Consider the following 57,276-nt stretch of genomic DNA (forward strand, 5'->3'; position numbering starts at 1 on the left):
CGCGGTACGTACCGGATAGACAATATCTGGATTAAGCTTATCAATCTAGTCAGGGGAAGCACGACCGACTCAGAGGGCGCGTCGGAATATGCGGCCTTGCTGAATGGGGGCGCACACCCAGAATAAACGTCTACTCTAGACTATACCCACAGTCTCCCAGGTTCAAAAAACCATAACCATTGTTACCAAGGTACACGAAGCGCTAGTCATGCCAGAGAGAGACAGCAAACTCCCGACTAAGGCGCTGGAGGACATTGCGTATCTCTCCCGGTCCGCTAACCGAGTCGTGATACTTGAGGTCCTCATCGAGGGCCAGTACACTCGGGGAATGTTGGTGAATCAAACGGGTGTCTCGCGGGCGACGCTGGATCGGATCATCAACGAATTGGAAGAGCGAGGGTGGGCAAAGCGCACGACTGAGGGGAACTATACGGCCACAACCCATGGTCGCCATCTCATGCGACGGTTCAGGCCCTTCCTCGAATCGGTCGAGACACTCCACCGTCTCGACGACGCGCTTACGTGGCTCCCGATCGACCAACTCTCTATCGGTCTTGAGCACTTTAGCGATGCAGTCGTCCGGCGACCGGAATCCGAAGACCCCGTCGAGGCTATCGGGTTTATCAACGACCTCTTGGGGAACGCGTCCGAGTTCAGGGTCCTTGCCCATTTGGCACCGCCCGAACCGCTCGGGACGACGTTGCACGAGCGGGTCATCGCCGGACGGATGACCATGGACGGGATCATTACCGATGAACTCGTCGAGTTTCTCGGTTCTACTCCGAAGCGCGCCAAACGGTGGAGAGCGCTCGTTGAAGCCGGGAGCGAGCTCCGCCAACACGAGGGTCCCATCCCGTGCAACCTGTGGATCTTCGACGAGACGGTGCTGATTAAAAAAAGCGGTCCCGAACCGATCGACGAATCGTACGGCGTGCCGATCGTCAGCGAAAACGATACGGTTCGTTCTTGGGCCCACGATTTGATCGATGAGTGGATGGATGCCGCTTCCCCGATTGACGCCAGTGCGTTCGAAGCAGACCCGACAGCGCCAGGAGCCGATTCCAGCGGTGAGTGACTGCGGCTGTTCGATTGTGTCCTGATGGTCGTGTTCTTCCTCGGTCTACTCACACCGTGGGGATCTCCTTACCGAGTAATGGGATAGCACTCGCGCCACCATGAGTTAGTATGGAGTCGAAAAACGATTCGGTGATTCCTGGAGAGGTACTCCACTTGAACGCGAACAGGAACGACGTGGGACGAACCTCAGTCACGGCGTCTCGAATCACGAGGCTCCGAACCGGATTCGAGGGGACCAGTCCCCAATCCTTGGAGGGCAGCCAGCGATGACACTCTCGACGGTTCGACGCTACCAATCCGGCCGCGTCCAACAGGTGGGTGAACACGCTGCCGTTATCGGTGGGAGTCTCGCCGGGTTGTGCGCTGCCCGCGTGCTAGCTAATGGCTACGACACCGTCACGATCATCGAAAAGGATTCGCTCCCCGACGATTCGAGCTTCCGACGCGGCGTCCCTCAGGGGCCACAGGTCCATGCGCTTCAGGAAGCGGGTCGGGCTACGTTGGAAGACCTCTTTCCGGGGTTCGGAGAAGACATCATCTCCGCCGGAGGCCTGCTGATCGACGGTGCGAGTGACTTCAAGTTCTACGACGAAGGCGGGTTCCTCGCTGACGGGACGAAACGGTTTCCGATGTATTTCGCCACCCGGCCGCTATTCGAACACGTCATCAGACGCCGGGTAGCCAGCCTCAAAAACGTCGAGCTCAAACCGGGGTGCCAGTTCACGGATTACCTCTTCGATTCCGAGACGATGACGATCCAAGGTATTGCCGTCCGAGAGGGCTCCGATCGGAAGCGCATCGCTGCCGATCTCGTTGTGGACGCCACGGGTCGGACAAGTCGGACCCCTACGTGGCTGGATAACCACGGCTTCGATGCGCCCGACATCGACGAGGTTCAGATCAACCTCGGGTATTGCACCACGGCCATTCGTCGCCCCCCGGACGATCGACAAACGTTCTTCGCGGCGGCATCACCCCCGCGGACGCGGGGTGGTGCCGCGTTTCCCGTGGAGGATAACCGCTGGTTGGTAAATCTGCACGGGATGAACGGAGACCATCCCCCAACCGACCCGGAGGGGTTCGCCGACTTCGCCGCGAGCCTACCCATCCCGCAGATACATCGACTCATAGAAACCCACCCACAAGTCTGGCAGGACATCGAGTTCTATCCGTTTCCGTCAAACCGGCGGGTTCGCTACGAGAACCTCGATAGATTCCCGGACGGTCTCATCGTCCTCGGTGATGCCATCGCCAGCTTCAACCCGATTTACGGGCAGGGTATGTCTGTCGCGGTGTTGGAGGCGCTTGTGCTTCACCACGTACTCGCGTCCGTTCGCGGCCCGAACCTCGCTCTCGCATTCTTTGACCGCGTCCAGACAATTATCGACACTGCTTGGACGATGGCTATCGGAGCTGACGTCCAGTTCCCCGAAACCACGGGGCCGACGCCACCAGGAACCCGGATGTTCGCGTGGTACCTCTCTCGGCTCACCCGCAAAGCGCACTCCGATGCTGAACTGCGTGACGCTCTCGCCCACGTTGCCTCCATGGAACATCCCCCCACGAGACTGCTTCGTCCGGGCGTCGCGTGGCGGGTTCTCAAACCGGAGATTCTCCGAGGAGGGCACACGAGCCATGTTTCATCGAAAGCGGAACCCCGGAGAACGTCGTAGCAATGTTACCCGCAACTTCTGTATTCAGTAGTCCGTTTCGCTCAGAATTACGTACAATCACATTCACCACCTGAAATAGCGAGGTTTCGTTCCACGTTGTGAACGACACATTTGGTGACGAGTTCGCGGAACTGTTTCCACCACAGGCGTGACCGCACGAACGCACCAAACTTCTGTTTGATTGTTGCATTGACTGTCTCGTTTATATTCCGTCAATGGTAGAGGTCGCTGTCAAGCCGTGCATTCTACACCTTGTGGAGTGGGGTAAATACCCGATCTTGATGAGCGGGCGAATATCGCGGTCATGCGCGAATCGCCGGAGTTTCTGGTCGTCGTATCCGCGATGGGCACTGCGTTCCGTTTCACTACCTGTGGCGCGATCTGCGCGCCATGGACATAGAACTCGAATGCTGATCCCTCACAGGCGTTCCATGCAGAAATTTGGGATACCCTTTTATCACGTTATGTGGTAGCATAGAACATAGACCATGCCTTGCATTGACCCACCACCCAGGCCAGACCCTGACGACGACCTCTTCGAGATATGCCCCGTTGCGCGAGCGTTTGAGATAGTCGGTTCAAAATGGCGGCTTACCGTGCTTCGGAGCCTCCATCTCTACGGGGAACAGCGATTCAGTGACCTTCAGGAAACGACAACTGCCGATTCGGCCACCCTCTCCCGCGTACTCAGAGACTTAGAAGAACAGGACCTCATCAGCCGACGACTCGAGGACCGTCCCATCGCCACGTACTACGACCTGACAGAGCGAGGTGCATCTCTCACCGGCGTCTTCGAAGAATTCGAGGCGTGGGCGTTCGAGCACACGGCCGCGGAGATGCCGGACGTCGAGTTACCGGAGTAATCCACCCAGCGCTGACCGTTGTAGTTACAAAATGTTACTTGGTTGGGTGACCACCACAAACTTGCATAATCATCACAAAAATTATAACTCTCGTCGGGGCGAAATCCCCATCGTGGTCACACCGACCACGGAGGTTAACAGATATGACCGTAGACAGCCCAAACCCCGAACGGATTCTGGACATCGGTCAGGGGTTCTGGGCATCAAAGACGCTGATGAGTGCCACCAAACTCGGCGTCTTCACCGAACTCGACCGTAATGGGCCTCAGACCGTCGAGGAGTTGGAGGACGCGCTCGGTCTGCATCCGCGGGGTTCACGGGATTTCCTGGATGCGTTGGTCGCGCTCGATTTGCTCGACCGTGAGGACGGCCAGTATCGGAACACGCCTGAATCCGCTGCGTTCCTCGTGGAGGGTAAACCCACGTCGTTCGCCGGTTGGTTCGAAATGATCAACGACCGGCTGTATCCGTTCTGGAGCAACCTCGAAACGGCGCTCCGAACCGGCCGGACCCAGAATGAACTCGACGACGAGCAGACTCACCCGTTCGAGGGTGTCATCTACCAGGATGATGAGATTCTCGAACAGTTCGTCGGCGCGATGACCAGCCTCAGTATGGGTGCGGCAGAGGTCTTCGCGCACGAGTTCCCCTGGAAGGACCACGAGACAGTTGTCGATTTAGGCACCAGTGAAGGAATTGTTCCAAAGCGCATCGCAGAGGAGAACGACCACGTCCACGCCATCGGAGCTGATCTGCCCCGGATTGAACCGTACTTCCAAGACTTCGCCGGGAAGAGTCCGGCCGCCGACCGCATCGAATTCCAAGCCGCTGATTTCTTCGCTGACGAGCCACTGCCCGCAGCGGATGTCTACATTCTCGGCCACATCCTCCACGACTGGGGGCTCGACGACAAGCGAGCGATCCTCGCGAAGGTCGCCGAGGCAGTCAATCCGGGCGGGGCCATCATCGTCTACGGAACGATGATCGACGAGGAGCGCCGCGACGCCGAACTACCGTTGCTCATGAGCCTGAACATGCTGATCGAGACGCCTGACGGCTCCGATTATACGGCCGGCCAGTGTATCGAATGGGTCCACGAGGCGGGCTTCGAAGGTGGAGAGGCAAAACCGCTCCCGGGTCCGGATACGATGGTTGTGGCGAGGAAGTAACACATCCAAGAGAAACGAACTAATGACACCACCGAACGAGACAACCGACCAGACGAGCATCGAACAACTCGGATTCGGACGGCGTCCGCTGTTGAAAATACTCGGGATCAGCGCGACACTTTCACTCGGAAGTGGCGTAGCAGCCGCTCACGACGGCGATAGCGGTGACGACGGGACCGAGGGAGACGGTGGTGCGGAGATCGATCCACATTACGGCTTTTCCACGCCGAACGCCGACAATATTCCGGGGGGACTCGAACCGGATCACGATGTCGAACTCCACATCGCCGATCCTGTGCCTGAAAGCCACGGCCCCCTGTTCCACTTCGAACCGACTGGACTGGCAGTAGAGGAAGGTGACATCGTCCAGTTCACCTTCACGACTCCCGACCACACGATCACGGCCTACCATCCCGGCCACGGGTTCCAGCAGCGGGTTCCAGATGGTGTGCCGCCGTTCTCGTCGCCGGTCGTAAACGCTGGTGGAGGCTGGCTCTACCAGTTCGAAGAGGAGGGCCTGTACGATCTGTACTGTGCCCCGCATCACCCCCTCGGAATGACGATGCGAATCGTGTCGGAGAACTCGACGAGGGGGATGAACCGGAGTACGAGGACACGTTCGAGGGTACCGAGGATCCGCCACTCTTGCCTCCGTTTAGCAAAGAGATGCTCAAGGAGGAACTCGAAGTATTCAGTGAGCCTGGCAAAAACGTCCGTTCCGAGTGGGTGTGGCTCACGCCAGCGGAGGTTCTCGATACGGAGGTACTCGACCCCGGACAGATCCAAGCAGAGGGCTCAGTCCCGTTCAGTGATGTCCTAGACGAGATCAGCCGTATTGAGACGAGTCACGGCCACGAGTGAATGTGGCTCATCGTCGCGGACGACGAGCCGGGCCCGGATGGCGTGACATCCTGGTTTCTCAGCACAGACGTGTGAGCGATTCTTCCACACACTCATTCCGTTTTGAGTTGTGCTGAATGCGTGGCCTCGATTTTCTCGACACAGAGGTGCTCGATCCCGCAAATATCCAAGAAAATCACCGATCTCGCTCGACGAAACCAGCCTATCTGGTCAGATTAAGACTACGAATAGCGAACGTCTATCGCAGGAAGGGTGCCTCTCACCCTCCCATCTTCTGCCGGCTGTTACTACAGCTTAGAACCGCTGCCTAATCTGGGAGGTGGTATCCAAGCAAGCGGCCCAGACCAGATAGACCCTTAAAGGCCCAGTGTGGGGGACTCACTGCGTATATGTCCTCCTCGTGTTCCGTCGTCAGCATCGCTAACAGCACGACATCTTTGAAGCCCTCTGGAGGCAATGACACCCCCTGCTCCGTGACGAGCTGATGGAACCGTCGGAAGAACGCCTCATGCTGTAGGGCGGGCTCGTGGATGTTGATGATCTCGACGGGGGTCGCGTTCCTGAACGTATGGGCCGTACCTGGAGGGACGGTGTGTTCCTCACCGGCCGCTACCTCCATCCATTCCCCATCTACGTACACTTCTAACACACCTGAAACCACTTCGTAGCGCTCCTCAGCGTGCGGATGAGTGTGGACGAACGGACCGTCTTCGGGGACGTCTTCGATCTCAAATCGCATTTCCAGCAGTTCCCCGTCCGTGTCCGCTGTCGAACGCGTGATTTCCCAGCGGCCAGGGAAACCACCCCAATCGAGGACGCGATCCTGCTTGCCGCGATCTACTGCCGTCATGGTGTTCCCCCCGTGGTACACTCGCTGTTCGGCATCGATTTGCTTGTCATGGTCATTCGTCACCTCCTGTGCCGTCCGTTCCGCCGCTTGTGTCGCCTCGAGGCACCTCCGCGTAACGGACGCCACAGTGGGGATTGTGCTCTAATACGAGCAGCTAGTGTTAGCACTGAGATCGACTTATGTATTAGGAGAAGGACACTTCTCTAACCGAGCCAGACGTATCCAGATTACGAAACGACGGTGTCAGTCCGTGGCTCCCGATCGAACTCGACGATGTTCATCTCGTCGTCCAAGGTGAGAGTGAACACTGTCGTTTCGACCTCGATACAAAGCGATACGCGGAGAGGCTCCATCGAGACGTTGGTCTCGACGTTGTTCTGTAGCAGTTCGATGGCGTCGTTGACCGCCGGTGAGTCGATGTCCAACTCGGGATTGCCGGTCAGTTCAGTCGCCAATACGAGACCAGTCGCGAACATCTCGACCGGTAACCGTTTGGCGAATCCACAGGTGTTACATCTCATATCTGCCCAGACCGGAAACGGCGTTCCACAGGTGTCGCAGGCGTCCCTCCCATCATGTTCGTGCACGTCACAGACCGTCACCGACGACGAGATCGGCCCTGCACACTCCCGACAGACACCGTACATTAGATACGTTATGTCCAGAGCACACCGATAGAGTCCGGCTGCGAGCGCTTGCTCAGTGTTGCGGGTCGTCAGCCCTGCTACCGGATAGTTCGTGAGGAAGAGCGTTCCCGTCGGCGCTTGATCGCCGAACAACCCCTCACACTCGGTGCAGCCGACTCGCAGCCACTGATCCTCGTAGGTGGCCGCAACGGTTGCTCCGCACAACGGGCAATTCTCGTCGAGTTCCTGAGAGAAGTCGAGGCTCTCTGCTCCAGAAACGGCTATCACTGTTCTGGCGATCTGCTTTCCTGCACTGCTCAACCGGTATCCGTCGTCAGTTCGTCGGACGAAGTGAGGAGCGAGTTCCGAGAGGTGGTAGTTGAACTTCCCGTTATCATCAACGTCAACCTCGTTTTGCAACTCGGAATACGACACCATCTCGACAGCGTCAGAGCCGTCGTCGTACACGTGGGCGGCACCTGCCCGCCAGAGTACGCGGATGATCTCTAACCGGATTTCGTTCCCCAGAATAGCGAAGGCCTCGTCCGGGGAAAGCCCGTCCAGTTCGAGATTGGGAGTGAACCGTGTATGAGTCATGCTACCAATACACGCTACAGACTCATTAAACGTACCTCCAGACCCTCCGGGGGAGGCTGAGAAAAGTACAGGACACGCACACTGTACTCAGCACAGTCACTGAAATCCAGCACTACTCGAGGAGGTCGACAAGGCCGTCTAACCGGCTACTGCTAGCGGATCTTCGTTTCCGAGCATCGGCGTCGTCGTACGGAAGGAAGATCGGTCGGCGTCGCGTACGTACTTTTTCCTAGGAGATCTGGATTTGGGCACACCACCGGCCGAGTCGAAGAACAGCGGACACGATGGTGTCGGATCTGGGAGGGTCCCCGCGGCAAAGGACGGTTCGGGGGACAATCCGCTCGCTATCCGGGATGAAAGGGGACGTGAAAGAGGAGGGAAGGGACACAACGGAGAAGGGAGAAATCGAGAAGGGGAAGAAAGGAGGAAGGAGGCGGGAGGCGGAAAGGAGGAAGGAGGAAGGAGACGGGAGGTGGAAAGAGGAGAGGAGGACTTGGAGAGTAGTTCACCAGAGACGGTGGTCACTGGAACTCGGCCAATGACGTATTCTCATCCGTCGTGCGTTCGTCACCGATCAAATGGCCCTGAATGGATTCGTGGATACCGACATCGTCGAGAACCTCGTCGAGCGCCGAGAGGATGAGTTCGATGTCCATATCGAGCGTATACTCGCGGTACGTCCCACCCCGCCGGCCCTCGTTGCGTTCGGTGACCGAGACGAGCCCGAGCATGGCGAGTTCCGACAGATGATCGCGCATTCGGCGCGGGACCAGCGGATCACGACCGGCCCGCTGTGCAAAGTTCGTGTACCGCGGACGAACGTCTCGCGACCGAATGGGCGTTTCATTCTGGAGATGGAGTGTCAGCAAGGAGTACAACACCAGGTGTCCGTGTTGAGTGAGTCCGCTGATGCCCTCTTCGATCCGTCCGCGTTCCAAATCGTGCCGTCCCGCTTCGACGTGTCTCTCGGCGACGGCCGTCGTCTCCGCTTCCTCCCGAGCGAGATCGCCGGCTTTCATGAGCAGATCGATCGACTGTCGGGCGTCGCCGGCGTCTTTCGCGCCGTAGGCCGAACACAGCGGAATCACGGCGTCGTCGAGGACATCGTCGTGAAACGCGACATCGGCCCGTTGCTCGAGAATCTTCTGGAGATCACCCGCGTCGTATGCGGGGAAGTGAATCTCCTGCTCGCAGAGCGAACTCTTGACCTTCGGCGAGAGATCGTCACGGAACGAAAAGTCGTTCGAAATACCGATAATCCCGATTTTCGCCGCGGAGAGGTTGTTGTTCGCGCGGGCTCGCGGAAGCTGATACAGAATCGAATCGTCTTCGACGTGATCCACTTCGTCGAGGACGATCAGATTGGTCCCGCCGAGTTTCTCGAGTTCGTCCCACAACATTCCGTACACTGTCGCTCGCGGATAGCCCGTCGTACTGATCTGGTTCGTCTCGTCTCGGAGTTCGTTGACCAGACGCGTCGCGATTTGGTAGGAGGACGTGAGTCCATCGCAGTTGAGGAACGTCAGCTGGAGATCGATGTCGTCGTACTTCGCGGCGTCCTCCTCGAGGTGAGAGAGGAGATACCTGGTGGCAGCCGTCTTTCCGACGCCGGTTTTTCCGTAGAGGAAGACGTTATTCGGCTGTTCGCCGTTGATTACGGGCTGGAGCGCCGCCTGGTACATCTGGATTTCGTCGTCACGACCGACGAGTTGTTCCGGTTGATAATCCTCTCGCAACGCGTCGCGGTTCCTATAGATTTCAGTGTCGCGTTCGAACAAACTCATTCGAGCTACTCACCTCTCTTTCACCATAGTTTATAAAACCACACTGTCCGGAGTGTCCGCAGTTCTGCGCACTTATAAAGAATCACGGACCACACCCACCCCACCATGTCCGCAGTAATCTACACGAAACGGGAACGGTGTTAGAATGGGTTTCTAGATAGCGGAATATTTAATACGATGACGTGTGAGCTAGTCCGAATGACGGCATGAACCATATCTGCAATAAGGGGTATGTAAAATTAATAAGCTAGATGGAATTAATGCAACTCTGATCGGCACTCAGTAGACGACCCGGTTTCTGGCGGAGAACAGCGGACATGGTGGGGTGAGTGTGTCCCCGTCTACTCCACGAATTAATCCCAAAGACAAACTTTCGTTCCGTTCCTCTTTCCCTTCCCCACCACTTGGATAATCTGTACGATTTCCGGAGTAGACACCTCCTACACCGGCGCAGTGTGAAAGCCCACGCCTGAAGTCGTGGGAACAGTCCGTCCCGGAAAACGGTTCCTGGAAATAGTGCCACACCACGATGTCCGCTGTTCTCGACGCAACACTTCTCGAGTGTGAACGGCGGATGCACTTGTGAGAGAGACGGTGACTCGTGGTGAAAGAAACGGTGACTTATGGTGGAAGAGACGGTGGACACGTTCGCGGAACAACGGACGTACTGGTGTGTCGAATCGCGATCTCGTCCAATTCGAGCGCTGTGAACCGGACGCATTCAATGCTGCCGCACCTGTAACCGGCTGATTCTACGAACTGCCACACCACTATGTCCGCTGTTACTGCCAAATATATCAAAATAACAACGGACACGGTGGTGTGAATTTGGTGACGCTACCCGGTGATTCAGTGAAGCTGGCGTCATCGTCGAGTCGCTCTTGGACACGCTCCTCTATCGATGTCACACCCCTCTATCGATGTGTTCGTGCGGATTGATCACTTGCATTTCGAACGAAATCGCTCCGAGAGAAGCGTTTCGAGAGGTACGGAGCCTGCAGTGACGATCACTGCTCGAGCCCAGGGGAAGGAGACACCGCTATCGAAGTGTATCGCGAACACGTTCCGCCTCGACGACCGATATACTGATGGGTGAGACGGCTGATCTACCGACGGCTGATCTACTGACGACTGATCTGACGAGTGATATACTGACGAATTGTGACTTTCGAGACAGACACTGCTGGGAATCGTTGACCAGGATAGCGCCGATAATCGACGGTGCCGAGACGGAACGAGTACACACGAGAGAGACACCCCTCTATCGATGTGTTCGATCGCTCGAACGGGAGGGGGGTGCGCTCGCCGGGATCGAGCAGCGTGAGTCCCGAATCCGAAGGAATCGTTCCAGAGAGCCGATTAGACTGATAATCGTCGGGTTTCTCTTCCTTCTCTTCTTCTAGCTTTCTAGAACGAACACTCACACACCCCTCTATCGATGTGTTCGATGTGTTCCGAAACGCAACTCCAACGGCACGACTCTTCCTCGAGAACAGACCTTCTCAAACCGGACTTACCATGGGCTCTATCCGGGATATTCTCGAATAATTCGTTTCTACTCTCCTTCACCCACCTCCGTCTCTCTTCCCCTGGTCGAGTAGAACACATCGATAGAGGGGTGTCTGTCTCGACATCGCAACGATCTCTGTCTCGTAACTGCAGCGACTCTATAACACATCGTCATCCGTTCGTACCGTCTCAGTCGCTCTCCCCTTCGAAAGAGTGGAATTGTCGCGGATCGCCCGCTCAATCGAACAAACACACATCGATAGAGGTGGGCAACACTTTTGGTACCGCCCCGTATGGATCATCGTATGGATGACTTCGAGGATCCTCGAGATGGGGCGGGGACATCGAAGGACGAACCGACGGATCAGCCTGCTCCGTCGTCCGATTCTTCTGCGTCCGAGACGACTCCATCTTCGACTGCGCCGGCGTCGGACGGCGAATCGCAATCGATCGAGGATATGTTGCTGGAGTTCGACCAACAGGACGGACTCATTCGGGACCGGTCGCTTCTCGATCCGAATCACATCGTCGAGGAAGATCGCATCGTCGGTCGCGACGAGCAGCTTCAGGAGGTCACCAAGATGCTCCGCGTCGCTCTCGGCGACAACCGTCCCCCGAATCTCTTCCTCTACGGTCCGTCAGGAACCGGCAAATCCCTCATCACCAAGGCCGTCTGCAAGAACATCAGCAACATCTGTGAGACGCGCGATATCCAGTTCGGAACGATCGAGGTCAACTGCCAGGATCTCGATACCCTCGGCGTTGCAGTCTACGAACTGGCGAGCCGCGCTGCGGCGGAAGCGAACGTTGCGGTCGAGGTTCCGAAACACGGTGTCGCGACGAAGGAGAAGTGGGACGAGCTCTATCGAATCGTCAACGAAAACTTCGATTCGGCGGTGTTCGTTCTCGACGAACTCGACATGCTCGTCGGCCGCCGGGACAAACAGGAGCCGGCGTTCTCCCGACTGCTCTATCAGCTCTCCAGGGCCGGCGCGAACAACGACCTCGCTGCGCACGTCTCGGTCGTCGCGATCTCCAACGATACGAAAATGATGGAGTCCGTGGGAAGTCGAGCCCTGAGCTCGTTCACCCCAGAAGACGTCCACTTCGACGACTACGACGCGAACCAGCTCCAGTCGATTCTCCGTCGCCGCCAGGACGCGTTCTTCGAGAACGTTCTCGACGACGATGTCATCCCGTTGGCGGCGGCCTTTGCGGCACAGACTCACGGCGATGCTCGGAAAGCGATCGATCTCATGCGCGTCGCCGGCGAGCTCGCGGAACGCGAAGGCGACGAGTGCGTCCGTGAAGAACACGTTCGTGAGGCACAGGACAAAGTCGAGAAGAATCGGGTTCTCGAGGTCGTTCGCGGAATCAGTACACAGAAGAAACTCTGTCTGTACGCGACGGCGGCCGTCGCATCCGAGACGAACGACGAATCGGCCCGGAGTACGACCGGGTACCGCGTCTACCAGTTCCTCACGGACGCGATCGACGCCGAACAGTACCACCAGGAGACCTACGTCAACAAGATGAAAGAGATGACGACGTACTCGCTCGTCGACTTCGAGCGCCGGAGTCACGGGCCGAGTTCGGGAATGTTCCTCGAGTTCCAGTTCGGCGAGCGTCCCGAGACGATCCTCGAAACCCTTCGCGAAGATTCGCGAATCGACATGGTTTCCACGGACGAAGTGACCAGCGTCGTCAAAGCGCAGGTTCGAAACGAGACCTGACGACCCCCGCTCGTCGGATCGCTTCGGCCGTCAGCCCCCTCTATCGATGTGTTTCTCTCGCGCGTTATTCTGGCAAAGTGATCGCTTCACGTTCTCACTCCATCACACACCTCTATCGAAGTGTGATGCGGGCTTAAACCGACTATCACGTGGCAAACCGTGGACTTTCGATCGCGCGTGGCACAAAGAGCTGACCCCAATTTCTCCTCGAGAGGGAGGAATCGATCGTCTTTACTGTGTTTCTCAATTATTGAGGAAAGGAGACACCTCTATCGATGTGTTCGCGTGCTGCACTTACCCACCCTCTGAGATTGTCTATATAATTATCACTTCGATCCAATCGTGCTATAGTATTGCAATAATAAACAATACTGTGTTCGCTGATCGACTTTTCCACGAGATCCGACTGCCGTAGTCGAGCCGATACGCATTCCACTCGAGAGCGGGTGACAGACGCCGAGGACATCAACGAGGGGGTACAGACCGTTGAGTACCGAGGAGTACTGGCGATAGAGATCGATAGGGACTATGCGGGCGTCCGCGAGAACCGGTCCCCGTGAAATCGACTTCGCGGGCGAAGGATGTCGGAAGACGGCTTCTGGGTCGGCGTGTGTCGCCAAACGACGTTGGCGGCGAGAGTACGCTCTGTCCACAAAATTTCATGAAATGGACAATACTGTCGACCTCCTTATAATGACATAAATTGCACCTCTGCCGTCCCGAGAGTACACAGCTACCTCCATCCGGCGTACGGAATTCGTACCAGTGATCAGTTTAGCTCGTCCGCCGTTATCTCCATGTACCTGTCGGTGATTCCGGACGCGTCTTCGGGGAGCAAAGCGACGACCAGGTACGGCGCGTACTCCGAGAAATACTCGATGAGATCCGCGATACGCTCCGAATCGATCGCTTCCAACGAGTCGGCCAGCATAAAGGGTACTTCCTCGTACACGTCGTGGACGAGATAGCCAGCGAGCGCGACGATTAGACCGATAACTTCTCGCTCGCTTTCGCTCAGGTTCTCCACCGTATCCTCGTACACCGATCCCGATTCCGATTCTCGAATAATGTGCAGGTCGAACGTGGAATTCGATTTTTGGTCGTCCCGCCGGTCCTCTTTTCGCTCGATCCAGACGCGCGAGACATTCCGGTAATCGAGTATGTCCAGCACTTTCTCCATGTGCTCGTTGAACTGTGATACCGATCGCGATTCGAGTTCGTCTACTCGTTTCCGCTCCTGTCGGAGCTCCTGTCGGATCTCTTCGATCTGCTCCTTCAGACGCGATTTGTCCGGGAGCGCCTCGATTTCGTCGATTTCGTCCTGGACCGTCCCCAACTGCTCCCGTTTCTGGCCTCGTTCGTACTGCAGGTCGCTGATTCGTTCGTAGGTCTTCAGGAGATCGTTGTTGCGAAGGTCTTCGGTGACTGCGACCTCCGATTCGAGCTCACTGACCGTCTCACGCAACGCTGCGATCCGCTCTTCGATCGCTTCGCGTCGCTCTCTCTTCGACTCGAGTTTCGCTTCGACGTCCTCTATCTCCCGGTCGAGACGTTCTCGCGTTTCGATCGCCTCCCGAACTGACTCCTCTTCCGCGGCTAACGCTTCGATCCGGTCGGTCAGCTCCCCGAGTTCGGTTTGCTTTTCCGAAACGACGCGACGGAGGTTCTCCAACTGCTCTTCGATCGTACCGCGCTCGGCTTGATTCCCACAGGTCCAGCACGTTATCTCCTGGTCGTCTTTCGGGGCGAGTTCTGCCACCGGATCCGTCGTGTCGGCTTCCGAACTGGGAACGGTCGACACGCTGTCCGAGAGGACGTCTTCGTTGAACTCGACGATCGACGAGAGATCGGCGACCGTGTTTTCCACCGTCCGTTTCCGACCGCGGACCGTTCGTAACTCGTCTTGAACCCGTTCGAGGTCCGCTCTGGTGTGGGCTTCCAGTTCGTCTCGCTCGGCGCGGAGTTCTGCCGGTCGTTCGCGGAGGGCATCGAGTTCGGCTTCCACCAACTCGAGATCGGTTTCCGCTTCGCTCAGTTCCTGCCGACGGTCGTCGAGCCGATCGACTAGCTCTTCGGCTTCTTCGGCCATTTCGGCGTCGGCTTCGAACTCGGCCGCATCGGTTCGCAACGCGTCGATTTGCTCGTCGATCGATTCGAGTTCGCTTTCGAGGCTTTGTCGTCGTTCTTCGAGGGTCGGTAATCGTTTCGACTGCCGCTCGACGGACTCGAGCTCGGCGGAGAGTTCCTCCCGTTCGGTCTGCAGTGTCCGAATTCGCTGCTCGATGGCCTCCGTGTCCACCGGCCTCATGATGAGGTCGCGGAGCTCGTCTCCCCGTTCGACTGCTAATCGCGCGGGATTGTTTTCGAGCAGCGAGATGAAGAGATCGATGATCTCTTCGTTCGTCTCGTACGGATCGCCGCTCGAGTCGATTCCAGCGCCCGTTCGTTCGTACGTCCGAGTGTACGTCTCCTCGCCCAGCTCGAGGGTAATCTGGCCGCTGTCGGCATCGCTTTTCAGTGTCGCGGCAGTCCCACCGAGGACGCCAGTGATCGCCTGCAGCAGACTCGTGCGATTCGTCGCGTTGCGCCCTGTCAGAAGCGTCACGCCTTTCTTCAGCTCCACTGAACAGTCTTCGATACCACCGATATTCTCCACGTGGAGTCGAGCGACATCGGTGAACGTCGCCTCAGTTCGTTCCGTACCCGTCGTTGGCATTACCGTCCACAATGGCGAGGGGGCATTTAAATCCGGCGAGTTTAAATACAGCACACTTGACGTAAATAGAAGTAATCTATAGGCAATTCAAAATGTATAAAATATTTCAAACCTCTGATCATGAATGGACGGTTTACGAAAGTAGCTGTGGAATAGTGGCTTGAAATGTATGTCTCGTTCTGGCACTACCTGTACTATTTGTCTTACATATCTTTGGAATCACAAGAACACGATCGTTGCTCGAGTAATTCGGTCGGTCGGTGCGTGCGCCCACACTCGCCACACGTTATCTGAATCGTAATCGTTACGTCAAAGTCGGCTATCGCGAGATGACCGGAAGTGACGAGCCGTGATACGGTCTGCTCCACGATTCGGGCGCACCGCGTTCGTGCCCACTCGATCGTGTCTCTGGACTCGTCGGGCGTGATTCGAGCGGATCGGCTCGTATCGATTCCGAGACAGTCGTTGAGGTGCCCTCGAACGGTCGGGTGGGTGACCCAATCCGATTCGATCGCCGCGATGTCGACCCCCTGTTGCTCGAGGCGCGTTCGGACGCGCACTTCTCGATCAGCAGCAACCGAATCGCTCGTGAGCGTTTCGTACACGGCCGAGAGCGCGTCGTCGGGACTGACAGCGCCGTACGCGATATCCGTGAGATCGAGGGGCGTCGACTCGATCGCCGCCGCGAGGATTTGCCGATTGACGAAATCGGCGAGTTCCCGGAGACTCGCCTCCTCGTCGAACCGTTTGCGTCGCAGTTCGTCGTTCAATCCATCGAGCTCGTATCGTTCGACGCTTCGCCCTACTTTACACGAGCAGGGCTGATCCGTCGGTTCATCCATCGTGGAGACACCTCGATAGCGTTCGTTTCGGATCGACCGAGATTTGCTTCGGCATCACTACGTGAGTCATGACGGATCACGTTCAAATACCTTGCTTTCCACTGGTCCGCTTGGAAAGGGACTCGCGTCAGTGCGTTCCATGCAGTTCGATCGCTCGACCGCTCGTTGTGGGGACTCCTTACCAACAGCACTACTGGAAAGAAGGGCGAAAACGGAAGCGGACTCTCGCCGAAGCGGACTCTCGCCGAACCGGTGCCGTTCCCGCTCTGCAAACCGATGTATCGTCAGCAGGCAAAAATCCTGAACCACTCCGAGAGCGTTCGCTGACAGCGAACCACCGGTTCGGGTGGCTCTGCGGCTGCGTTGATCGAAGCCGGCAGAGCGGTTCGACGGTGCCAGCGCGGCTCGAGACCATCCGAGTGACCGAGCGTGGCGAACGGCTCGAGACCGTCCGAGTGTTTCGAGACAGCCCGAGACGAATTAATCGAGTGCGTACCGCATCCGGAGCTCGAGTTCGTTCGTCGCTTCCATTACCATTTCGGCGTACGTGGTGTGGACTCGGTCCTGCGTGAAGTGGTCGGCCGGGCCGGTGATACTGATGGCGCCGATCTGGTCCGTTTCCGGACTTTCGATGGCGGCGGCGACCGATTGAATGGCGTCGATCCGCTCCCCGACACTCGTCGCGTACCCCTGTTCGCGCACCGTTTCGATGTCCTCCCAGAGTTCGTCGGGCTCCGTGATCGTGTTGTTCGTTTCGCTCGGGAGTCCCGTTTCCGCGATGATCCCGTCGATCGTTTCGTCCGGGAGGGTCGCCAAGATGGCCTTTCCCGCCGCGTTCTGGTGGATCACGTATCGATTCCCGAGCGGCACCGGTTTCCGCAGTCCGTACCGGTCGTTTTCGATGAATACGAAGACGCCGTGGGTCCCGTCCCGAAGAATGAACGAGACCATCTGATCGCTCTCTTCGGCCAGTTCGTCGATCGCCGAGCGGACGGATCGACAGAACTTATCGCGGTCGCGGATGTGGCCCCCGAGGGTCAGTAGCTTGAGCCCGAGCCCGTACCGTCCGTCGTTGTTGACGACGTAGCCGTGTTTCTCGAGGGTTTTCAGGTGCTTGTGGATCGCGCTCTTGGACATGTCGAGCGTCGTCGCCAGTTCCGTGACGCCGACTTCCTCCGACCGGTGTATCTCTTCGATGATAGCGAACACCGTCTGGTCCGATTTCACATACCCCGTCGACTCGGATTCGGACTCCATACAACGTGGTAACGTCATCCCTGGTGATTAATCATTTGCACCGTTGAACGACGTTTTCGAGTGACAGCAGTTCCGTCGGTCGAATTCGAGTGCGTTCTCTCTGGGAGAACAGCCCCTCCAACGTTTCCCGAGAGAGAACGCCTGCTGAGGTGACGATGGTGGTTCGACGGCCTTCAGGGTGGCTCTTGCGTCGCCCTATCGATCAGCCGCTCGAGTACGGTTTCCGCGTGATCAGTCGCTCGAGTACGGTCTTCGAGCGCGGGTCGGAAATCGATGGCCCCCCGATGGACCCAGAACGATGGCCCCCGATGGACTCAGAAGGTCGAGAACTTGTCGCGTCGGTACAGATCCAGTTCGGAAACGACGTTCGGTGGCTCCTGTTGGGCGGCGAAAGCGACCGCGTCCGCGATCGCGTCCGGTTCGGTCACTTCGTTCGGCTCGTACCGCTCTTCGGAGATCCGGTCCCGGTATTCCTTCCCAAACTCCGTTCGAACTTCGGACGGGTTGATCACGGTCACCCCGATCTCGTCCGTCCCGAGCGAGCCGGCAAGGCTGTGCGCGAAGCCCCGCGTCCACCACTTCGTCGCCGCGTAGATCGGCGCTCCGGGTCGGGGATACTGGCCAGCGAAACTCGCGACGAAGACGGCGATGCCCGACGTTTCGCGGAGGTGGGGGATCGCCGCCTGCGTGACGAAGAACATCCCGTCTACGTTCGCCCCCATGACCGTCCGATACTGTTCGGCAGGCATCGTCTCGACGGTCGTGTCGCTCCCGGTTGCGATCCCGGCGTTGTTGACCAGCACGTCCAGTTGGCCGAACGCGTCGACGGTACGTTCGACAGCGTCTCGAACCGCGTCCCTGTCACTGACGTCCGCGGAGCGGACGAGCACGGTACTGTCCGTCTCCGCTTCGATCCGTTCCGCGACCGACTCGAGTTTCGACTCCCGCCGGGCGACGATCGCGACGTCTGCGCCCCGTGCTGCGAGGGCTTCGGCCGTCGCTTCTCCGATTCCAGCGCTCGCACCGGTGACGAACGCGGTTTTCTCCGCTAACGGTCGGTCTATGCTCATAGATACCACTGACCACGTGTCTTCATAAGTATTCCCCGATATCGGCGGGGTGTTCCGTACTATCCGTCCGATGCGGTCCGAATCGAGGGCTCCTGTCGTTCCGTACGAGTTCGTCCGGCGCAGTCGGTCAGAGATCTCGCTCCCGCTGGCTCAGTCTCCCGATTTCGTTCCCGCTGGCGTCGTTTGCCACCAGCCGGCCCGATCGAGGGTGACCAGCAGGCCCGCCGAGAGGGCCATTCCGGTCAGCGCGAACGTCGCGAGAACGGCGAAGAACACTGCCGTCGAGAATCCGTCGAGCACGAATCCGCCGATCGCGATGCTCGCTGCGCCGAGCCCGAATTCGCCGAGATAGGTGTAGCCGTAGGAGAGACCTCGCGTGTCGGCTGGCGTGTGGACCGCGACCGCCTCCTGATAGAACGGCTGGATCGCGAAGAGGAAGAATCCGAGGACGGCACAGAGACCGATGATCGGTAGCAGTCCCATCGACGTCACCGGAATGAACGCGATCGCGAGGACACAGAGCACGCCGAAGATCGCCGCCAGGCCTCGTTCGGCCGGCACGCGATCCGTGAGCTTTCCGCCGGCGTACTGGCCAGCCATTCCGACGACGAGGAGTCCGACGTAGATGTAATCGCCGGGTTCGATTCCCTCGAGTCCTGCCGAGAGTGTCACGTCGCCCATGGCGGGGAGCCCGTGGAGGATTTCCGGAAGGTAGGTGAGCATCCCGCGGTAGAAGAGACCCTCGAAGGTGACGATGACGAAGACGGCGGCGAACGCGCTCGCGAACAGCACCCGCGAGTTAGCGACGAACTCGGAGAGCGAGAGGGCGTCGTCCGAGGCCACCTCGGCGTCGTCCGAGGCCGCGGTCGGGTCGAAGTCGGCCTGGAGGCCGTAGAGTGCCGCGACGAGGCCAGGAATCGCGAGGAGCCCGGCCACGAGCTGCCACTGGTCGAGAACGAACAGGAGCGTCGCCGCGGCGAACGGGCCGAGGGCGATCCCGGCGTTGCCGGCGATGCCGTGCCAGGCGAAGACGGTGCCTCGCTCGTCGACGCCGGTGCTGATCAAGGCGAGTCCGGCGGGGTGGTAGACGCTCGCGGCGATTCCCCAGCAGATGAGTCCGGCCGCGATGGTGTAAATCGACGTCGCGAGCGCGAGCAGGAGGAACGCGCCGCTCATACCGGTGAGACAGAGCAAGATGAGTCGTTTCGGACCGAATCGGTCGGCGAGGATGCCGCCGGGGAGCGCGCCGAGCCCGAACGGGGCGTATCCCAGCGCGACGATGACCCCGACCAGTGCGACCGAGACGTCGAACTCCGCGAGCCAGACGACGAGGAATATCGGAATCGATGTTTCGAACCAGTGGACGAGCGAGTGGCCGGCCATCGTGAAACCGGCGATCGCCTGATCGTTTGTATCTAGTCCCATAGTGTTCAGATTGATTGCTCGTGGGATTGAACCACTCCGGGTCACTTATCAATTGTGAACTGCTCGGCAGGCGCTGGGAGAATACCAGTCACCGATACAACAGAAATCCCAATAGTTCGAACCATGTCCAACAAACTCGACTCAATTGGAACAGTATTCCACCAACTACCCGTCGCGGCACCTCCTGTAACGGAAACAGCCGTGCAGACTGTAAACGTTTATGGCCTGTTATCGCATGCCATGCTACATCATGGCTAAAGCCATCGCACCGACCGTCGCAGGTATCGGTACCGTTCCGAACGGGACGCACTCGGCACCGGAACGAGATCTCGCACTGACAGTCGTTCGAGACGCCCTCGCGGACGCGGCGTTCGAGCTGTCCGCCGTCGACGGGCTCTACATGCCCGCCCCCCGCCCGTGGACGCCGCAGGGGTTCTTTTCGACCTATCTGCTGCACTTGCTCGGGCTCGACGTGAACCGCTCGCTCGAGGTCTCGACCGGGGGGACGAGCGGCGGACACGCGTTTCACGCCGCCGTCTCGGACGTCCGGGACGGAACGGTCGAGACGGCGCTCGTCCTGGCGGTGGAGCGAAACTCGATCGTCGACACGACGGGGCCGTACTTCGACTACATTCTCAAGTCGTTCGACGCGGAGTTCGAGTCGCCGATCGGAATGACCGTTCCGGCGGCGTACGCGCAGAGCATGCAGCGGTACGTCCACGAGTACGCCGTCGATCGCGAGGACCTCGCCGAAGTCGTCGTCAAAAACCGCGAAAACGGCGCCGCGAATCCGGACGGACTCTTCGACGAGAGCCCGACCCGGGAAGACGTACTCGACGCTCGCCCGATCGCCGACCCGATCCGCCTGTTCGACTGTCCGGCTCCGTGTGACGGCGCGGCCGCGATACTCCTCACTCGAGACGACCCCGCGTCATCGGCGTCGTCACGGCCGATATCGGTCGGTGGAACCGGATACCACCACGCACCGAGTCACTTCCTGATGAGCCGGGAGACGCCGATCACGGAACTCCCGGCCGTCGGCTGCGCCGTGAACGTGGCGACCGATCTCGCCGACGTCTCGGTCGCCGATATCGACGTCTTCGAACCGTACGCGCCGTTTCCCCACATCGAGGCGATCGTCACGGAGGAGCTGGGCCTCGCCGAGCGCGGTGGCGGCGTCGACGCCTGCCTCGAGGGTCGAACGGCGCCGGATGGCCCGGTTCCGGTCAGTCCATCCGGCGGCTGTCTCGGACGGGGACATCCGCCGATGGTGACGCCGCTTCTCAACTACGTCGAGGCGGTGAAACAGCTTCGCGGGACGGCCTCGACCCAGATTCCGGACGCGGAGCGTGTCCTCACGACCGCGGAACATGGCCACGTCAACGGTGTAACCGCGACCGTGTTCACGACGGAGGTGTGATCGATGGAGCCCTACACGCAACCGTTCTGGGAGTCCCTCCGGGACGGCACGGTCCTGGTTCACGCCTGCGAGAGCTGCGACGAGCGGTTTTTCCCGCCGAGTCCGATCTGTCCGCACTGTCACTCGACCGCCGTCGACTGGTCGGAGACGACGGGGCGCGGGACGCTCTTCTCGTTTACGCGGACCCACGCAACGGCGGCGGCGTTCGACGACGACCTCGTCGTGGGCACCGTCGAACTGGACGCCGGGCCGAAACTGCTCGCGCCGATCGACGAACCGTACGCGGCCCTCGAGATCGGCGACCGCGTCGTCATCGACGCCGTCGAGTACGACGCCGACTACGATCGCGGCTGGCTCGAGGGGTACCCGTTCTTCGCGGCGCGGACGCTCGAGGACTGATCGCGCGGGTCCCGTCTCGAGATCGGTGCGCGTCGACCGAACTGACGGTGGTGGCGGTCGTTGCGAGGAGAGGCCGGGGACGGTGCGCTCGACGAAGACTGCGGTGGCTCTCGGTCGGCGAAACCCGCTGAAAAAGACGATCGTCGCTAGTCTTCGACGGCGTTGATGGAGTCCGTCGCCGATCGCTGGCTCACCCGTTCGCGGATCGGTTTCTGGAGTTGGACCCCCATCAGAACGAAGATGACTGCGACGCAGCCGAGACGGATCGTCGTGTCCGGATAGACCATCGCGAGGACGCCGAGGACGAAGAAGACGGCCCTGATTGGGTATTCGACGAACAGACTCTCGTGGTAGAACGACCCGTAGTAGTTGAGGCCGTGAGAGATTCCCAGTGCGCCGGCCAGTGCGATCAGGCCGGAGAAGAACGTCTCGACGCCGAAGCCACCGACCACGAGCTCGGGATTGTAGATGAACGCGAACGGCAGGACGTAGATCGGTGCGGAGATCTTCAGCGCCTCGTGGGCCGTCCGCCAGAAGTTGCTCTCGGCGATCCCCGTCGCGACGACGACGGCGATCGCGATCGGGGGCGTCAGTCCGGAGAGAATCGCGGCGTACAGCACGAAGAAGTGCGCCGCGAGGTCGGGGACGAAGAACTGCTGGATCAGCGCCGGCGCGATCAGCGCGGCGACGATGACGTACGCGGCGACCGTCGGCATTCCCATGCCCAGGACGATCGAGATGACCATCGCCAGGATGACCGCAGTCAACATGACCCCGCCGGAGAGGTCGAGCAGGGCCAGCGAGAGAATTCCCGGAATGCCCGACGCGGTGAAGACGTCGACGACGCCGTTGATGGCGGCGATGATGATCGCGATCGGTGCGAGGATCATCGCGCCTTCTCTGAAGCCAGTCGCCGCATCGCCGAGGAGACTGACGAACTCGGCCGGGAGATCGCCGCCTTCCGTCGCCGTCTGGACCAGCGGGAACCCGAAACCGGTGACGAACATCGCGACGATGGTGTACAGCGCGGCCGTGAGCACCGTGTACTGGAGGATGCCGAGGACGTAGATCAGGAGGGCGAACGGAATGCCGAACCGGAGACACTGGATAACGAACTCCTTCTGGGACATCTGCTCCTCGAACTGGCTCTCGACGTCGATCTTGGTCGTCTGATCGCGGAGCTGTCCGATGCCCTTGTAGTGGACGGCGAAGGTGACGGACCCGTAGAAGATCATGGCGGGAATGATACCCGCGATGATCACGTCGACGTACGTGATCCCGAGCAGCGACGCCATGACGAACGCAGCCGCGCCCATGATCGGAGGCATGATCTGCCCGCCGGTCGAGGCGACGGATTCGATCCCGCCCGCGGTCTCGCCTTTCATCCCCGTCTCCTTCATCAACGGGATCGTGAACGAACCGGTGATCGCCGTATTCGCCGCCTGGCTGCCGGTGATCGAGCCGATGATGATGCTCGAGGTCACCGCGGAGAGGGCGACGCCCGACCGGACGTAGTTGGCCGACCGGAGTCCGATCCGCATGATGAGGTCGAACGCTCCAAAGCCGCGCATGAGCCCCGCGTACAGCAGGAACAGGGCGACCCACGTTGCGATAATTCTGGATATCGAACCGTAGACCCCCTGGAAGTCGAGCACCATGATGCTCATCATGCGGTTGACGCTGAACCCGGCGTGGCGCAGGATACCCGGGACGTAGTTCCCGTAGAGCCCGTACAGTATCACGCCGACGATCACGGCCAGGAACGACAGCCCGTAGGCCCGGTACGACAGGTACAGGATCACCAGGAAGAACGCGGCGGCTATCACGTACTCGCGCGGCAGCGCCGTTCCGACGCGGACCCGCAACAGCTCGTTGTAGAACGTGATCATGTACGCCGTCGTGACGGCGGTGATAATTGCCGAGAGGGAGAGCCCGACTAACCCCAGTTTATCCCCGTCCTCGTACGCTTCGATGAGTTCGTTTCCGAGATAGACGAGCATAATCGACCCGAGAAACGTGATCGTGAAGAGAATCCGCTGAATCCCCTGGGTGAACGCGTAGTACAGAATCCAGGTCCAGGCGAGGATCGCTGCTGCCGTAACTGCGTCGTTGGCGATCTCTAATCTGTTTTTATCGGCTGTTGAATAAACCATATATGGCGGTGACGGGTTGAACGAGTGTTATTCGTCGCCGCGAGTCCAGCTGTCGTCCCAGACGTCGTTCTCTTCGTACCAGTCCGCGGCACCCGGGTGAATCGGGATCTCGTCCGTGTGCGTCAACGCGAACGTGAAGTTCGACGGATCGGACCAGTCGAGGATGGTCGGATTCGCTTCCTGCATCGACTCGTAGTTGTTGTGGCAGATCTCCATCAGGTCGTAGATGGCGTCCGCCGGGACGTCCGGGCTGAAGTAGTACGGATAGGTCTCCGTCCACGTGTGCTTCGGGAAGTTACCGCCCTGCACGTCCTGCTCCCAGCCGCCGATCTCGTCGACCTCTTCGTACCCCGCGCCGGCGAAGTCCTGTGCCGCTTGCACGTAGTCGTCGGTCATCTCGATCGCCCTGACGGAAACCCGCGAGTCGATCTCCGCCGCCCACGAGGGGAGCTGGGTGTAGTTCGAAGTGTACACGATGAACGCCTCGACCCGCCCTTCCTCGAGTGCGCTGGCGGCTTGGGTCGTCTCGACGTTGACGACGTTCTCCGAGAGCCCTTGCCAGAGGCCGGCGTTACCGTACATCTCCTCCGTCATCGCGCGCAGTCCCCAGCTGGCGGGGAGCGCGTAGACGTCCCTGCCCGCGAGGTCGTCGGTCGTCTGGATGTCGCTGTCCTCGAGGGCCATCCAGTAGAGGTTGAGCGAGAGGTGACCGAACCCTAACTGCGGGAAATCGGAGACGGGATCGTCTTCGAACGGCCCCGTCTCGGTCAGCGCCTGATTCATGATGTAGTTCCCCGCAGAGTACGAGTTGATCTCACCGTCCGCGTACAGGCGGATCGACTGCGGGTCACCGCCCGCGTCCTGCGTAATGAAATTGAGGTAATCGGACTGCTGACTGACTACCCGTTGAATCGCCTGCGAGTTCCCGTACGTGGACGATCCCGAGGAGGACGAGCCGACAGTCAGGTCGACCTGGTCCCCACCGCCCCCACCGCCGAGACAACCCGCGAGCGATAATGCCCCGATTCCAGCCGTACCCTTTAGTACGCCCCTGCGTGTCTGCCTACCATTCTCAAACATCGTTATACATGATACGGGGATCTCTATTTAAATCTTTTGTAGGTTTTCACTGCCATTCCGGCTATCGCCGGACTTGAGGCGGAAATGTGACTACAACTGATGTAATTTGTTGAACGCTGTTGCGAGTATTTCTCGATCATATGTATGATAGACAAGAGACGACCGAATCCGATAGCTGCGTGCATATAAACGATGGCGCTTCGGACCGATGTGTCGACGGTAGCTCTTTTGTGTTCCAGGCAATACTTATCACTATCACATGAACCGCACCTCGAGCGTGACAGTCACGCGGCGACACCCACGGAGCGCCCCGGACCGATGACGACGATAGAGCCGACCGCGTACCTCGAGCGCCGAGACGGGACGTTCCTCGACGACCTCCGATCGCTGCTCGCCCAGCCGTCGATCAGCGCGACCGGCGAGGGGATCGACGACTGCGCGACGATGGTCCGGCAGTCGTGTCTCGAGTACGGGTTCGACGAGGCGGAGCTCGTCGAGACGCCGGGCCGTCCGGCCGTCGTCGCTCGCGCGTCCGCCGACGGCGAGTCGACCGAGACCGGACCGACGGTACTGCTCTACGGCCACTACGACGTCCAGCCGGCGACGGCTTCGGAGTGGCAGTCACCGCCGTTCGACCCGACCGTCCGCGAGGGGCCCGACGGCGAACAGCGTCTCTACGCGCGCGGGGCCGGCGACAACAAGGGGCAGTGGTTCGCCCACCTCTGTGCGGTTTGCGCGCTGCGCGAGACGACGGGGCTCCCGACCGACGTGACCCTGGTGATCGAAGGCGAGGAGGAGAGCGGCAGCGAACACCTCGAGTGGCTCGTCCGCGAGCATCGCGAGGACCTCGGCGCGGACGTCGCGATCGTGGCCGACGGGTCGATCGACGCGTCGGGCAGACCGCACGTGCTGCTCGGTTCGCGGGGGTTGCTCTACGTCGACATCGAGGCGACGGGAGCGAACCGCGACCTCCATTCGGGGAACTTCGGCGGCCCGGTTCCCAATCCGGCCACCGCGATCGTCGACCTCGTCGCCTCGCTCCGGGACGAGGACGGCCGGATCGCGCTCGAGGGCTTTCACGACGACGTCCGTCCGCTGACCGATCGCGACCGCGAGGTACTCGAGGCGATCCCGCTCGACGAGGAGGCGGTGAAAGCCGACCTCGGCCTGTCGGCGCTCGCGACGGACGCGGACGAGGGATACACCGAGCGGCTGCTCTGTCGGCCGAACCTGAACGTCGCCGGACTCGACGCGGGCTACGACGGAGACGGGATGAAAACGGTGTTGCCGTCACGCGCTCGAGCGAAGATCGACTTCAGGCTGGTCGCCGATCAGGATCCCGACGACGTCTTCGACTCGCTGTCCCGCCACGTCGAGGAGCGGATACCGGCCGGAATCGAGGTCGACCTCTCGCGGGTGGCGGCGATGGCTCCCCAGCGGACGCCGGCGGACAGTCCAGTCGTCGAGCCGGTACTGCGAGCCGTCGGCGAGGGCTGGAACCGTGAGCCGATTCTCAAACTCTCGCTCGGCGGTTCGGTCCCGACGTACGTCTTCGCCGACACCCTCGACGTCCCCTGCCTGGTCGTCCCCTACGCCAACGCCGACGAGAACAATCACGCACCCGACGAGAACATTTCCCTCTCCTGTTTCCGGGCGGGTGCCCGGACCACCGTCGCGATTCTCGAGGCCCTGTCCGAATCGATCCTCGACTGAGTCGAACGGCGGGGTCTCTCCGCTCGAGCGATCGTCGACGACGGTCGCTCCCTCCTGCGCGAGCGTTGGACGCGGACGCCGTTCCGAGTCCGCTGCTCGATACCGCGAGGAGGGTTCCGTCACCGTCCAGCAGCGTCCCCGCCGAGATTCGGTATCGTACCACGCGGCCATTCCTGCCGCGGCCAGGCCTCCGAGTCGACGGTTTGGGTGGGTATACCAATCCTTTAGTCGAGACCCGACAATCGGTACCTATGCAGGGGACGCCAGACCTAGATACGTTCACGTCACGCCGATCGACCGTATACGCCACGCGCGGCGTCGTCTCGACGAGCCAGCCGCTCGCCGCGGAGGCGGGAGTCGCAGCGCTCCGGGACGGCGGTAACGCGTTCGACGCGGCCGTCGCGACCGCCGCGGCACTGAACGTGGTCGAGCCGACGTCGACCGGCCTCGGCGGCGACGTCTTCGCGCTCTACAAGACCGCCGACGGCGAGGTCGGCGCGCTTCGGAGCTGCGGTGGCGCGCCGGCGGACGCGTCGCTCGAGGCCGTCCGCGATCGAGTCGCCGAGGAGGAGGACGTCGATCCCGACGACGCGGCGATGCCCGAGTACGGCCCCCTCACGGTGACCGTCCCCGGAACCGCCCGCGGCTGGGAGCGCACCGTCGAGGAACTGGGCGAACTGAGTCTCGCCCGAGCGCTCGAGCCGGCGATCGAGTACGCGACGGAGGGCTTTCCCGTCTCGGAGATCATCGCCGACCAGTGGGCACAGGCGGCCGCCGTCCTCCGCGGGGACAACGCTCGATCGGCGTACCTCCCCGGCGGGCGCGCGCCGGCCGTCGGCGAGCGCGTGCGACTCTCCTCGCTGGGCGAAACCATGCAACGCATCGCCGACGAGGGCGCTGACGTCGTCTACGAGGGCGATATCGCGGACGAAATCGTCGAGGAGGTCCGGTCGCGCGGGGGCTTCCTCTCGCACGACGACCTCGCCGGCTTCGAGCCCGAGTTCGTCGACCCCGTCAGCACGACCTACAGCGGTGCCGAGATCTACGAACTCCCGCCGAACAATCAGGGCCCCGTCGCGCTCGAGGCGCTCAACATCGCCGAAGCGCTCGAGGCGGGCGAGCACCCGCCCGATTCGCCCGAACGGCTCCACCTCGCCGCCGAGGCGGCGAAGCGAGCCCTGACCGACGGCCTCCACCACGTCACCGATCCCGCGTTCGAGGACGTCCCCGAGATCGCGTCGAAACCGTACGCGGCCGACCGCGCCGCCGAGATCGGCTCGGAAGCGACGAGCGACGTCGACGTCGGCTTCCCGAACGACCGCGCGGAGGATGCCGATACCGTGTTGCTGTCGGTCGCCGACGAGGCGGGGAACGTCGTCTCGTACATCAACTCCCGGTTCAAGGACTTCGGCAGCGGCGTCGTCGCCGGCGACACCGGGATCGCCCTCCAGAACCGGGGGAGTTCGTTCTCGCTCGACCCCGAGCATCCGAACCGCTTCGAGCCCGGGAAGCGGCCGTTCCACACGCTGATTCCCGGTATCGTGCGCTTCGACGAGGACGATTGGGCCGCCTTCGGCGTCATGGGCGGCTACATGCAGCCCCAGGGGCACCTCCAGGTGCTGCTGAACCTCCTCGACGACGGGATGTCGATCCAGGAGGCCCTGGATTTCCCGCGCTGGCGCTACCAGGTGGACGGACAGCTGGCCGTCGAGGGGCGGTTCGACGGTGAGGTGCTGACGAAACTCGCCCGGCGCGGCCACGAGGTCCGCGTGATGCCACCGCTGCACTTCGGCGGCGGCCAGATCGCCCGCAACGCGGACGGCGTCCTCTCGGGGGGGACGGACCCGCGAAAGGACGGCGCGGCGATCGGATTCTAACCTCCGCGAGCCCTGCGTTCCCTCGGCCGGTAGCCGCGACGCCCTCGGATACCCGCGCGGCGTAAACTATATCCGCCCCGCCGGGACACGTTTCGTGAGCATGCAACCATTAGCGGGCATTACCGTGATCGATGCGACCCAGGCGCTCGTCGGCCCGTTCGCGGGCCAGACGCTCGGCGACCTCGGGGCGGACGTGATCAAGATCGAACGCCCGGGCCACGGCGACCTCACGCGGACGTACTCGCCGCAGTACGGCGAGGAGCTCTCCGCGTACTTCGTCAGCACGAACCGGAACAAGCGCAGCGTCAGTCTGGACCTCACGACGGCGGCGGGGCAAGCGATCCTCCGCGACCTGGTCGAAGCGGCCGACGTCTTCATCCAGAACTTCTCGCCCGGTAACGAGGAGGTCTTCGGTGCGGAGTACGAGACCTTCTCGGAGATCAACGACGAACTGGTCTACTGCGACATCTCCGGCTACGGGCCGGACAGCCCCTACGCCGACCGGAAGTCGTTCGATATCATCCTCCAGGGCGAATCGGGGATGATGAGCGTCACCGGAACCGAGGACCAGCCCGCCCGGATCGGCGTCTCGATCTGTGACCTGGCGGGTGCGATGACGGCCATCTACTCGATCGTCACGGCGCTGTACCACCGCGAGCGAACCGGCGAGGGCGAGTACATCGACGTCTCGCTGCTGGACGCCAGCTTCCAGTTCCTCGGCTACCACGTCTCGAACTACTTCGCGACCGGCGAGAACCCGACGCGAATGGGGACCCGCCATCCGAGCCTCATGCCCTATCAGGCGTTCGAGACGGCCGACTCCCACATCGTCGTCGGCGTCGTGAGCGAACACATCTGGCCGAAGCTCTGTCGCGCGCTCGACCGCGAGGAGTGGATCGACGACGAGCGGTACGCGACGTTCTCCGACCGCGTCGAGAACAGGGACGAACTCGATCCCGTCCTCGACGAGATGTTCGCCGAGCGGACGACCGACGAGTGGATGGATATCCTGCAGGCCGAGGACGTTCCCTGTACGCCCGTTCAGGACGTCGAAACGCTGGTCGACGACCCGCACATCGAAACGCGCGGGATGATCGCCGAGATGGAACACCCGGAGCTCGGGACGTTCAAGTCTCCGGCCAACCCGGTCAATTTCGCCTCGCTCGAGACCGACGCCGAGGGCCCGCCGCCTCGCCTCGGCGAACACACCGACGAGGTGCTGTCGGAACTCGGGTACGACGACGACGAGCGCGAACGGCTCCGGTCGAACGACGTCATCTAACGTCGGTCCGCGACCGCCCGCGGTGAGCAGGACTCACCACTCGAGCGGTTAGACGATCGTGACGGGCTGTGTGGCGTTGAGAATTACGTCCTGGGTGACGCTTCCGAACACCGCCTTTCCGACCGGCGAGCGCTTCCGGCCGGGAATGACGATGGTGTCGGCGCCGATCGACCCGGCGTGTTCGACGATCTCTTCGCCGGGGTCGCCGTGGCGGCGTTCGACGTCGACCGCCACGCCGGCCGCGGCGAGCCGATCGCGAGCGGCCGCGACCGAGTCGGGGATCTCGTCTTCGTCGTAGAGGTCCTCGGACTGGACGTTTCCTCCGTCGTCGATCGCCTGGAACTCCTTGAATACGTTCACTATCGACACCGCGATGTCGTCGAGATCGGCGTCGAGACCGGCCTCGTCGCCGAGACCCGTCACGAAATCCGCCGCATTCGTCGCTCGCGTCTCGTCCTCGTCGATCGGAACAACGATCTGGTACATGGACTCCTGCTAGGGTTCGCAGTCCAGCTACATAGTCGTATTCGAGAGCGTGGCGAGTTCTGACGATCGGCCGCTTCCGTTACGGCCCCTTTATGTCAGATGTGAGACTACGATTCCGGTTCGTCGGACGAGTCGCGCGAGTCGGGGTTGTCGGGCGCGTCGGGCGGACCGCGCGCGGCTCGATACACCTCGAGCTGGTCGAGGAGCCGCTGATCGCGTTCGGCCGTCAGCCGTTCGCTATCGGTCTCCGACCAGTCGTAGACGCCCCGTTCGGCTTTCACCCCGTGGCGGCCCTCGTCGACGAGTTCGGTCAGCACCGCCGCCGGCGACGTCCCCCGGTCGATCTCGCCCAGCAACTCGGAGAGCACCTTGTGGTGCACGTCGAGCCCGGAGTGATCGCCCTTCTCGAGCACGCCGAGGGTCGGCAGCCGAAAGCCGAACGTCCCCTTCACCGCGCGATCGATGTCCTCGGCGCTCGCGACGCCCGACTCGAGCAGTGCCCACGCCTCGTGAGCCATCGCCGACTGGATTCGATTGGCGATGAACCCCGGGATGTCCCGCTCGACGACGACGGGGTCCTTGCCGATGGACTCGAGGAACGCCGCGGCGGTGTCGACCGTCTCGTCCGCAGTTCGGTCGCCGTAGACGACCTCCACGACGGGGACGATGTGCGCCGGGTGGAACCAGTGCGTGCCGCAGAAACGCTCGGGTCGAGAGAGCGACGACGCAAGTTCGGTGATCGACAGCGAGGAGGTGTTCGTCGCCAGCGTCGCGGACGCCGACGCGTGGCGTTCGATCTCCTCGTAGACGGCCGCCTTCGTCTCGCGGTCCTCGGTCACCGCCTCGATGATCAGCGGCGCGTCCCCGACGGCCGCCGCCAGATCGGTCGTGTACGCGACGCGGTCGCGAACGTCGTCGGCGTCGGTCACGTCCGCGACGCCGCGGTCGGTGAGCGTTCCGACGGTCGATCCGATCTCCGATTCCGCGTCCCGTACCGCGTCCTCGTCGATGTCGAACAGGGTGACGGGCTGGCCGCCGACCGCGCTGGCGACGGCGATGTTGCGTCCCATCGTCCCGGCACCGACGATCGCGGGGCGAGGCGCTGCCTCCCGAGTATCCGACGGCTGGTCGGCCATGGTCGACCCTCTCGGGGACGTCCAATAACACTTTCGTGGTGGCCGGTCTGGAATGCGGTAGATGAGCTACCAGAACTACCTCGAGGGCGGGAAGCTGATCCTGACCGTCCCGACGACGGGGGGCGTACAGGGGAAGGAGGCGAACCCGAACCTGCCCGAACAGCCAGACGAAATCGCCGAGGCGGCCCGCGAGTGCGAGAAGCTCGGCGCGGCCATCGTCCACCTTCACGGACGGAACGAACGCGGCGAGCGCGACGCGGATCGCTTACAGGAGATCAACGACGCCGTCCGTGACCGCTGCGACGACGTCATCGTCCAGAACACGACCGGTGGGACGGGGATTCCGCTCGAGCAGCGGGCGACGGGCATCCGGACCGATCCGCTCCCCGACATGGCGTCGCTCGACATGGGGCCGATGAACCGGTACCAGCACATCACGTCGGAGAACACCCGCCACATGATCGACACGCTGGCGGCGGAGATGCAGGAGAAGGGAATCAAACCGGAGATGGAGGTGTTCAACAACGGCCACCTGAACGAGGTCTACCGCCTCATCGACGAGGGCCTGCTCGACGAGCCGTACTACATCAACCTCATCTTCGGCCCGGGGACGCTCACACCGCCGACGCCGGAGAACATGGTCAACATGGTGAACAACCTCCCGGAGAACTCGATCTTCAACGTGCTCGCGATCGGACCGCACCAGCTCCCGCTGACGACGATGGGAATCGTGATGGGCGGCCACGTCCGGATCGGCATGGAGGACAACCTCTACTACCGCCGCGGCGAACCCGCCGAGAGCAACGCGCAACTCGTCGAGCGAACGGTGCGCATCGCCGACGAACTCGACCGCGATCTCGCGACGCCCGCGGATGCCCGGGAACTGCTCGGAATTCCGACTCGCTAATCGGGGACTTCCGTTCGGTAATCGCGGATTCCGGCTCGACGACCGGCGTACCCGCGCGGCCTCGCGGATCGGGACCGCCGATCGGCGTACCCGCTCACTCCGATTCTGCCTCGCGGTAGAACTCGCAGTCGCGTTCGTGGGTCAACTCGTGGCGGTCGTTGCAGACGTCCGCGCGCATCGGCGAGACGAACGCCTCGACGACGCCGCAGTAGGCGCGCTCGGTATCGAACTCGAGGTCTCCGTCTGACCGACGGTACGAGAGGTACGGACAGGTCATGTCTCCTTCCAGACGCCCGATCTACGAATAGCTACTGGTGGAATGCGGACCGGAGAGTGTTTATGCCGGGTCGCGTACCATGCGATATCATGGAACGGTGCCCCGGCTCGAGTCACGAGTACGATTGCGCGTTTCTCGACGAGGCGATCACCGACGGACGCGTCGCACACGGAACGAGCGTCCGCGAACAGTACGCGTCCGACGAGAGCCCCCACGCCGGGCGACTGCCGGACGCCGTCGTCTGGCCGGCGTCGACCGACGAGGTCGCGGCGGTTCTCGCGGCGGCGAACGACCGCGGCGTGCCGGTCACGCCGCGGTCGGGCGGCTCGGGACTCGAGGGCAACGCCATCCCGACCGCCGGCGGCATCGTCCTCAGCACGGCCGAGATCGAACACGTCGAGGTGTCGCCGGACGACCTGCAGGCGACCGTCGGCGCAGGCGTCGTCTACGACGACCTGAACGAGCGGCTCGCGCCCTACGGGCTACGGTTCGCGCCCGGCATCTCGAGCGGCGACGTGGCGACGGTCGGCGGGATGGTGGCGACGAACGCGAGCGGCTTCAACGCGGTCCGCTACGGCGAGACGCGCGACCACGTCCGTCGTCTCGAGGTCGTCACCGCCGACGGGCGCGTGGTCGAGTGCGGCCGGGACGTCGTCAAGACGTCCGCGGGCTACAGCCTGAAAGACCTCTTCGTCGGGAGCGAGGGGACGCTGGGCGTCGTCACCGAGGTGACGCTGGGCCTGATCGGCATCCCCGAACACCGGCGGGCGGCGCTGGTGACGTTCCCCTCGCGCGTCGACGCCTCCGGGGCCGTTGCGGACGCGATCGGGTCGGCGCTGGTTCCCGGCGCGATCGAGTTCATCGACACGACGGCGGTGAAGATGTTGAACGCCTACCGCGACGACGTCTCGTTCGAGGAGCGGCCGACGCTGATCATCGAACTGCACGCGAACAACGGCGGAATCGAGGAGGACCTCGCGTTCGCGAAGGCGATCTGTGAGGACCACGGGATGCGCTCGTGGGAAGCGGCGGCCGAAGAGAACCTGGACGACATCTGGCAGGCGCGCCGCGACAAGTACCACGCGACGAAGGCGTACCGCGAGGACTGGGAGGTGGCGCTGGTCGGCGACGTCGTCGTGCCGATTTCGGCGTACCCCGAGATCGTCGACGAAGTCGCCCGGGCCAGCGAGGACCTCGACCTGATGACCTCCTGCGTCGGTCACGCCGGGGACGGGAACCTCCACTTCACGCCGCTCGTCGATCCCGACGACGAGGAGATGCTCGAGCGGGCCCACGAGCTGAACGAGCGCGTCGTCCGGACGGCGATCTCGCTCGGCGGGAGCGCGACCGGCGAACACGGCGTCGGCATCGGAAAGCGCCAGTTCATGGAGGGGGAACACGGGCCGGCGCTCGACCTCATGCGCTCGGTCAAGGAGACGTTCGACCCGAACGGGATTCTGAACCCCGGAAAGGTCCTCCCCGACTCCTGAACTGCGAATCGCTCCCGCTCGAGTCCGGGACCTCGAGCCACACTCTGTCGGCGTCTCGACCACCCACGGCCCGCGGTATCGCCGTCTCTCCGGGAACGGCCCGTCCCCGTTTCGCCAATACATTCATATAATGGCTTGGTAAAACGGGGCATGATAGCATGTATTCGGACTTCGCAGCGCGGTTAGCCTCGAGTATCTGGCCCGACTTCGGTCGAACGCCGGCTCGCTCGACGGAGACGCCCGAGATCACCGGCCTGTCGACGGTCGTCGTCGACGGCAACTTCCCGTGGACGATCGTCCGCCTCGAGACGGACGCCGGCGTGACGGGAATCGGCGAATCGTACCCGTCGCCGGGCGTTCACGAGGTGATCACGGACTACTTCGAGCCCGTCCTCGTCGGCGAGAACCCGCTCGACGTCGAGCGGCTCTACCACCTCATGCGGGAGAGCCTCTCGGGCCGGGGCTCCCAGCAGGGGATCGGGACGATCGCGATCAGCGGCATCGAACTCGCGCTCTGGGACGCCGCCGGCAAGATCCTGGAGCAGCCGGTCTACCAGCTTCTCGGCGGCAAGATGCGCGAGGCGGTGCGCATGTACGCGGACTGCCACGCCGGCGAGGGGATGGTCGAGTCGGCGCTCAACGAACAGCCCGAGGAGACCTACGAGGCGGCAGCTTACGCCCGCGCCGCCCGGGCGGCGGTCGACGACGGCTACGAGATCGTCAAGTTCGACCTCGACGTCCCCTCGGGTCGGGACGTCGACACGCTCGCGCGCCACTTCGACCGCCCGGAGATCGAGCACAAGCGCGGGTTGGTCGAGGCCGTGACCGACGAAGTCGGCGACGAGGCGGAGGTCGCCGTCGACCTCCACTGGAATTTCAGCGTCGAGGCGACCGAGAAGCTGTGTCGGGCGCTCGAGCCCTACGACCTCGCGTGGATCGAGGACCCGCTCCCGCCGGAGAACGCGGACGCGCTGGCCACGCTCAACCGGAGCGTCGAGCAACCGCTGCTCACCGGGGAGAACCGTTACGGTCGCCACGGCTTTCGCGACCTCGTCGAGACGGAGGCCGTCTCCTTCGTCGCGCCCGACGTGCCGAAGACCGGCGGCATCGCGGAGACGAAGAAGATCGCCGAACTGGCCGACACCTACTACCTGACGATGAGCCCCCACAACATCGGCAGCCCCGTCGCGACGATGGCCGGCGTCCACGTGGGGGCGACGGTCCCGAACTTTCTCGCGCTCGAGTTCCACGCCCGCGACGTGCCGTGGTGGGACGACCTCGTCGCCGACGACGACCCGCTCATTCAGGACGGGTACATCGAGGTCCCGGACCGGCCGGGTCTCGGTATCGAACTCGATTGGGACGTCGTCGAGGACCACCGGAAGGAGTAAGCGGCCGTTCGACTCCCGTCACCGGTCGCCGGCTCCCGTTCGCGTTCGTGGTTACAGCGACCGAGTCCCGGCGCACTCGTCTCGAGGCGTGTCACCAGCGTGCCGATTCGCGGTAGGATCGATCGACGTTCGGGCACGGAGACGCCCGGATGGCCGAGCGAACCCGGTCGGCCAGGGCTCGAGACTGCGGCGTCGCCCGCTCGTCCGCGTCGCGGACGCCGGCCGGGAGTATCGCGTCGTCCGCCGGCGCTTTCGAGTCGGTCATCGGTTCAGGCGTCCGGCCAGCGCTCGATGTAGACGGCCTTGTCGGTGTAGAAGTGGATCATGTCCTCGCCCTGCGCGTGGAGGTCGCCGAAGAACGAGTCCTTCCAGCCGCCGAAGTGGAAGAACGCCATCGGCGCGGCGGTCCCGACGTTGACGCCGAGATTCCCGATCTCGCCCTCGTGGCGGAATTTCCGGGCGTCCGCGCCGCGCCCCGTGAAGAGGCTCGCGGCGTTGCCGAACTGGCTCTCGTTCATCCGGTCGATCGCCTCGTCGACGTCAGCGACGGGGGCGAGACCGAGCACCGGTCCGAAGATCTCCTCCTGCGAGATGACCATATCCGCGGTGACGTCGCCGAAGACGGTCGGCGCGAGGAAGTTTCCATCCTCGTAGCCGTCGACGGTGACGTCCCGTCCGTCGAGCAGGAGCTCTGCACCCTCCTCGATGCCGGTCTGGATGTAGTTCCGGACCGTCTGCTCGTGTTCCGGGCTGATGAGCGCCCCGATGTCGGTCTCCTCGTCGAGGCCGTCCCCGACGACCTGCGAGTCGGCTTCCTCGACAACCAGCTCGCTGAACTCGTCGTAGACTGCTTCCTCGACGAGGACGACGTCGTTGGCGAGACACCGCTCGCCGCCGCACGCGCAGGCCGACGAGACCGTCTTCTCGGCGGCGAACGCGAGGTCGGCGGTCTCCGTGACGATGATGTGATTCTTCGCGCCGCCCTGTGCCTGAACGCGCTTGCCGTTCTTCGCCGCACGCTCGTAGACGAGCTTCGCGATGGGCGTACTCCCCACGAAGGACGCCCCCTCGACGCCCTCGTGGTCGAGGAGCGCGTTGACGGTGTCGGGACCGCCGTTGACGAGCTGGAGAACCCCGTCGGGGAAGCCCGCTTCGTCGACGAGTTCGAACAACCGCTGGGCGACGAGCGGATTCTGCTCGCTGGGCTTGAGAATGAAACTGTTCCCGGTCGCGACGGCGTACGGGAGGAACCACAGCGGAATCATCCCGGGGAAGTTGAACGGCGTGATCGCGGTGAAGACGCCGAGAGGCTTTCGAACCGCGCTCTCGTCGATCTCCGGCGCGGCGTTCAACAGCGATCCACTCTGCATCATCGACGGGATGCCGCAGGCGACCTCCACGTTCTCGATACCGCGACGGAGTTCGCCGCGGGCCTCCGCGAGGGTCTTGCCGTGATCCTCGACGAGGAGTTCCGCGAGCTCGTCCTGGTGGTCCTCGAGGAGCGTCTTCAGGCGGAACAGCGGCTGGATTCGTTCTTCGACGGGACGCGCCGACCAGTCTTCGAACGCCTCGTTTCCGGTGCGGACGAGCTCGTCGATGTCCTCGGCGGAACTGAACGGGACCGTCGCCAGCTCTTCGCCCGTCGCCGGGTTCACGCTCGTCAACTCCTCGTCGCCCGAGGCGTCTCGCCACTCGCCGTCGACGTAGTTCCGTACCGTCCGACTCTGCCCGATCGATTCTAATTCGACCATGGACCGACTACCGTGAGTGGCGAAATAAAATCTTCGGTCGTATGGGATTTTGTTCGAATATAATGGGGTACCACTCAACTAGATCCTAAATATTGGGATAAATACAGGATAATAATGGAGAAATATTCTCGCACCAGGAAAGATTAATGAGTCGTGGTTCCGTAGCCTTGCGAAAGGATGGCAGAGGAACCACCACTGTCGGAAGAGCGGAGTGAGGTAGAGCGTCTCGACAAGAAGTACGTCTTCGGAACCTGGTCGTTCCAGAGCGAGGTCGATCCGACCGAAGTCGTCGGCGGGGAGGGCGTCCGCTTCACGGACGGATCGGGCGACGAGTTCATCGACTTTTCGGGCCAGCTCATGTGTTCGAACCTCGGCCACTCGGCCGACGCCGTCGCCGACGCGATCGCGAAACAGGCCCAGGAGGGAGCGTACTTCGCACCCGGGTTCGCGACGGAAGCGCGCGCTCGACTCGGCGAGAAACTCGCCGAGGTAACGCCGGGGACCCTCTCGAAGACGTTCTTCTCCACCAGCGGCACCGAGGCGGTCGAGGCCGCGATCAAGATCGCTCGGATGTACACGGGCAAGCAGAAGATCGTCTCGCGGTACCGCTCCTACCACGGTGCGACCGCCGGCTCGATCAGCGTCACCGGCGACCCGCGTCGACTGAAGGCCGAACCCGGCATCCCGGGGGCGATCAAGGCACCCGACCCGTACGCCTACGGCTCGACGCTCGACCCGATGGAGAGTCTGGAGTACATCGACGAGATGCTGATGCTCGAGGGCGATACCGTCGCGGCGATCCTCGTCGAGCCGATCGTCGGCTCGAACGGCATCCTCGTCCCGCCCGAGGAGTATCTGCCGCGGCTGAAGGAAATCGCCCACGACCACGGTGCGCTCCTGATCTGTGACGAGGTGATGGCCGGCTTCGGTCGCACCGGCGAGTGGTTCGGCTGCGACGTCTTCGACGTCACGCCCGACATCATGACGATGGCGAAGGGACTCTCGGGCGCGTACGCCCCCCTCGGAGCGACGATCGTCACCCCCGAGATCGCCGACCACTTCGAGGACGAACTGTTCTGTCACGGACACACCTACGCGGGCCACCCCGTCGCCTGCGCGGCCGGCCTCGCGGCCGTCGAAACCTACCAGGAGGAGAACCTCATCGACCACGCCAGCGAGGTCGGCGACTCCCTCGGCGACCGCCTCGAGGAACTGGCCGACGCCCACCCGAGCGTCGGCGACACGCGGGGGGTCGGCCTCTTCCGCGGAATCGAACTGACGAGGGACCCTGACGAGCGCGTCCCCTTCGGAGAGCGCGAGGACAAGATCTCGACGGGGTCGACGGTCGTCGACGACGTCGCCGCGGCCGCCGCCGACGAAGGCGTCTACGTCGCGAACATGATCAACACGCTCATTATCGCACCGCCGCTGCCGATCACCGAACCGGACATCGACGAGGCCGTCGCGGCCCTCGACACCGCGCTCGAGGTCTCCGACGCCGCGATGGACCGCTGACGGGCCGGGGAGCCCGCCGCCCTCGGACGCACCACCGAACCCGATCCACACTTATGAACACTGCTACCGTATAACACAATTATGCTCGACGATCCACCCGAATCCGATACCGACGCGCCCGCGAACATCACCCACTGGTACGATCCGTCGTCGACGGCGACGACGATCACCGACGGCGACGGGACGCGTGTCGTCGACGACGACGGGACCGAATACCTCGACTTCGTCTCGCAGCTGTACTGCGTCAACGCCGGGCACGGAAACCGGGCGATCGTGGACGCGATGACCGACCAACTGCAGCGGATTCAGTACGTCTCGTCGGCCAAGCGGACGCCGGCGCGAACCGAGCTGAGCCGGGAGCTCGCCGCGGTCGCCCCCGACTCCCTGTCGAACGTGTTGTTCTCGGTCTCGGGGAGCGAGGCGAACGAACTCGCGATGACGATCGCCCGCGACTACGCGGACGCGCCGAAGGTGCTGTCCCGCTGGCGGTCCTACCACGGCTCCACGTACGGTGCGGGGAGCACGACCGGCGACCCGGAAACGCGCGAGCCGCTCGAGGCCCACGCGTCGACGTCGGGCGCGGTGAAGTTCCTGCCCCCGATGTCCTACGACTCGCCGTTCGACGCGGACACGCCGGCGGAACTCGCCGAGGCCGCGGCCGACCACCTCGAGTTCGTCATCAAAAACGAGGGGCCGGACACGATCGCGGCGATCCTGACCGAGCCCATCGCCGGCACGAGCGGCGCGTACACCGCACCGCCAGGCTACTTCGAGCGCGTGCGCGAACTCTGTGACGAGTACGACATCCTCCTGATCGTCGACGAAGTGATCACCGGATTCGGCCGCTGCGGAGACTGGTTCGGAATCCAGACGGCGGGCGTCGAGCCGGACATGCTGACGTTCGCGAAGGGCGTGACGAGCGCGTACGCGCCGCTGGCGGGCACGATGATGCGACCGGAGATCGCCGAACAGGTGCGGTCCGGCGGATTCGACATCGGACAGACGTTCGGCGGTCACCCGGTCGGCTGCGCCGCCGGCGTCGCCGCCCTCGAGGAGTACGCGGACGGATTGATCGAGAACGTCCGCGCCGCGGACGACGCCTTCGCCGATCGCCTCTCGGCGCTCGAGCGGACCCACGACGTCGTCGCCGACGTCAGAGGGAGGGGCTTCCTCCGCGCCGTCGAGTTCGCCGATCCCGAGACCGGAGCCCCGTTCCACGACCCGCGAGTCGACGATGGCGACAACCCCGTCCGGGACGTGATCGACGCGGCGGGCGATCGTGGCGTGCTGTTCGGTGCCGGACGCCCGGCGACGCAGCTCATGCTCGCACCGCCACTGTGTGCGACCACGGACGAGATCGATACGGCGGTCGAGACGCTCGGATCGGCGATCGATACCGTCTTCTGACCGGTTCGATCCGCCGCCCGGAGTATTGAACCTTATAACCCCGAAGTCAGTAGGCATTGTCATGAACCACACGAACGCCACGTCGGATCTCGACGAAAACGACCTGGACATCATCCGCGAGCTCGAGCGAAACGACGACAAGAACCTCGAGGAGCTCGCCGCCGAACTCGACCTCTCGAAGTCGACGGTCCACTACCGACTGAATCGCCTGAAGGAGAACGGCGTGATAACCGACATCTCCGCCGACATCGATCCCCGTGCGCTCGGCATGTCGATGGTCATCATCACGGAGGTGTACGTCTCCCACGAGAGCGGGTACGCCGACGAAATCGGCGACAAACTCGTCGACGTCGCCGGCGTCCAGGAGGTGTACTACACGATGGGTGACGTCGACTTCATGATCGTCTCCCGCGTCCAGAACCACGAGCAGATGAACGAACTGATCGACGAAATCGTCGCGATCGAGGGCGTCAACGAGACGTCCTCCCGATTCGTGATGCGCGAACTCTCGCGGGGCAACCGACTCCTGGACACCATGTCCGAGGAGATGATCGAGCGGGTCCTCGAGACCGAGTGATCGACGCGGTCGGCTTTCTCGCCGTTCGCGACCGAGGCGACGTCGACGGTCGAGCCTCGCCGCGCGAACCGCGATCGGATCGACTGCTTTTTTCTATCTCCCGTGTATTACTCGAGGTATGACGGACACACTGTTCCTCACGAGCGACGAAGTAGATGGCCTCGCAACGCCCGCCGAATACGTCGACGTCGTCCGCGACGGCTATCGACAGCGCGGCGAGGGCGCACCGGCCCTCCCGCGACAGACATTTCGGCGAGAGAACCCCGACGGAAAGCTGACGAACTACTCGGCCATTCTCCCCGAAACGGGTGCGATGGGTGGCTACATGTACACGGCCGGCTTTTCGGGGCCGAACGCGTGGTTCGTGACGCCGCTGTTCGACGCCGAGAGCGGCGAACCCCTCGCGCTCATCGACGGCGCGAGCATGAACCCGTTCAAGACCGGGGCGGCCGGTGCCGTCGCCGTCGACGCGCTAGCGCGAGACGACGCGAGCACGCTCTCCGTCATCGGCAGCGGCGCGCAGGCGCGCGGACAGCTCCACGCGACGGCGACCGTCCGCGATTTCGACCGCGTCCGCGTCTTCTCGCCCACTCCCGAGAACCGCGAGACGTTCGCCGCGGAGTTCGACGACCACCTCGACGCCGCCGTCGACGCCGTCGACTCGAGCGCGGCCGCCGTCTCGGGCGCGGACGTCGTGATCACGGCGACGAAGGCGACCGATCCGGTCTTCGACGGCGACGACCTCGAGCCCGGGACGCACGTGACGGCGATGGGCCAGTACACCCCCGGCCGGCGCGAACTCGATACGACGACGATCGAACGAGCGACGTACGTCCCCGACCTCCGCGACCGCGTGACCCAGGACGCGGGCTCGTTCCTCGCGGCGCTCGAGGCGGGCGTCGTCGACGAGGATCACGTCCACGCCGAACTCGGCGAGGTCGTGGCGGGAACCGAGCCGGGTCGGACGAGCGACGACGAGGTCACGGTCTTCGACAGCGGCGGAACCGGTATCGAGACCGTCGCGGCCGCACACATGCTCTACGAGAAGGCGCGCGCGGAGGGGCTCGGGACGGAGCTCCCCATCGCGCCCGCGAGCGACGCGCTGACCGGCCGGCTCCCGTAGGCGCGTACGCGAACCGATTTCGCCTCGAGTCGCGTCGAGCGGTCGATCAGTCGCCTTCGGGGACGAACACCGGAACCGCGATCTCCGCGCCGTCGACATCGCGGAACTCGACCGCGACGCGCGTCCCGATCTCGACGGATCGGCGTCGGTGGCGTCGCCGTTCTCGACGGCCTTCCCGGGGGACCACTCGACCCGGTCGGCCGGGAACCGCGCACGACGAGCGACCCGCCGAGACGCCGTCCGACCCGCGGTTTGATTAGTCGTCGTTCCCGATACCGGCGTATGCCACCCACCGATATACGAGAACTGACCACCGAGAGCGAGGGGCAGGCGGCGTTTCCGATCCTCGTCCAGCTCCGGGACCACTTGGACCGCGAATCGTACGCCGATCTGCTCGAGGAGATGCGGGCGGAGGGGTACCGGCTGTTCGCGCGCTACGTCGACGACGACCCGGTCGCGGTCGCCGGCGTGAAAATCGCGACCAACTTCTACCTCGGCCGGCACGCGTACGTCTACGACCTCGTGACCGACGAGGCCGAGCGGTCGACTGGCCACGGCGAACGGCTCCTCGAGTTCGTCCACGAGTGGGCCGCCGAAAACGGGTGCGAGGCGGTCGAGCTCGAGTCGGGACTGTGGCGGGAGGACGCCCACCGGTTCTACACCGAGCGGATGGGCTACGAGAAGTACTGTTACTCGTTCGTGTACGACCTCTCCTGACGGGCGTTCGCGCCGGCCGGCGGCGAACCGGGCCCGTCAGCCGACGATGTCGGCGAACCGGCGCAACTGCTCGCGCTGGTCGGTCGCCGCGAACCGGGTGACGAACGTCTCCACGCCGGCGTCGGCGTAGCGCTCGAGGTGGTTCGCGACGACCGACGGCGGCCCGAACGCGCCGCGCCGCCGGATGTCGTCGTCGCTCAACTCCCCCCAGGAGGGGTAGTAGCGATCGAGGAAGTCCCGAGCCTGCTCGATCGCCGCCGCTTCGGTCTCCGCGATCACGACGTCCTGGTAGTAGGCGGCGTCGAAGCCCGCGGCGTCGCGGCCGGCGTCGGCGACGAGCTCGCGCGCCCGGTCGAGGCCGCCCGCGTACATCTCGGGGGACATGCCGATCGGGAGCCAGCCGTCCCCGCGGTCGGCGATGCGCTCCCGTATCCGCCGCGGGAAGCCGTCTCTGGGATCGAACGTCGCCGACGCGACGTAGATCGGCGGGACCCGCCCGGACGGGCGAATCCCGATGTCGGCGTCGCGCAGTTCGAAGAACTCGCCGTTCGCGAAGACCGGCTCGTCGCCCCAGAGCCCCTCGAGGATCTCGAGCCCCTCGTCGAGCAGCGTGCCCCGTCGCTCGTAGGGAACGTCGAGCTGGCCGTGTTCGGCCTCGACGCCCACGCCGACGCCGACGCCGAGTGCGAGGCGGCCGCCGCTGACCTGATCGATCGTCGCCGTCTGGTGTGCGACGTGGACCGGATGCCGAAGCTGTGGCAGGTAGACGGCCGTGCCGAGGGTGACCGATTCCGTCGCGCCAGCCACCGCGGCCAGCGTCGAGAGCGGCTCGAGGCGGGGTTTCGCCAGCACGCTGTCGCCGGCCCAGACGCCGTCGAACCCGAGCGCTTCGGCCCGTCGAGCGAGCCCGAGCACCTCGGACTGGACGCGGGCGGTCTGCTCGAGCGAGTCGTCGGCGGACAGGACGACGCCGCGGGTCGGGAGGACGAAGCCGTGTGACACCATGACCCACACTTTCGGCGGGAGGACCTAACCGTTTCCGCTCCGCGCCACCGATCGAGTCCCTCCGCAAGTGGGTCGACGGATTCCAGTTCGGCCTCGAGAACCCGCCGGAGCCCGCGGACGGAACGATCTCGCTCGACGACCGACCCGGACTCGGTGTCGTCGACGATTCGGTCGTGGAAGACCGAACCGTGATCGGCTCGAGCGGCACCCGAGATCGCGTCGCGCCGAAGCTGGCCCGTTTCCCCGCGATGCAAACGCATTTGGAACTCGTTCGATATGTGATAGCGTACCGATGGCACCAACGATCACGCGCATCGAATCGATCGAGTTCGGCTACGACCTGCCGGACGTCGGGTACGCGCCGAACGGGTTCAGCATCGTCTACGAACCCGGCACGACGACCGAACGGAAACTGTTCGCCCTCCGAGTCCACACCGACGAGGGGACCACCGGCGAGTACGTCGGCGGCAACTCGCCAGGGGCCGCGCAACTCAACATGATCGCGGATTACCTCGTCGGGACGAACCCGCTCGAGCGCGAGCGCCACTGGAGCGCCTTCAAGCGCGCCCTCCGGAAGTACGACTGGATGGGGATGGGCCCGATCGACATCGCGCTCTGGGACTTCGCCGGCAAGTACCGCGGCGCGCCGATCCACGAGCTGCTCGGGAGCTATCGCGACTCCTTCCCCGCCTACGCCTCGACGTACCAGGGCGACAGGAACGGCGGCCTCGACTCTCCCGAGGCGTACGCCGACTTCGCCGAGGAGTGTCTCGAGCTGGGGTATCAGGGGTTCAAGATCCACGACTGGGGCGGCGACTGGACGGACCCCGACGAGACGGCAGCCGTCGTCCGCGAAGTCGGCCGCCGGGTCGGCGACGAGATGGACCTCATGCTCGACCCGGCCTGCAACCCGGCCACGTTCGCCGACGCACTGCGGATCGGGAAGGCCTGCGACGATGCCGACTTCCTCTGGTACGAGGACCCCTACCGCGACGGCGGCGTCTCGCAGCACTCCCACCGGAAGCTCCGGGAGATGCTCGACACGCCGATCCTCCAGACCGAGCACGTCCGCGGGCTCGAGCCCCACACGGACTTCGTGGCGACGGAGTCGACCGACTTCGTCCGGGCCGATCCCGAGTACGACGGCGGCATCACGGGCTCGATGAAGATCGCCCACATGGCGGAAGGGTTCGGCCTCGACGTGGAGTACCACGCCCCGGGACCGGCCCAGCGCCACTGCCTCGCCGCGACGCGCAACAGCAACTACTACGAAGTGGCGCTGGTCCACCCCCTCTGTCCGAACACCCAGCCGCCGGTGTACGCCGACGACTACTCGGACATGCTCGAGACCGTCGACGCTGACGGCCACGTGCAGGTGCCGGACGGACCGGGGCTCGGCGTGGCGTACGACTGGGACGAGATCGAAGCCCGGGAGATCGGGCGGCGGACCTACGAGTGATCGAACATGAGAGACGACGTTCGATACGAGACGGCCGACGGCATCGCTACGATAACGATCGATCGCCCCGAGGTATACAACGCCTTTCGGCGGGAAACGATCCTCGAACTCAACGAGGCGCTGCGAGAGGCGGCTGCGGACGACGGCGTCTACGTCGTCGTCCTGACGGGTGCGGAAGGCGGGTTCTGTGCGGGGGCGGACGTCACGGAGATGCCCGACTGGAGCGAGGAACTGACCGAGGAGGAGTACGCGGGCTACCTCTGGGCGGTCCAGAACGTCGTTCGACAGCTTCGCGGGATGGAGAAGCCGTCGATCGCCGCGGTCGGCGGCCCGGCGGTCGGCGCGGGCTGTGACTTCGCCCTGGCGTGCGATCTGCGCGTCGTCGGGCCGGACGCGTTCCTCCGCGAGGGGTTCGTCCGCGTCGGCCTCGTCCCCGGCGACGGCGGCGCGTGGCTGCTGCCGCGGCTCATCGGCGAGGCGAAAGCCACGGAGTACCTCCTCACCGGGACGGACATCACGCCCGCGGACGCCGTCGATCTCGGGCTCGCCGTCGCGATCGCCGACGATCCCGTCGAACGAGCACGCGAATTGGCCGACGAACTGCTCGAGCTCCCCGCGCTGGCAGTTCGACGGACGAACGCGCTGATCGACCCCGAGCAGTCGTTCGAGGAGTACTGCGAGCGGGCGATCGCGTACCAGTGGGAGTGCGTCACCGACGCCGAGCACGCGGAAGCGATCGCGGCGTTCGGCGAGGACCGCGAGCCGAACTTCGATCGGGACGACGCCTGAGCGCGCTCTCAGACGAGATCCCGAAGGCCGTCCGCTTTCAGGCTGGCCGCGATCTGATTCTTCTGTATCTCGTCGGTGCCGGCGGCGAGCCGGCGGCCCCGCGCGAGCCGGTAGAGGTACTCGAGGGGGTGGCCCTGCTGATACCCGTTCGCGCCGTGGATCTGGAGCGCCTCGCTGACGACGCGTTCGACCATCTCGCTGGCGTGCAGCTTGGCCATCGACGCGTCGCGCCGGTCCGGAACGCGGCCCCGCTCGTGGGCCCGCGCCGCCGCGCGGTGGGTCAGCGCTCGCGAGGCCTCCAGGTCCGTCGCGGCGTCCGCGAGTTTCCACTCGATCCCCTGGAACTCGCCGATCGGCCGGTCGAACTGGGTCCGCTGATCGGCGTAGTCGAGCGCCTTCTCGAGCGCGCAGCGCGCGAGCGCGTTCGCGAGCGTCGCGCTCCCCAGCCGCTCCCAGTTGAGCGCCCGGAGCTGGTTCTTGAACCCGTCCGGGCCGCGCGTGACGACGTTCTCCTCGGGAACGGTCACGTCCTCCATGACGAAGTGGGTCTGGTGGTGGTCCGCCATGTTCGCGTAGTGCTGTTCGACCTCGACGCCGTCCCAGTCAAACTCGACGACGACCGACCCGAGCCCCTCGGGGAACTTCGTCCACACCAGCACCGCGCTCGAGTGTTCGACGTTGCTCACCCACGTCTTTTCGCCGTCGAGCACCAGCTCGGTGCCGTCTTCCTCGACTCGCGTCCGCATCGCGCCGACGTCGGAGCCGGCCTCCGGCTCGGAGATGCCGATGGCGATGCTGTCCTCGCCGTCGAGCACCGGCGGCAGGTACCGTTCCGTGGCCGCGTCGGTCCCGAACAGCTCGATCGCCCGCGGTGCGACCAGCTGCTGATTGTAGAGGAACTCCGCGGTATCGGGACAGACGCGCCCCACTGCCTCGATGGTGAGGATCGCGTCGAGTTCGGTCATCCCGCCGCCGCCGTACTCTTCCGGGAAGTTGACGCCGAGAAACCCCCTGTCGGCGAGGAGTTGCGCGTTCTCCCACGGCGGCTCGCCGTCCCACTCGAACGCCCGGTCGGCGAACTCCCGCTCCGCGATGGCTTCCACCGACGAGACGAGGAGCTCCTGCTCGGGGCTGAGGTCGATCATGCCGTTCAGTATCGTGGGTGTCGATATCAATGTACGGGCCGCGGACCGCCGGTAGCGGTGCGCGGACTACCGGTATCGGTGGCGGGAACCGTCGATCCGTCCCGCGCCGTCCCGCACCCTACGGGTACGCTTATGTGGGTGCTCCGCAATTCGTTCCCTAGTTCAGCACAGCTATGAGCAACGTCACGTCCATGCAGGACGCCGTTAGCAACGGCGTCTCCGACGGCGATAGCGTCTATCTCGCGGGGTTCACGCACCTCATCCCGTTCGCGGCGGGACACGAGATCATCAGACAGGAGAAACGCGACCTCGAGCTGATCAGGGCCACGCCGGACCTGATCTACGATCAGCTGATCGCCGCCGGCTGTGCGCGAAAGGCGACGTTCTCGTGGGCCGGAAACCCCGGCGTCGGGAGCTTGCCGGCGTTTCGCAGGGCCGCCGAGGAGGGGATTCCGACCGAACTCGAGCTCGAGGAGTACACCCACTTCGGGTTGGTCGCTGCACTCGACGCGGGCGCGTCAAACCTGCCCTTCGCCCCGCTGCGCGGCTTCATCGGGTCGGATCTGCCCGCCCACAACGACAACATCGCGCGAATCGAGAGCCCGTTCGACGACGACTACGTGTACGCCGTCGCGCCGATCGAGCCGGACGTGGCGGTCATCCGGGCCCAGCGGGCCGACGAGGCGGGCAACGCCCACCTCTGGGGGATTCAGGGCGAAGTGAAGGTCGCCGGCCTGGCCGCCGACACCGTGATCCTCTCGGTGGAGGAACTCTGCGCCGAGGAGACGATCCGAAGCGACCCGAACCGAACGGTCATCACGAGCGACGACGTCGACCACGTCGTCCACGACCCCTACGGCTCGCACCCGTCGTACGCTCAGGGCTACTACGGGCGGGACAACGAGGCGTACATCGAGTGGGCCGAGATCGCGAGCGACGTCGACCGGGTCGAGGCGTGGCTCGACGAGTGGGTCTACGGCGTCGAGAACCGCCGGGAGTACGTCGAGAAACTCGGCGTCGACAGGCTGCTCGAGCTCGACCCGGACCGATCGTACGCGACGCCCGTCGACATGGGGGCGTACAGATGACCGCCGTCCGCTCGAGCGGTCGCCGAACCGGCTGTACAGCCCGGTCGACCGAACTCACGGAGGAACTCCGATGAACTACACGAAGAGCGAACTGATGGTGGTGGCGGCCGCGAGGGAACTCGAGAACGACGACGCCGTGCTCGTCGGGATCGGCAAACCGAACCTGGCGTGTAACGTCGCCAAGCGCACGCACGCACCGGACCTGCGGATGGTCTACGAGTCGGGGACGATCGGATCGGACCCGTCGTCGCCGCCGCTGTCGATCGGCGACCCGGTGCTCGCGTCGGGCGCGCTCTCGATCGAACCGATGCGGAACAACTTCAACTACTACTTGCAGGCTGGCCGCCTCGACGTGGGGTTCCTGGGCGGCGCGCAGATCGACAAGTTCGGCAACATCAACTCGACTGTCATCGGCGACTACGACGATCCGGACGTCCGCCTGCCGGGAAGCGGCGGCGCTTGCGAGATCGCGGGCCACGTCGACCGAACGCTGATGGTTACGCCCCACTCGGCGCGCCGGTTCCCCGAGGCGGTCGATTTCATCACCAGCCCCGGCTACGTCGACGGCCGCACGGGACGCGAGAAGCTCGGCCTCGACGGCGGCCCGGAGGCGGTCATCACCGATCTCGCCGTCTGCCGGTTCGACGAGCGCGGAGTGATGTACGTCGACGCATTGCATCCGAACGCGACGCGCGAGGACGTCCGCGCCGAGACGGGCTGGGAGATCGAGTTCGCCGACGACCTGCGGACGACGCCGGGGCCGAACGAGGAGGAGCTCCGACTGATCCGCGAGGTGCTCGATCCGGACGAGATGTACACCGACCAGGCCGAGTGAGGCTCCGTCGGCCGAGCGACCCACTCGACGAGCGTCTCGCTACGGGTGAAGCGTGATCTTGATGCCCTCGCGCCGCCGGGTCGCTTCGAAGGCGTCCGCGTAGTCGGCCAGGGGAAACGACGGGCCGAGCGCGGGCGAGAGGTCGGTGTCGGCCGCGATAGCGATCGCACGCCGCCAGCTCGAGTCCCGACGGCCGTAGACCGTCGTGATCGAGACGCCCCGTCGAACGAGTCGCGTCAGATCGACGGGCACCGTCTCCGCGCCGTGGAAGATACCGATCTGGACGATCTCGCCGTCGCGACGCGTCGACGACGATGCGAGCGAGAACGCGTCGGGGTGTCCGGCGGCCTCGATGAACACGTCGACCGCCTCGTCGAGCCCGTCGGTGAGCTCCTCGGACGCGACCGCGCGGGTCGCGCCGAGCTCCCGGGCGAGCGGGAGCCGATCCTCGCGGTCGGCGTCCGCGCCGACGACCGTTATCGAACTCGCGCCGCCGGCGACCGCCGCGACGAGCGCGCCGATGCCGACCGCTCCGGGGCCGGTGATCGCGACGCTGTCGCCGGGCTCGAAACCGGACCGCTCGATCCCGTGGACGGCCAGTCCGAGCAGCTCGAGGAAGACGCCCTCGTCCGCGCTCAGCGAGCCGATCGGGTAGACCGTCTCCGCGGGAACGACGGCGTACTCCGCGAGCGCGCCGTCGAGGGCCGGATCGAGCCCGACGATACGCCGGTCCGGACAGATCGAGAACGAGCCCGAGCGGCAGCACCGACAGCGGCCGCAGCCGACGACCGGTTCCACCGCGACGCGCTCGCCCGTCGCGATCCCGTCGACGTCGGGACCGGTCGCGTCGATCGTTCCCGCGAACTCGTGGCCAAACAGCTGGGGCAACTCGTCCGCGTAGTGGCGTTTGCTCTCGTGCCAGTCGTAAATCAGCGCCTCCGCGCCGCGGTCGATCCCGACCGATTCGACTCGAATCCTGACTTCTCCGGGCCCCGGCTCGGGGACTGGAATCGACTCGAGGCGCATCCCCGGTTCGGGCGTCGTCTTCAGGAGCGCGGTCATTCGATCCGTCGCGTTCTGCGTCACGTCCGTAGTGACGCGGACGACGATCATATAGCTCGTGTCCGCTCGCGTCTCGCGTCGGCCGACCGGGAGAGACCGCTCACGAGCGGCGCTTACAGACTCGTTGCGATGGTGTACAGGGCGCTGAAGAGGGCGAACCACAGCAGCGTTCGGACGAACAGTTTGCTGTAGATCTCCTCGCCGGGCAGTCGCTCGTAGAACCGCCGCTCGGCCTCGAGGAGCTGCGCGAAGAGCCCCGTTCGCTCGTCACTCATACCGGCACTCGCGATCGTTATCCCTCGAGCGTCTCGATGAGCTCGACGACGTACCCCTCCGGGTCGGCCACGAACGCGATGCGGAGCCCCTTCTCCTCGAGGGTTCGCGGCTCGTCGACCACGTCGCCGCCGTAGCGGTCGACGAGGTCGTCGACGGTTTCGTCCACGTCGGAGACGCCGACCGCGAGGTGATCGATTCCGGACGGCTCCGGGTTCCGTTCGGTGCCGTCGTGTTTGAACTGTATCTCCGCGTCGCTCGCGCCGCCGACGTACGTGTTGGTCACGCCGTCGAGGTCGAACTCGCGGGTGCGCTCGAGCCCGAGCCCGTCGCAGTAGAACTCGAGTTGCGTCTCGATGTCGTCGACCCAGATGGCCGTGTGCAGGACGTCCATGCGGAGACTCACCGATGCGCAACGTAAAAACGTACCGTCGCCGGCCCGGTCCCGCCGGGGAGCGGTCAGAGGCCGAGACCGAGGAGCCGGTTGGTTGCGAGCGCGCTCAGGACGACGGCCATGATCGCCGCGAGGAGCCCGAACGAAACGTCCCAGCCGTAGAGGTCGGCGAGCGCGCCGACGACCACGCTGCCGGACGCGCCCGTCGTCATGTAGACCGTGCGGACGAGCCCGAAGCCCGCGCCGCGGTCGGCGGCCGTGAAGAGGTCCATGAACCGCGACTGGAGCGGCGCGCCCCAGCTCATCGCGAGGCCGACGAAGCAGACGCCGACGGCGTAGACGGCGATCTCGTCGCCGACGACCAGGACGGCGTAGCCGACGATCCCCGACGCCATCGAGAGGGCGGTCGTCGGTCCCCGCCCGGCGCGGTCCGAAAGCGTCCCCGTCAGCGGCTGGGTGATGCCGTGGACGAGGAAGTACAGGGAGAAGAGCCCGCTCGCGACCGCCGGTGACAGCCCCTGTCCCTGCGCGAAGAACGACGGCATGAACGACGCCGTCGCCTGCCAGGTGAACGCACAGAGGAACGCCAGCACCGTCGTGAACGCGACGGGCGGGCGGGAGAGGAGCGCGACGACCGTCGAGAGGGCGAACCGATCCCGCATCGGTTCGTCGGGTCGATCCGGCTCGGTCGGTCGAACGAAGCGAGCGAAGAGCGCGAACGCCGGGACCGCCAGCGCGAGCCCGACCAGTACCCCCAGCCGCCAGCCGTACCGGACGGCGATCGCGGTCGCCGCGACCGGCGCGACGAGCCCCGCGGCCGGGCTCCCGGCGATGTGAATGCCGATGGCGCGGCCGATGTCATCGTACTGCTTCGCGAGGTAGGTCGTCGCCGCCGTGTAGTGGAGGCCCGCACCCACGCCGAGGAGGCTCACGAAGAGGACGAAGAAGCCGTAGGTTGGCGCGAGGGCGATACAGAGACTCGAGAGGCCGGTGAGTCCGATCGCCGCGAGAATCACCGTTCGCTCGCCGAACCGGTCGCCGAGGATGCCGCTGGGAAACTGCAGCAGCGCGTACATCGCCCACATGAGCGAGAGTGCCAGTCCGACCGCGGCGTTCGAGACCGCGAACTCGTCGGTGATCGCCGGGACGAGCGGGCTGATCGCGAGCCGAGCGACCATCGTCGTCATGAACGCTAACGTACAGAGAAGCAGGGAGAGGTGTGCGTAACGCCAGTTCACACGCCAATTCTCATCTCGGATACCCTACGAGTTGCGATAGGGGAACGTTTGGCTCGTTTCGAAACCGTCTCCGGGCCGAGTCGACGGAGGGAGTCCCGACTCCGGAACGGCCGACCCGGCCCCACGATCCGAACCGGGCGAGTTGCGGTCGCGCCCTCGCGAGAGGCACCCTATACTTTTACACTGTCTTCTCTCTCACTACGCCTATGAAGGTCAACGAGGCAATCATCGATTGCCTGACCGAGAACGACGTCGATACCTTGTTCGGCATCCCGGGCAAGCAGTCGCTTCCACTGAACGAGTCCATCAGCGAGCGAGACGACATCCGATTCGTCATGGCTCGCCACGAGACCGCGGTCTCGCATCAGGCGTGGGGCTACGCGGAGACCGGCGGCGGAATGGCCGCCACGGTGGTCATTCCGGGTCCGGGCGATATGAACGCGATGAACGGGCTGAAAAACGCGCTGAACGACTGTACGCCGCTCCTCCACATCGCGGTGGAGACCGAACCGGAGATCCGCGGCGGCGACGGGATTCACGAGACGCCGCCCGACACCTACGACAACGTCGTCACGGAGAACATCACCGTCGAGACGCCCCAGAGCACCCTCGCCGAACTCCAGCGGGCGATCGACGCCGCGCGGACGGCTCCGAAGGGCCCCGTTCGGATCGGCATTCCGAAGAACTTCCTCAAGATGGACGTCCCGCTCGCCGAGCGTGGGGCCGTCGAGCCGCAATCGTTCAGCGGCGTCCCCGACTCGAAGGTCGCGGCCGCGGCCGACCTCCTCGCGGACGCCTCGAAGCCGATCATCGTCGCCGGCGGCGGGATACGAGCGGCCGACGCGAGCGACGAACTGCGAGCGGTCGCGGAGCGACTCGAGGCCCCGGTCGTCGTCACGTACAAGGGGAAGGCCGTCTTCCCCGACGATCACGAACTCATGGGCGGCGTGCTCTGCGGCGGAACCGGAACGGCCGTGAAGGAACTCATCGCCGACGCGGACGCCGCGCTCGGGGTCGGCACCGACTTCGACGCCGTCTCCATGCACAACTGGTCGATCGAGATCCCGGACGACCTGGTCCACGTGACCCTCGGTGCCGACGATATCGGCACGGGCTACGACCCCGCGGTCGGCATCGTCGCCGACGCCGCGCGGACGCTCGAGGCTCTCGACGGCGCGCTGGCAGACCGAACGATCGCCGGCGGGACCGGGATCGAACGGGCTCGCGAAACGCGGGCGGCCGTCGACGACCGGCTCGAGGAGTTACGAGCGGTCACGGACGCCCCGTTGACGTCGGTCAAGGCGCTGGACGCGATCCGCGAGGGCACGCCGCGCGACGCGGCCGTCGCCGTCGACGCGGGCGGGTTCCGGCTGTGGGCGCTCCTGATGTTCCCGACGTACGAGCCCCGCGATTACGTCAACCCGGGGTCGTGGGCGACGATGGGGTCGGGACTCCCCTCCGCGATCGGCGCGAAGCTGGCGAATCCGGAACGGGACGTGATCGCGCTCACCGGCGACGGGGGGCTGCTGATGTGCGTCCACGAACTGCACACGCTGGCCGACGAGGGGATCGACGTGACGGTCGTCGTGCTCAACAACAGCGACTACGCGATCATCAGCGAGGAGGCCGGCCGGAGCTACCGGATGGCCGACGGCGAGTACGGCTGGGAGGAGACCCCGGTGTCGTACACGACCGTCGCCGAGGGGCTCGGCCTCGACGTCGAACGGGCGGAAACGCCGGACGAGGTCGCAGCGACCGTCGCCGACGCGATCGCGAGCGACGGCCCGACGCTCGTCGAAGTTCCCACCGACCCCTACGAGCCGCAGTCCGGCGTCTGGATGAACGAATAGCGGAGTCGTCGCGTCGGCCTCGAGCCGTTGGCTCGATCACCGCCGCGTCGATCACTCTCACTCGCGTTCGGAACGGCTCTTCTCGTAGGTCTCGCGTATCCGCTCGCCGGTTTCGATGAGCGTCGTCATGTCCTTGCCCGCGATCTGGAAGTCGAATCCTCGCTCGACGCGGTCCGCGACGTCTCCCTCGCGAACGGTGAGCGTTCCGACGGGCGCGTCCGCGTTCGCGCCGGCCTCGACGACGCGCGCCATCGCGCCGTCGAGTTTGGGCGCGTCCCACTCGGCGAAGACACCGAGCGACGCCGAGAGGTCGGCCGGCCCGACGAAGAGCGCGTCGATCCCGTCCACCACGGCGATATCCTCGGCGTGGTCGACGCCGGCCGGCGTTTCGATCTGTGCGATCGTGAGCAGCGACCGGTGTCCTGACTCCACGTACTGAACGAAGCGCTGGCCGTAGCCGGCCGCACGTCCCGATGCCACCCCCCGATCGCCGTCTGGCGGGTACCGCGTGGCCCGTACTAACTCCTCGGCCGCCTCCGGCGTGTCTATCATCGGGACCATGATTCCGTCGACGCCGATATCGAGGATTCGCTTGATGCGGACTGGGTCGTTCCACGCGGGCCGGACGACCACGCCGAGTTCGCCGGGCGCTGCGGCAGCCGCGCGGGCGAGGTCGGCAACGGTCTCGAGGCTCAGCTCGGTGTGTTCGGTGTCGACGAGGACGAAGTCGAATCCGGCTCTCGCCGCCGCCTCCACGACGGCCGGGTGGCCGATCGACACCCACGTCCCGAGTGCGTCGCCGGCGAGGAACCGTGCCTCGAAGTCGCCGTCCGTCGCCGAGCGCTCGGTCATCGCAATCCCCTCGTCTCGAGCGGGTCGTCGACCGGTGGCGTCGCGGTCGGTCGTCGGGGCAGTGACCGTCGGCTGACGGTCCGATCGCTGGCATCGACAATTGCTTCCATCGGTTCGCCGTTCCGATGGGAGCGCTAAAAAGATGCAGGTCGGTCCGCCACGCGCTGCAAATCCGGAGGTGCCCGCGTCCACGTCGCGGATTCGTGGCCGCACCGCGAATCCGGCTCCCGGTTTCCGCTGCCGGTCCCCGTTCGCCGTGCTCACACGTCACGCATGTTAGTTGTTCCCGAAGACATTTCTCGGATGATGACATCGAGGCTGCTATGAAGCCGTTGGACGATCTGACCGTCGTCGACCTCACACAGTCGGTCGCCGGGCCCGTCTGTACGCAACTGCTCGCCGAAATGGGCGCGACCGTGCTGAAGGTCGAACCGCCGTCGGGGGACACCTTCCGACACATCATGAACGGAAACATCTTTGCCCCGTTCAATCACGGGAAACAGAGCCTCTGTGTCGACATGAAGGCCGAGACGGGCCACTCGATCGTCACCGAACTCGCGGACGAGGCCGACGTGATCGTCGAGAGCTTCCGGCCTGGCGTCCTCGAGACGTACGACCTCGACTACGAGTCGGTCTCGGAGCGGAACGCGGACGTCGTCTACTGTTCGCTGTCCGGATTCGGTCGGACCGGTCCGTACCGGTCCTATCCCGGCTACGACCCCTGCATTCAGGCCGTCTCGGGGCTGATGGCGATCAACGGCTACGCCGACCGGCCGCCGGCCCGCATCCGCGCGAGCCTCATCGACTGCGGCACGGGTGCGAACGCCGCGTTCGCGATCCTCGCCGCCGTCCGTCAGCGTGACCGGGGCGGCGATGGAACCCACATCGACATCTCGCTGTTCGACGTGGCCGTCTCGTGGATGTCCTACTGGATCACGAACTACGACCAGACCGGCGACCTCCCCGAGCGCGCCGGCGGGCAGGGGATCGGTAGCGCGCCCAACGGCGTCTTTCCGACCGGAGACGGCAACATCTACGTCGCGACGCTCTCGGAGGCGATGTACGAGCGGCTCTGTACGGTCCTCGACCGACCCGACCTGCTCGAGGACGAGCGGTTCGAGACGATCGACGACCGCATCGACCACCGCGAGCCCCTTCGCGACGAACTGATCCCGGAGTTCGAGGCGTACACCGCGACGGAACTCGAGGAGACGCTGCTCGAGGCGGGGATTCCGGCGGGGGCGGTCCAGACCGTTCGGGACCTCGCGGAGACCGACGAGCACGTCGAGGCGCGCTCGATGCTCGTCGATTCCTACAATCCGGAAGTCGACGAAGTCGTCGTCACGGCCGCGCTCCCGTTCCGGTTCAGCTCCGGCATTCACGACGGGCGGTTCTCTTCCCGACCGCCGGCGAAGGGCGAACACACCGACGATATCCTCGCGGCCCTGTCGTATTCGGCGAGCGAGATCGAACGCCTGCACGAGACCGGCGCGGTCATCTCGAGTTCGTAGTGTGTCGCCGGTTGGGGCATCAGTTTTCGGGAATTCGGAACGCCAGCAGGACCATTCCGGCGGCGAACGCGGCTAGAACGGTGAACATCTCGTCGAAGAAGCCGCGATCGGCCGCCACGCCGAACAGGACGGGGCTCGTCGCCCCGACGGTAAAGGCGACGGACCGGAGAATGCCGAACCCCGTTCCGCGGACCTCCTCGGGGAGCGCGTTCAGCAGCGACGGTTCGACGACCGTCGCGAACCCGAGCAGCGTGCTCACGAGCGCCGTGACCGCGACGAGAATCCAGAGGGCGTCGGCGTGCGGGAGGACGACGAGGCCGATCGTCGGCCCGCTCGCGACGATCGCGAGCGAGCGACGAATGCCGAACCGGTCGTACGCGCCGCCGGCGAGGGGTTTGATGAGGATGCCGAGGGCGAAGAAGGTCCCGAACAGGAAACTGGCGACGGTCGCCGAGAGCTCCTTTTCGTCGATCAGGTACGTCGGGTAGAAACTCGTGAACGCCTGCCAGACGAAGAGCCCCAGGATCAGTACCGCCGTCGCGTTGACGACCGACGGCTGGCGCAACAGCGAGCCGAGAGCGCGGAGATCGTCGCGGCTGAGCCCGGACTCGCCGTCGGACGCGTCCGCGGAACGGGTCGGAACGACGGCCCAGAGAACGACAGCAGAGAGCAGGAACAGCGGCACCGCGAAGCCGAACCCGAACTGCCAGCCGAGGGTCGCGGCGATCACGCTGGCGATCGGGGGCAGGATCGACTGCCCGGCGTCCTGCGAGGCGGCCGTCACCCCGTTGGCTGCGCCGAGCCGATCGGCGTACAGCCGCGGGAGGACGGTGTACCGGCCGACCGCGTACAGCGCAGTTCCGAACCCGAAGAGCGCCGTCGCGGCGAAGAGCACGATCGACGATCTGGCGGTGACCACGAGCGTCAGCGTCACCGCCGATATCACCGCGCTCGCCGTGAGCGTGACCCGCTCGCCGAACCGGTCCGCGAGGACCCCGCCCGGAAACTGCCCGAGCGCGTAC

At 64.0% G+C, this 57,276-nt stretch carries 50 protein-coding genes and 2 pseudogenes (1 of these 52 running past the window's edge); 27 read left to right on the forward strand and 25 right to left on the reverse strand.

What is annotated here, in order from left to right; all coding sequences use genetic code 11:
• The first annotated feature begins 208 nt into the window (after positions 1-208).
• Positions 209-1,075, forward strand: coding sequence for a helix-turn-helix transcriptional regulator (locus tag BMX07_RS17335; protein WP_090620267.1), 867 nt, complete (start codon positions 209-211; stop codon positions 1,073-1,075).
• A gap of 268 nt (positions 1,076-1,343) precedes the next feature.
• Complete coding sequence (locus BMX07_RS17340) at positions 1,344-2,750, forward strand: FAD-dependent oxidoreductase (RefSeq protein ID WP_090620269.1); 1,407 nt, start codon at positions 1,344-1,346, stop codon at positions 2,748-2,750.
• A gap of 47 nt (positions 2,751-2,797) precedes the next feature.
• Here BMX07_RS17340 and BMX07_RS25220 read toward each other — a convergent pair.
• Positions 2,798-3,143: pseudogene (locus BMX07_RS25220) on the reverse strand (IS5/IS1182 family transposase); the annotation flags it as partial.
• A gap of 95 nt (positions 3,144-3,238) precedes the next feature.
• On the opposite strand from BMX07_RS25220, the gene BMX07_RS17345 reads away from it, so the two are divergent.
• The 4 genes and pseudogenes from BMX07_RS17345 (at position 3,239) to BMX07_RS23880 (ending at position 5,643) form a co-directional block, all read left to right on the forward strand.
• Positions 3,239-3,613, forward strand: coding sequence for a winged helix-turn-helix transcriptional regulator (locus tag BMX07_RS17345; RefSeq protein ID WP_090620272.1), 375 nt, complete (start codon positions 3,239-3,241; stop codon positions 3,611-3,613).
• Between the two features lie 143 nt (positions 3,614-3,756).
• The gene (locus tag BMX07_RS17350) at positions 3,757-4,782 is read left to right on the forward strand and encodes a methyltransferase (protein ID WP_090620275.1); all 1,026 of its coding nucleotides are present in this window, start codon (positions 3,757-3,759) and stop codon (positions 4,780-4,782) included.
• A 22-nt stretch (positions 4,783-4,804) separates the two neighbouring features.
• Positions 4,805-5,296, forward strand: a pseudogene (locus tag BMX07_RS25690) (cupredoxin domain-containing protein); the annotation flags it as partial.
• A gap of 152 nt (positions 5,297-5,448) precedes the next feature.
• Entirely contained in the window at positions 5,449-5,643 is a 195-nt protein-coding gene (locus tag BMX07_RS23880; protein WP_139210945.1) for a hypothetical protein, read from the forward strand.
• A gap of 307 nt (positions 5,644-5,950) precedes the next feature.
• Here BMX07_RS23880 and BMX07_RS17365 read toward each other — a convergent pair whose 3' ends face one another.
• Both BMX07_RS17365 and BMX07_RS17370 read right to left on the reverse strand, forming a co-directional pair.
• Positions 5,951-6,493: a cupin domain-containing protein gene (locus BMX07_RS17365; RefSeq protein WP_245742147.1), complete on the reverse strand. Its 543-nt coding sequence runs from the start codon at positions 6,491-6,493 to the stop codon at positions 5,951-5,953.
• A 227-nt stretch (positions 6,494-6,720) separates the two neighbouring features.
• Positions 6,721-7,716: a DUF7351 domain-containing protein gene (locus BMX07_RS17370; protein ID WP_090620283.1), complete on the reverse strand. Its 996-nt coding sequence runs from the start codon at positions 7,714-7,716 to the stop codon at positions 6,721-6,723.
• Between the two features lie 365 nt (positions 7,717-8,081).
• On the opposite strand from BMX07_RS17370, the gene BMX07_RS24590 reads away from it, so the two are divergent.
• Positions 8,082-8,258, forward strand: coding sequence for a hypothetical protein (locus tag BMX07_RS24590; protein ID WP_175480183.1), 177 nt, complete (start codon positions 8,082-8,084; stop codon positions 8,256-8,258).
• Here the strand turns inward: BMX07_RS24590 and BMX07_RS17375 are convergent.
• On the reverse strand, positions 8,238-9,500 hold the full coding sequence (locus tag BMX07_RS17375; protein WP_090620285.1) for an orc1/cdc6 family replication initiation protein: 1,263 nt from the start codon (positions 9,498-9,500) through the stop codon (positions 8,238-8,240). The two genes, BMX07_RS24590 and BMX07_RS17375, sit on opposite strands and share 21 nt — an antisense overlap.
• Positions 9,501-11,314: 1,814 nt before the next feature.
• Between BMX07_RS17375 and BMX07_RS17380 the strand changes: the two genes are divergently transcribed.
• Positions 11,315-12,742 (forward strand): orc1/cdc6 family replication initiation protein, encoded by a 1,428-nt coding sequence (locus tag BMX07_RS17380; protein WP_090620696.1) that lies wholly within the window; start codon positions 11,315-11,317, stop codon positions 12,740-12,742.
• 769 nt (positions 12,743-13,511) lie between these two features.
• On the opposite strand, the gene BMX07_RS17385 is transcribed toward BMX07_RS17380, so the two are convergent.
• The 5 genes from BMX07_RS17385 to BMX07_RS17405 form a co-directional block, all read right to left on the reverse strand.
• Positions 13,512-15,458, reverse strand: a complete 1,947-nt coding sequence (locus BMX07_RS17385) for an archaea-specific SMC-related protein (RefSeq protein ID WP_090620289.1) — start codon at positions 15,456-15,458, stop codon at positions 13,512-13,514.
• A gap of 203 nt (positions 15,459-15,661) precedes the next feature.
• Positions 15,662-16,300, reverse strand: coding sequence for a rod-determining factor RdfA (rdfA, locus tag BMX07_RS17390; RefSeq protein ID WP_090620293.1), 639 nt, complete (start codon positions 16,298-16,300; stop codon positions 15,662-15,664).
• A 480-nt stretch (positions 16,301-16,780) separates the two neighbouring features.
• Entirely contained in the window at positions 16,781-17,557 is a 777-nt protein-coding gene (locus BMX07_RS17395) for an IclR family transcriptional regulator (RefSeq protein WP_090620296.1), read from the reverse strand.
• Between the two features lie 314 nt (positions 17,558-17,871).
• Complete coding sequence (locus BMX07_RS17400; protein WP_090620298.1) at positions 17,872-18,627, reverse strand: SDR family oxidoreductase; 756 nt, start codon at positions 18,625-18,627, stop codon at positions 17,872-17,874.
• A gap of 150 nt (positions 18,628-18,777) precedes the next feature.
• Positions 18,778-20,052, reverse strand: coding sequence for an MFS transporter (locus tag BMX07_RS17405; RefSeq protein ID WP_090620301.1), 1,275 nt, complete (start codon positions 20,050-20,052; stop codon positions 18,778-18,780).
• Positions 20,053-20,302: 250 nt separating this feature from the next.
• Here BMX07_RS17405 and BMX07_RS17410 point away from each other — a divergent pair, with 250 nt between their 5' ends.
• Positions 20,303-21,472, forward strand: coding sequence for a thiolase family protein (locus BMX07_RS17410; protein ID WP_090620304.1), 1,170 nt, complete (start codon positions 20,303-20,305; stop codon positions 21,470-21,472).
• 3 nt (positions 21,473-21,475) lie between these two features.
• Positions 21,476-21,871, forward strand: coding sequence for a Zn-ribbon domain-containing OB-fold protein (locus BMX07_RS17415; RefSeq protein WP_090620307.1), 396 nt, complete (start codon positions 21,476-21,478; stop codon positions 21,869-21,871).
• A 146-nt stretch (positions 21,872-22,017) separates the two neighbouring features.
• Here BMX07_RS17415 and BMX07_RS17420 read toward each other — a convergent pair whose 3' ends face one another.
• Together BMX07_RS17420 and BMX07_RS17425 are read right to left on the reverse strand one after the other, a co-directional pair.
• Complete coding sequence (locus tag BMX07_RS17420; RefSeq protein WP_090620310.1) at positions 22,018-24,024, reverse strand: TRAP transporter permease; 2,007 nt, start codon at positions 24,022-24,024, stop codon at positions 22,018-22,020.
• 27 nt (positions 24,025-24,051) lie between these two features.
• Positions 24,052-25,104 carry a TAXI family TRAP transporter solute-binding subunit gene (locus BMX07_RS17425; RefSeq protein ID WP_090620313.1) on the reverse strand — a complete coding sequence of 351 codons (1,053 nt, stop codon included), beginning with the start codon at positions 25,102-25,104 and terminating at the stop codon, positions 24,052-24,054.
• 318 nt (positions 25,105-25,422) lie between these two features.
• On the opposite strand from BMX07_RS17425, the gene BMX07_RS17430 reads away from it, so the two are divergent.
• The 3 genes from BMX07_RS17430 (at position 25,423) to BMX07_RS17440 (ending at position 29,976) form a co-directional block, all read left to right on the forward strand.
• Complete coding sequence (locus tag BMX07_RS17430; protein WP_090620316.1) at positions 25,423-26,817, forward strand: M20/M25/M40 family metallo-hydrolase; 1,395 nt, start codon at positions 25,423-25,425, stop codon at positions 26,815-26,817.
• Between the two features lie 251 nt (positions 26,818-27,068).
• Positions 27,069-28,694: a gamma-glutamyltransferase family protein gene (locus tag BMX07_RS17435; RefSeq protein WP_090620319.1), complete on the forward strand. Its 1,626-nt coding sequence runs from the start codon at positions 27,069-27,071 to the stop codon at positions 28,692-28,694.
• Positions 28,695-28,794: 100 nt separating this feature from the next.
• Positions 28,795-29,976 (forward strand): CaiB/BaiF CoA transferase family protein, encoded by a 1,182-nt coding sequence (locus BMX07_RS17440; protein WP_090620322.1) that lies wholly within the window; start codon positions 28,795-28,797, stop codon positions 29,974-29,976.
• A gap of 48 nt (positions 29,977-30,024) precedes the next feature.
• Here the strand turns inward: BMX07_RS17440 and BMX07_RS17445 are convergent, their stop codons facing one another.
• On the reverse strand, positions 30,025-30,462 hold the full coding sequence (locus BMX07_RS17445) for a universal stress protein (RefSeq protein WP_090620325.1): 438 nt from the start codon (positions 30,460-30,462) through the stop codon (positions 30,025-30,027).
• Between the two features lie 107 nt (positions 30,463-30,569).
• The gene (locus tag BMX07_RS17450) at positions 30,570-31,598 is read right to left on the reverse strand and encodes a 3-hydroxyacyl-CoA dehydrogenase family protein (protein ID WP_090620328.1); all 1,029 of its coding nucleotides are present in this window, start codon (positions 31,596-31,598) and stop codon (positions 30,570-30,572) included.
• Positions 31,599-31,659: 61 nt separating this feature from the next.
• Here BMX07_RS17450 and BMX07_RS17455 point away from each other — a divergent pair, with 61 nt between their 5' ends.
• Positions 31,660-32,505: a beta-keto acid cleavage family enzyme gene (locus BMX07_RS17455; protein WP_090620331.1), complete on the forward strand. Its 846-nt coding sequence runs from the start codon at positions 31,660-31,662 to the stop codon at positions 32,503-32,505.
• Between the two features lie 94 nt (positions 32,506-32,599).
• Here BMX07_RS17455 and BMX07_RS17460 read toward each other — a convergent pair whose 3' ends face one another.
• On the reverse strand, positions 32,600-32,782 hold the full coding sequence (locus BMX07_RS17460; RefSeq protein WP_090620335.1) for a hypothetical protein: 183 nt from the start codon (positions 32,780-32,782) through the stop codon (positions 32,600-32,602).
• A gap of 89 nt (positions 32,783-32,871) precedes the next feature.
• Here BMX07_RS17460 and BMX07_RS17465 point away from each other — a divergent pair, with 89 nt between their 5' ends.
• Together BMX07_RS17465 and BMX07_RS17470 are read left to right on the forward strand one after the other, a co-directional pair.
• A complete protein-coding gene (locus BMX07_RS17465) occupies positions 32,872-34,272 on the forward strand; it encodes an FAD-binding oxidoreductase (protein WP_090620336.1) in 1,401 nt (466 codons plus the stop codon).
• Positions 34,273-34,430: 158 nt separating this feature from the next.
• A complete protein-coding gene (locus tag BMX07_RS17470; RefSeq protein ID WP_090620340.1) occupies positions 34,431-35,663 on the forward strand; it encodes a mandelate racemase/muconate lactonizing enzyme family protein in 1,233 nt (410 codons plus the stop codon).
• Positions 35,664-35,754: 91 nt separating this feature from the next.
• Here BMX07_RS17470 and BMX07_RS24595 read toward each other — a convergent pair whose 3' ends face one another.
• Both BMX07_RS24595 and BMX07_RS17475 read right to left on the reverse strand, forming a co-directional pair.
• Entirely contained in the window at positions 35,755-35,928 is a 174-nt protein-coding gene (locus tag BMX07_RS24595; protein ID WP_175480184.1) for a hypothetical protein, read from the reverse strand.
• A gap of 4 nt (positions 35,929-35,932) precedes the next feature.
• Positions 35,933-37,414, reverse strand: coding sequence for a CoA-acylating methylmalonate-semialdehyde dehydrogenase (locus BMX07_RS17475; protein ID WP_090620343.1), 1,482 nt, complete (start codon positions 37,412-37,414; stop codon positions 35,933-35,935).
• A 177-nt stretch (positions 37,415-37,591) separates the two neighbouring features.
• On the opposite strand from BMX07_RS17475, the gene BMX07_RS17480 reads away from it, so the two are divergent.
• The 4 genes from BMX07_RS17480 (at position 37,592) to BMX07_RS17495 (ending at position 42,036) form a co-directional block, all read left to right on the forward strand.
• Positions 37,592-38,929, forward strand: coding sequence for an aminotransferase family protein (locus BMX07_RS17480; protein WP_090620346.1), 1,338 nt, complete (start codon positions 37,592-37,594; stop codon positions 38,927-38,929).
• A gap of 81 nt (positions 38,930-39,010) precedes the next feature.
• The gene (locus BMX07_RS17485) at positions 39,011-40,336 is read left to right on the forward strand and encodes an aminotransferase family protein (protein WP_090620349.1); all 1,326 of its coding nucleotides are present in this window, start codon (positions 39,011-39,013) and stop codon (positions 40,334-40,336) included.
• Positions 40,337-40,397: 61 nt separating this feature from the next.
• Complete coding sequence (locus tag BMX07_RS17490; protein ID WP_090620352.1) at positions 40,398-40,913, forward strand: Lrp/AsnC family transcriptional regulator; 516 nt, start codon at positions 40,398-40,400, stop codon at positions 40,911-40,913.
• 118 nt (positions 40,914-41,031) lie between these two features.
• Complete coding sequence (locus BMX07_RS17495) at positions 41,032-42,036, forward strand: ornithine cyclodeaminase family protein (RefSeq protein ID WP_090620354.1); 1,005 nt, start codon at positions 41,032-41,034, stop codon at positions 42,034-42,036.
• A 46-nt stretch (positions 42,037-42,082) separates the two neighbouring features.
• Here the strand turns inward: BMX07_RS17495 and BMX07_RS24600 are convergent, their stop codons facing one another.
• The gene (locus tag BMX07_RS24600) at positions 42,083-42,223 is read right to left on the reverse strand and encodes a hypothetical protein (RefSeq protein WP_175480185.1); all 141 of its coding nucleotides are present in this window, start codon (positions 42,221-42,223) and stop codon (positions 42,083-42,085) included.
• Positions 42,224-42,318: 95 nt separating this feature from the next.
• Between BMX07_RS24600 and BMX07_RS17500 the strand changes: the two genes are divergently transcribed.
• Positions 42,319-42,753, forward strand: a complete 435-nt coding sequence (locus tag BMX07_RS17500; protein WP_090620356.1) for a GNAT family N-acetyltransferase — start codon at positions 42,319-42,321, stop codon at positions 42,751-42,753.
• Positions 42,754-42,789: 36 nt separating this feature from the next.
• Here BMX07_RS17500 and BMX07_RS17505 read toward each other — a convergent pair whose 3' ends face one another.
• Positions 42,790-43,758 (reverse strand): LLM class flavin-dependent oxidoreductase, encoded by a 969-nt coding sequence (locus BMX07_RS17505; RefSeq protein ID WP_090620359.1) that lies wholly within the window; start codon positions 43,756-43,758, stop codon positions 42,790-42,792.
• 292 nt (positions 43,759-44,050) lie between these two features.
• Here BMX07_RS17505 and BMX07_RS17510 point away from each other — a divergent pair, with 292 nt between their 5' ends.
• Positions 44,051-45,217 carry an enolase C-terminal domain-like protein gene (locus tag BMX07_RS17510; protein ID WP_090620362.1) on the forward strand — a complete coding sequence of 389 codons (1,167 nt, stop codon included), beginning with the start codon at positions 44,051-44,053 and terminating at the stop codon, positions 45,215-45,217.
• Between the two features lie 6 nt (positions 45,218-45,223).
• Positions 45,224-46,006: an enoyl-CoA hydratase/isomerase family protein gene (locus BMX07_RS17515; RefSeq protein ID WP_090620364.1), complete on the forward strand. Its 783-nt coding sequence runs from the start codon at positions 45,224-45,226 to the stop codon at positions 46,004-46,006.
• An 8-nt stretch (positions 46,007-46,014) separates the two neighbouring features.
• Here the strand turns inward: BMX07_RS17515 and BMX07_RS17520 are convergent, their stop codons facing one another.
• Positions 46,015-47,151 carry an acyl-CoA dehydrogenase family protein gene (locus BMX07_RS17520; protein ID WP_090620367.1) on the reverse strand — a complete coding sequence of 379 codons (1,137 nt, stop codon included), beginning with the start codon at positions 47,149-47,151 and terminating at the stop codon, positions 46,015-46,017.
• A 173-nt stretch (positions 47,152-47,324) separates the two neighbouring features.
• Here BMX07_RS17520 and BMX07_RS17525 point away from each other — a divergent pair, with 173 nt between their 5' ends.
• Together BMX07_RS17525 and BMX07_RS17530 are read left to right on the forward strand one after the other, a co-directional pair.
• Positions 47,325-48,239, forward strand: a complete 915-nt coding sequence (locus tag BMX07_RS17525) for a CoA transferase subunit A (RefSeq protein ID WP_281246979.1) — start codon at positions 47,325-47,327, stop codon at positions 48,237-48,239.
• 70 nt (positions 48,240-48,309) lie between these two features.
• On the forward strand, positions 48,310-49,074 hold the full coding sequence (locus BMX07_RS17530; RefSeq protein WP_090620369.1) for a CoA-transferase subunit beta: 765 nt from the start codon (positions 48,310-48,312) through the stop codon (positions 49,072-49,074).
• 39 nt (positions 49,075-49,113) lie between these two features.
• On the opposite strand, the gene BMX07_RS17535 is transcribed toward BMX07_RS17530, so the two are convergent.
• The 4 genes from BMX07_RS17535 to BMX07_RS17545 form a co-directional block, all read right to left on the reverse strand.
• Entirely contained in the window at positions 49,114-50,187 is a 1,074-nt protein-coding gene (locus tag BMX07_RS17535) for a zinc-dependent alcohol dehydrogenase (RefSeq protein WP_245742148.1), read from the reverse strand.
• A 62-nt stretch (positions 50,188-50,249) separates the two neighbouring features.
• Positions 50,250-50,411 carry a hypothetical protein gene (locus BMX07_RS24605; RefSeq protein WP_175480186.1) on the reverse strand — a complete coding sequence of 54 codons (162 nt, stop codon included), beginning with the start codon at positions 50,409-50,411 and terminating at the stop codon, positions 50,250-50,252.
• A gap of 17 nt (positions 50,412-50,428) precedes the next feature.
• Positions 50,429-50,803, reverse strand: coding sequence for a VOC family protein (locus tag BMX07_RS17540; protein ID WP_090620372.1), 375 nt, complete (start codon positions 50,801-50,803; stop codon positions 50,429-50,431).
• A gap of 65 nt (positions 50,804-50,868) precedes the next feature.
• On the reverse strand, positions 50,869-52,041 hold the full coding sequence (locus BMX07_RS17545) for an MFS transporter (protein ID WP_090620374.1): 1,173 nt from the start codon (positions 52,039-52,041) through the stop codon (positions 50,869-50,871).
• A gap of 206 nt (positions 52,042-52,247) precedes the next feature.
• Here BMX07_RS17545 and BMX07_RS17550 point away from each other — a divergent pair, with 206 nt between their 5' ends.
• On the forward strand, positions 52,248-53,891 hold the full coding sequence (locus BMX07_RS17550) for a thiamine pyrophosphate-binding protein (RefSeq protein ID WP_090620376.1): 1,644 nt from the start codon (positions 52,248-52,250) through the stop codon (positions 53,889-53,891).
• 57 nt (positions 53,892-53,948) lie between these two features.
• Here BMX07_RS17550 and BMX07_RS17555 read toward each other — a convergent pair whose 3' ends face one another.
• Entirely contained in the window at positions 53,949-54,743 is a 795-nt protein-coding gene (locus BMX07_RS17555; protein WP_090620378.1) for an HpcH/HpaI aldolase family protein, read from the reverse strand.
• A gap of 323 nt (positions 54,744-55,066) precedes the next feature.
• Between BMX07_RS17555 and BMX07_RS17560 the strand changes: the two genes are divergently transcribed.
• Entirely contained in the window at positions 55,067-56,254 is a 1,188-nt protein-coding gene (locus BMX07_RS17560; RefSeq protein WP_090620380.1) for a CaiB/BaiF CoA transferase family protein, read from the forward strand.
• A 19-nt stretch (positions 56,255-56,273) separates the two neighbouring features.
• Here the strand turns inward: BMX07_RS17560 and BMX07_RS17565 are convergent, their stop codons facing one another.
• On the reverse strand, positions 56,274-57,276 hold the 3' portion of the coding sequence (locus tag BMX07_RS17565) for an MFS transporter (RefSeq protein WP_090620383.1). 218 nt of this gene lie beyond the right edge of the window; 1,003 of the gene's 1,221 nt are visible here — the last part of the coding sequence; its start codon lies beyond the right edge, outside the window; it ends in the stop codon at positions 56,274-56,276.

This window comes from Natrinema salaciae (genome assembly GCF_900110865.1).
Taxonomy (GTDB): Archaea; Halobacteriota; Halobacteria; order Halobacteriales; family Natrialbaceae; genus Natrinema; species Natrinema salaciae.

Excerpts from the sequence above, each read along its gene's own strand:
- BMX07_RS17415 (WP_090620307.1), top strand. The coding sequence starts at position 21,476 with ATGGAGCCCTACACGCAACCGTTCTGGGAGTCCCTCCGGGACGGCACG.
- BMX07_RS17385 (WP_090620289.1), bottom strand. The coding sequence starts at position 15,458 with ATGCCAACGACGGGTACGGAACGAACTGAGGCGACGTTCACCGATGTC.
- BMX07_RS17530 (WP_090620369.1), top strand. The coding sequence starts at position 48,310 with ATGAACTACACGAAGAGCGAACTGATGGTGGTGGCGGCCGCGAGGGAA.
- BMX07_RS17525 (WP_281246979.1), top strand. The coding sequence starts at position 47,325 with ATGAGCAACGTCACGTCCATGCAGGACGCCGTTAGCAACGGCGTCTCC.
- BMX07_RS17445 (WP_090620325.1), bottom strand. The coding sequence starts at position 30,462 with ATGTACCAGATCGTTGTTCCGATCGACGAGGACGAGACGCGAGCGACG.
- BMX07_RS17455 (WP_090620331.1), top strand. The coding sequence starts at position 31,660 with ATGAGCTACCAGAACTACCTCGAGGGCGGGAAGCTGATCCTGACCGTC.
- BMX07_RS17560 (WP_090620380.1), top strand. The coding sequence starts at position 55,067 with ATGAAGCCGTTGGACGATCTGACCGTCGTCGACCTCACACAGTCGGTC.
- BMX07_RS17425 (WP_090620313.1), bottom strand. The coding sequence starts at position 25,104 with ATGTTTGAGAATGGTAGGCAGACACGCAGGGGCGTACTAAAGGGTACG.
- BMX07_RS17395 (WP_090620296.1), bottom strand. The coding sequence starts at position 17,557 with ATGGAGTCCGAATCCGAGTCGACGGGGTATGTGAAATCGGACCAGACG.
- BMX07_RS17450 (WP_090620328.1), bottom strand. The coding sequence starts at position 31,598 with ATGGCCGACCAGCCGTCGGATACTCGGGAGGCAGCGCCTCGCCCCGCG.
- BMX07_RS17345 (WP_090620272.1), top strand. The coding sequence starts at position 3,239 with ATGCCTTGCATTGACCCACCACCCAGGCCAGACCCTGACGACGACCTC.
- BMX07_RS17505 (WP_090620359.1), bottom strand. The coding sequence starts at position 43,758 with ATGGTGTCACACGGCTTCGTCCTCCCGACCCGCGGCGTCGTCCTGTCC.
- BMX07_RS17350 (WP_090620275.1), top strand. The coding sequence starts at position 3,757 with ATGACCGTAGACAGCCCAAACCCCGAACGGATTCTGGACATCGGTCAG.
- BMX07_RS17435 (WP_090620319.1), top strand. The coding sequence starts at position 27,069 with ATGCAGGGGACGCCAGACCTAGATACGTTCACGTCACGCCGATCGACC.
- BMX07_RS23880 (WP_139210945.1), top strand. The coding sequence starts at position 5,449 with ATGCTCAAGGAGGAACTCGAAGTATTCAGTGAGCCTGGCAAAAACGTC.
- BMX07_RS17475 (WP_090620343.1), bottom strand. The coding sequence starts at position 37,414 with ATGGTCGAATTAGAATCGATCGGGCAGAGTCGGACGGTACGGAACTAC.
- BMX07_RS24605 (WP_175480186.1), bottom strand. The coding sequence starts at position 50,411 with ATGAGTGACGAGCGAACGGGGCTCTTCGCGCAGCTCCTCGAGGCCGAG.
- rdfA (WP_090620293.1), bottom strand. The coding sequence starts at position 16,300 with ATGGATGAACCGACGGATCAGCCCTGCTCGTGTAAAGTAGGGCGAAGC.
- BMX07_RS17335 (WP_090620267.1), top strand. The coding sequence starts at position 209 with ATGCCAGAGAGAGACAGCAAACTCCCGACTAAGGCGCTGGAGGACATT.
- BMX07_RS17535 (WP_245742148.1), bottom strand. The coding sequence starts at position 50,187 with ATGATCGTCGTCCGCGTCACTACGGACGTGACGCAGAACGCGACGGAT.
- BMX07_RS17380 (WP_090620696.1), top strand. The coding sequence starts at position 11,315 with ATGGATGACTTCGAGGATCCTCGAGATGGGGCGGGGACATCGAAGGAC.
- BMX07_RS17460 (WP_090620335.1), bottom strand. The coding sequence starts at position 32,782 with ATGACCTGTCCGTACCTCTCGTACCGTCGGTCAGACGGAGACCTCGAG.
- BMX07_RS17470 (WP_090620340.1), top strand. The coding sequence starts at position 34,431 with ATGTATTCGGACTTCGCAGCGCGGTTAGCCTCGAGTATCTGGCCCGAC.
- BMX07_RS17430 (WP_090620316.1), top strand. The coding sequence starts at position 25,423 with ATGACGACGATAGAGCCGACCGCGTACCTCGAGCGCCGAGACGGGACG.
- BMX07_RS17405 (WP_090620301.1), bottom strand. The coding sequence starts at position 20,052 with ATGGGACTAGATACAAACGATCAGGCGATCGCCGGTTTCACGATGGCC.
- BMX07_RS17485 (WP_090620349.1), top strand. The coding sequence starts at position 39,011 with ATGCTCGACGATCCACCCGAATCCGATACCGACGCGCCCGCGAACATC.
- BMX07_RS17440 (WP_090620322.1), top strand. The coding sequence starts at position 28,795 with ATGCAACCATTAGCGGGCATTACCGTGATCGATGCGACCCAGGCGCTC.
- BMX07_RS17555 (WP_090620378.1), bottom strand. The coding sequence starts at position 54,743 with ATGACCGAGCGCTCGGCGACGGACGGCGACTTCGAGGCACGGTTCCTC.
- BMX07_RS17365 (WP_245742147.1), bottom strand. The coding sequence starts at position 6,493 with ATGACGGCAGTAGATCGCGGCAAGCAGGATCGCGTCCTCGATTGGGGT.
- BMX07_RS17540 (WP_090620372.1), bottom strand. The coding sequence starts at position 50,803 with ATGGACGTCCTGCACACGGCCATCTGGGTCGACGACATCGAGACGCAA.
- BMX07_RS17400 (WP_090620298.1), bottom strand. The coding sequence starts at position 18,627 with ATGAGCATAGACCGACCGTTAGCGGAGAAAACCGCGTTCGTCACCGGT.
- BMX07_RS17420 (WP_090620310.1), bottom strand. The coding sequence starts at position 24,024 with ATGGTTTATTCAACAGCCGATAAAAACAGATTAGAGATCGCCAACGAC.
- BMX07_RS17515 (WP_090620364.1), top strand. The coding sequence starts at position 45,224 with ATGAGAGACGACGTTCGATACGAGACGGCCGACGGCATCGCTACGATA.
- BMX07_RS17480 (WP_090620346.1), top strand. The coding sequence starts at position 37,592 with ATGGCAGAGGAACCACCACTGTCGGAAGAGCGGAGTGAGGTAGAGCGT.
- BMX07_RS17375 (WP_090620285.1), bottom strand. The coding sequence starts at position 9,500 with ATGAGTTTGTTCGAACGCGACACTGAAATCTATAGGAACCGCGACGCG.
- BMX07_RS17500 (WP_090620356.1), top strand. The coding sequence starts at position 42,319 with ATGCCACCCACCGATATACGAGAACTGACCACCGAGAGCGAGGGGCAG.
- BMX07_RS17340 (WP_090620269.1), top strand. The coding sequence starts at position 1,344 with ATGACACTCTCGACGGTTCGACGCTACCAATCCGGCCGCGTCCAACAG.
- BMX07_RS17495 (WP_090620354.1), top strand. The coding sequence starts at position 41,032 with ATGACGGACACACTGTTCCTCACGAGCGACGAAGTAGATGGCCTCGCA.
- BMX07_RS17520 (WP_090620367.1), bottom strand. The coding sequence starts at position 47,151 with ATGATCGACCTCAGCCCCGAGCAGGAGCTCCTCGTCTCGTCGGTGGAA.
- BMX07_RS17410 (WP_090620304.1), top strand. The coding sequence starts at position 20,303 with ATGGCTAAAGCCATCGCACCGACCGTCGCAGGTATCGGTACCGTTCCG.
- BMX07_RS17370 (WP_090620283.1), bottom strand. The coding sequence starts at position 7,716 with ATGACTCATACACGGTTCACTCCCAATCTCGAACTGGACGGGCTTTCC.
- BMX07_RS17550 (WP_090620376.1), top strand. The coding sequence starts at position 52,248 with ATGAAGGTCAACGAGGCAATCATCGATTGCCTGACCGAGAACGACGTC.
- BMX07_RS17490 (WP_090620352.1), top strand. The coding sequence starts at position 40,398 with ATGAACCACACGAACGCCACGTCGGATCTCGACGAAAACGACCTGGAC.
- BMX07_RS17510 (WP_090620362.1), top strand. The coding sequence starts at position 44,051 with ATGGCACCAACGATCACGCGCATCGAATCGATCGAGTTCGGCTACGAC.
- BMX07_RS17465 (WP_090620336.1), top strand. The coding sequence starts at position 32,872 with ATGGAACGGTGCCCCGGCTCGAGTCACGAGTACGATTGCGCGTTTCTC.
- BMX07_RS24595 (WP_175480184.1), bottom strand. The coding sequence starts at position 35,928 with ATGACCGACTCGAAAGCGCCGGCGGACGACGCGATACTCCCGGCCGGC.